Annotated in this window: 35 protein-coding genes, 3 tRNA genes and 1 pseudogene; 22 read left to right on the top strand and 17 right to left on the bottom strand. The window is 69.9% G+C overall.

Going from position 1 to position 46378, the window contains the following annotated elements; all coding sequences use genetic code 11:
* From KUM44_RS26755 to KUM44_RS26725, 7 genes are all read right to left on the bottom strand, one after another.
* On the bottom strand, window positions 1-194 hold a 194-nt coding region (locus KUM44_RS26755; protein WP_217211828.1), incomplete at its 3' end, for an ATP-binding cassette domain-containing protein.
* Window positions 194-2071 carry a dipeptide/oligopeptide/nickel ABC transporter permease/ATP-binding protein gene (locus tag KUM44_RS26750; protein ID WP_217211826.1) on the bottom strand — a complete coding sequence of 626 codons (1878 nt, stop codon included), beginning with the start codon at window positions 2069-2071 and terminating at the stop codon, window positions 194-196. The genes KUM44_RS26755 and KUM44_RS26750, both read right to left, overlap by 1 nt.
* Window positions 2061-3092 (bottom strand): ABC transporter permease, encoded by a 1032-nt coding sequence (locus tag KUM44_RS26745; protein WP_217211824.1) that lies wholly within the window; start codon window positions 3090-3092, stop codon window positions 2061-2063. The genes KUM44_RS26750 and KUM44_RS26745 overlap by 11 nt, the downstream gene beginning before the upstream one ends.
* Window positions 3089-4519, bottom strand: a complete 1431-nt coding sequence (locus KUM44_RS26740; RefSeq protein WP_217211822.1) for an amidase — start codon at window positions 4517-4519, stop codon at window positions 3089-3091. The genes KUM44_RS26745 and KUM44_RS26740 overlap by 4 nt, the downstream gene beginning before the upstream one ends.
* A gap of 160 nt (window positions 4520-4679) precedes the next feature.
* Window positions 4680-6260, bottom strand: coding sequence for an ABC transporter substrate-binding protein (locus KUM44_RS26735; protein ID WP_217211820.1), 1581 nt, complete (start codon window positions 6258-6260; stop codon window positions 4680-4682).
* Between the two features lie 267 nt (window positions 6261-6527).
* On the bottom strand, window positions 6528-7211 hold the full coding sequence (locus KUM44_RS26730) for a helix-turn-helix domain-containing protein (RefSeq protein WP_308402729.1): 684 nt from the start codon (window positions 7209-7211) through the stop codon (window positions 6528-6530).
* 154 nt (window positions 7212-7365) lie between these two features.
* Window positions 7366-8919 (bottom strand): sigma-70 family RNA polymerase sigma factor, encoded by a 1554-nt coding sequence (locus KUM44_RS26725; RefSeq protein ID WP_217211817.1) that lies wholly within the window; start codon window positions 8917-8919, stop codon window positions 7366-7368.
* A 357-nt stretch (window positions 8920-9276) separates the two neighbouring features.
* Here KUM44_RS26725 and KUM44_RS26720 point away from each other — a divergent pair, with 357 nt between their 5' ends.
* The 3 genes from KUM44_RS26720 to KUM44_RS26710 all read left to right on the top strand — a co-directional run bounded on the left by KUM44_RS26720 (window position 9277) and on the right by KUM44_RS26710 (window position 12571).
* Window positions 9277-9477: a hypothetical protein gene (locus KUM44_RS26720; RefSeq protein ID WP_217211815.1), complete on the top strand. Its 201-nt coding sequence runs from the start codon at window positions 9277-9279 to the stop codon at window positions 9475-9477.
* A 17-nt stretch (window positions 9478-9494) separates the two neighbouring features.
* Window positions 9495-10925, top strand: coding sequence for a glycoside hydrolase family 43 protein (locus KUM44_RS26715; protein ID WP_217211813.1), 1431 nt, complete (start codon window positions 9495-9497; stop codon window positions 10923-10925).
* 200 nt (window positions 10926-11125) lie between these two features.
* Window positions 11126-12571 carry a family 43 glycosylhydrolase gene (locus KUM44_RS26710; RefSeq protein ID WP_254390157.1) on the top strand — a complete coding sequence of 482 codons (1446 nt, stop codon included), beginning with the start codon at window positions 11126-11128 and terminating at the stop codon, window positions 12569-12571.
* A 152-nt stretch (window positions 12572-12723) separates the two neighbouring features.
* Here the strand turns inward: KUM44_RS26710 and KUM44_RS26705 are convergent, their stop codons facing one another.
* Window positions 12724-12915 (bottom strand): hypothetical protein, encoded by a 192-nt coding sequence (locus KUM44_RS26705; RefSeq protein WP_217211809.1) that lies wholly within the window; start codon window positions 12913-12915, stop codon window positions 12724-12726.
* Window positions 12916-13328: 413 nt separating this feature from the next.
* On the opposite strand from KUM44_RS26705, the gene KUM44_RS26700 reads away from it, so the two are divergent.
* From KUM44_RS26700 to KUM44_RS26685, 4 genes are all read left to right on the top strand, one after another.
* Window positions 13329-14537: an amidohydrolase gene (locus KUM44_RS26700; RefSeq protein WP_217211806.1), complete on the top strand. Its 1209-nt coding sequence runs from the start codon at window positions 13329-13331 to the stop codon at window positions 14535-14537.
* Window positions 14538-14564: 27 nt separating this feature from the next.
* Window positions 14565-15611, top strand: a complete 1047-nt coding sequence (locus tag KUM44_RS26695; protein ID WP_217211804.1) for a DUF5937 family protein — start codon at window positions 14565-14567, stop codon at window positions 15609-15611.
* 13 nt (window positions 15612-15624) lie between these two features.
* Window positions 15625-16155, top strand: coding sequence for a hypothetical protein (locus KUM44_RS26690; RefSeq protein WP_217211802.1), 531 nt, complete (start codon window positions 15625-15627; stop codon window positions 16153-16155).
* A 1175-nt stretch (window positions 16156-17330) separates the two neighbouring features.
* On the top strand, window positions 17331-18200 hold the full coding sequence (locus KUM44_RS26685; protein ID WP_308402728.1) for a helix-turn-helix transcriptional regulator: 870 nt from the start codon (window positions 17331-17333) through the stop codon (window positions 18198-18200).
* A 38-nt stretch (window positions 18201-18238) separates the two neighbouring features.
* On the opposite strand, the gene KUM44_RS26680 is transcribed toward KUM44_RS26685, so the two are convergent.
* Both KUM44_RS26680 and KUM44_RS46875 read right to left on the bottom strand, forming a co-directional pair.
* Window positions 18239-19069 carry an SAM-dependent methyltransferase gene (locus KUM44_RS26680; RefSeq protein ID WP_217211798.1) on the bottom strand — a complete coding sequence of 277 codons (831 nt, stop codon included), beginning with the start codon at window positions 19067-19069 and terminating at the stop codon, window positions 18239-18241.
* Between the two features lie 249 nt (window positions 19070-19318).
* Window positions 19319-19552: a DUF397 domain-containing protein gene (locus KUM44_RS46875; RefSeq protein WP_308402727.1), complete on the bottom strand. Its 234-nt coding sequence runs from the start codon at window positions 19550-19552 to the stop codon at window positions 19319-19321.
* Between the two features lie 539 nt (window positions 19553-20091).
* On the opposite strand from KUM44_RS46875, the gene KUM44_RS26670 reads away from it, so the two are divergent.
* The 3 genes and pseudogenes from KUM44_RS26670 to KUM44_RS45705 all read left to right on the top strand — a co-directional run.
* A complete protein-coding gene (locus tag KUM44_RS26670; protein ID WP_217211796.1) occupies window positions 20092-20340 on the top strand; it encodes a hypothetical protein in 249 nt (82 codons plus the stop codon).
* 82 nt (window positions 20341-20422) lie between these two features.
* Window positions 20423-20734 (top strand): helix-turn-helix transcriptional regulator, encoded by a 312-nt coding sequence (locus KUM44_RS26665; protein ID WP_217211794.1) that lies wholly within the window; start codon window positions 20423-20425, stop codon window positions 20732-20734.
* 58 nt (window positions 20735-20792) lie between these two features.
* Window positions 20793-20933: pseudogene (locus KUM44_RS45705) on the top strand (IS5/IS1182 family transposase); the annotation flags it as partial.
* Window positions 20934-21300: 367 nt separating this feature from the next.
* Here KUM44_RS45705 and KUM44_RS26660 read toward each other — a convergent pair.
* On the bottom strand, window positions 21301-21522 hold the full coding sequence (locus tag KUM44_RS26660; RefSeq protein ID WP_217211792.1) for a hypothetical protein: 222 nt from the start codon (window positions 21520-21522) through the stop codon (window positions 21301-21303).
* 380 nt (window positions 21523-21902) lie between these two features.
* Window positions 21903-22733, bottom strand: coding sequence for an alpha/beta fold hydrolase (locus KUM44_RS26655; protein WP_308402726.1), 831 nt, complete (start codon window positions 22731-22733; stop codon window positions 21903-21905).
* 742 nt (window positions 22734-23475) lie between these two features.
* On the opposite strand from KUM44_RS26655, the gene KUM44_RS26650 reads away from it, so the two are divergent.
* From KUM44_RS26650 to KUM44_RS47650, 8 genes are all read left to right on the top strand, one after another.
* Window positions 23476-24864 carry a hypothetical protein gene (locus KUM44_RS26650; RefSeq protein WP_217211788.1) on the top strand — a complete coding sequence of 463 codons (1389 nt, stop codon included), beginning with the start codon at window positions 23476-23478 and terminating at the stop codon, window positions 24862-24864.
* Window positions 24865-25300: 436 nt separating this feature from the next.
* Window positions 25301-27244: a 1-deoxy-D-xylulose-5-phosphate synthase gene (locus tag KUM44_RS26645; RefSeq protein WP_217211830.1), complete on the top strand. Its 1944-nt coding sequence runs from the start codon at window positions 25301-25303 to the stop codon at window positions 27242-27244.
* A complete protein-coding gene (gene ispG, locus KUM44_RS26640; protein WP_217211786.1) occupies window positions 27241-28377 on the top strand; it encodes a flavodoxin-dependent (E)-4-hydroxy-3-methylbut-2-enyl-diphosphate synthase in 1137 nt (378 codons plus the stop codon). The genes KUM44_RS26645 and ispG overlap by 4 nt, the downstream gene beginning before the upstream one ends.
* Entirely contained in the window at window positions 28374-29465 is a 1092-nt protein-coding gene (locus tag KUM44_RS26635; RefSeq protein WP_217211784.1) for a polyprenyl synthetase family protein, read from the top strand. Before ispG ends, KUM44_RS26635 begins: the two co-directional genes overlap by 4 nt.
* A complete protein-coding gene (locus KUM44_RS26630; RefSeq protein ID WP_217211782.1) occupies window positions 29462-30442 on the top strand; it encodes a 4-hydroxy-3-methylbut-2-enyl diphosphate reductase in 981 nt (326 codons plus the stop codon). The genes KUM44_RS26635 and KUM44_RS26630 overlap by 4 nt, the downstream gene beginning before the upstream one ends.
* Window positions 30442-32106 (top strand): prenyltransferase/squalene oxidase repeat-containing protein, encoded by a 1665-nt coding sequence (locus tag KUM44_RS26625; RefSeq protein ID WP_217211780.1) that lies wholly within the window; start codon window positions 30442-30444, stop codon window positions 32104-32106. Before KUM44_RS26630 ends, KUM44_RS26625 begins: the two co-directional genes overlap by 1 nt.
* A 272-nt stretch (window positions 32107-32378) precedes the next feature.
* On the top strand, window positions 32379-33365 hold the full coding sequence (locus KUM44_RS26620; protein ID WP_217211778.1) for a hypothetical protein: 987 nt from the start codon (window positions 32379-32381) through the stop codon (window positions 33363-33365).
* Window positions 33366-34953: 1588 nt separating this feature from the next.
* On the top strand, window positions 34954-35478 hold the full coding sequence (locus KUM44_RS47650) for a transposase family protein (protein ID WP_217211773.1): 525 nt from the start codon (window positions 34954-34956) through the stop codon (window positions 35476-35478).
* A gap of 512 nt (window positions 35479-35990) precedes the next feature.
* Here KUM44_RS47650 and KUM44_RS26610 read toward each other — a convergent pair.
* From KUM44_RS26610 to KUM44_RS26600, 3 genes are all read right to left on the bottom strand, one after another.
* A tRNA-Ile gene (locus tag KUM44_RS26610) sits at window positions 35991-36067 on the bottom strand.
* Between the two features lie 179 nt (window positions 36068-36246).
* Window positions 36247-36319: transfer RNA gene (locus KUM44_RS26605), tRNA-Asn, on the bottom strand.
* A gap of 5 nt (window positions 36320-36324) precedes the next feature.
* Window positions 36325-36397, bottom strand: a tRNA-Asn gene (locus KUM44_RS26600).
* Between the two features lie 158 nt (window positions 36398-36555).
* On the opposite strand from KUM44_RS26600, the gene KUM44_RS26595 reads away from it, so the two are divergent.
* The 4 genes from KUM44_RS26595 (at window position 36556) to KUM44_RS26580 (ending at window position 42414) form a co-directional block, all read left to right on the top strand.
* Entirely contained in the window at window positions 36556-36864 is a 309-nt protein-coding gene (locus tag KUM44_RS26595; protein ID WP_217211771.1) for a YtxH domain-containing protein, read from the top strand.
* 201 nt (window positions 36865-37065) lie between these two features.
* Entirely contained in the window at window positions 37066-38523 is a 1458-nt protein-coding gene (locus KUM44_RS26590; RefSeq protein ID WP_217211768.1) for an FGGY-family carbohydrate kinase, read from the top strand.
* 178 nt (window positions 38524-38701) lie between these two features.
* On the top strand, window positions 38702-40435 hold the full coding sequence (locus KUM44_RS26585) for an ABC transporter ATP-binding protein (protein ID WP_217211767.1): 1734 nt from the start codon (window positions 38702-38704) through the stop codon (window positions 40433-40435).
* A complete protein-coding gene (locus KUM44_RS26580) occupies window positions 40435-42414 on the top strand; it encodes an ABC transporter ATP-binding protein (protein ID WP_217211765.1) in 1980 nt (659 codons plus the stop codon). The genes KUM44_RS26585 and KUM44_RS26580 overlap by 1 nt, the downstream gene beginning before the upstream one ends.
* Before the next feature lie 182 nt (window positions 42415-42596).
* Here KUM44_RS26580 and KUM44_RS26575 read toward each other — a convergent pair whose 3' ends face one another.
* A complete protein-coding gene (locus KUM44_RS26575) occupies window positions 42597-43904 on the bottom strand; it encodes an RNA polymerase sigma factor (RefSeq protein WP_217211764.1) in 1308 nt (435 codons plus the stop codon).
* Window positions 43905-43985: 81 nt separating this feature from the next.
* A complete protein-coding gene (dnaG, locus tag KUM44_RS26570; RefSeq protein ID WP_217211762.1) occupies window positions 43986-45890 on the bottom strand; it encodes a DNA primase in 1905 nt (634 codons plus the stop codon).
* Window positions 45891-46378 lie beyond the last annotated feature (488 nt).

The raw sequence follows: 46378 nt of genomic DNA, 5'->3' as shown, positions 1-46378 counted from the left end.
GCGAGCGTCGTCTTGCCCGACCCGGACTCTCCGACGAGTGCGAGGGTGCTGCCCCGGGGGATGTCGAACGAGACTCCCTTGAGCACCCTGCGGGCCGCGGCGCCGTGGCCGAGCTCGACGGTGAGATCCTCCACGTGCAGCAGCGGGGCGGCCGTCTGCGGGTCCGGTGCGGTGGCGGTTGCTGTGGCGGACATCAGCGGCTCCCTTCCGCGGCCGGGGGGCGGTCCGCGGCTTTGTCGGAAAGGTCGTCCGAGGGCGTGGTCGCCCCGCTCGGCTGCGCCGCATGCGCGTCGGCCGTCCACTGGACCGCGCTGAGGGTTCCGCCGGCCTCGACCGCGGCGGGCGTCGCCGCGAGCAACGCGCGGGTGTACGGGTGGGTGACCGTCCCCCGGCGCAGGTCGCCGCCCGTCGTACGGTCGACGACCCGGCCGCCGTGGAGCACCAGGACGGTGTCACAGAGCACGCCGACCACGCCGATGTCGTGCGAGATGAACAGCATCGCCGTGCCGTGCTCGCGGTTGATGCGCCGGAACTGCCGTAGCACCTCCGCCTGGACGGTGACGTCGAGGGCCGTCGTCGGCTCGTCGGCGATGAGCAGCCGTGGGTTCGTCGTCATCGCGGAGGCGATCGAGGCGCGCTGGAGCATGCCGCCGCTCAGCTCGTGCGGGTGCTGGCGCAGCCGCCGGTCCGGCTCGGTGACGTGGATGTCGGCCAGGGCGCGGACCATGTCCTGCGCGGCCTGGCGCCGGGGCGTCCCCAGATGCACCCTGGCCACCTCGGTGAGCTGGGTGCCGAGCCTCAGCGCGGGGTTGAACGTGCCGATCGGGTCCTGGTAGACGATGCCGATCTCAGTGGCGAGGCGTCGCTCCGGCGGTGTTCCGAGCAGGTCGAGGTCGCCCAGGGCAAGGCGCGACGCGTTCGCCCGCACGCCCTCGGGGAGCAGGCCCGCGACCGCCATGGCGATGGTGGACTTGCCCGAGCCCGACTCCCCTACGAGGCCGACGATCTGGCCGGCCCCGATGGTGAACGACACGTCGTCCACGAGTGTCCGGTCGCCGGCCCGCACGGTCAGCCCGGCGACGGTCAGCAGGCCGTCCCGCTCCGTGCCGGCCGCTGCCCCCGCACCGCCCGACGCCTGAGGCGCCTGCGCCGCGCCGTCCTGTGCCGGAGCGGCCGGTCCCGCCGCGTCCGCCGTCCTGGCCGGTGCGGGCGCCGTGCCGCGGGTTATGCCGCGGGTTCGCGGGTCGACGAGTGAGGCCACGCCGTCTCCGAGGAGCATGGCGCCCACACCGGTGACGATGAGCATGATCGACGGAGCGAGGACGACCGACGGCTGGGCGAAGATCGACGGCAGCGCCTCGTTGAGCAGCCGGCCCCAGTCGTACTGCGGGCTCTGCACACCGAGGCCGACGAACGACAGACTGCTGAGGTCGAGCAGGGACAAGGTGAAGCTCGAACTGAGGAGCACCAGCAGCGGCCCGCTGATGTTCGGCAGGACGTGCCGGCCCAGTATGCGCAGGCCGGGAACGCCGAGCAGGCGCGCGGTGAGCACGTAGTCCTTGTCCGCGACGGTCGCGGCGAGGTTCGCCGTCAGTCGTGCGAACCCGGGGACGCCGGCGACGGCGATCGCGACGATCGCGGACACCGTGCCCGGTCCGAGCACCGCCGCGATGACGAGGGCGAGCACGAGCGAGGGGAAGGCCACCGCCGAGTCGATGAGCCGCAGACAGGCCTCGCGCAGCCACCGGGGTGCGAGGTGGACCAGCGCGCCGATCGCGACGCCGACGACGAACGAGGCGGCGGTGGCGGCGGCGGCCATGAGCAGGGTGAGCCGGGTCGCTACGAGCGCCCGGGCCAGGACGTCACGGCCGAAGGCGTCGGTGCCGAGGAGATGCTCGGCACCGGGCCCCAGCCGCGTGTCGTCGGTGAGGGTCTCGGCGGAACCGCTCAGCAGCGGCGGGGCCACGAGGGCCACGACGAGGAGCAGTCCGAGGATCACGGCGCCGGACAGGAGCGACGGGTTGCGGCGCCATCCTGGCGCGGGCGGGCGCACGGTCGCGTCAGTGGCCACGACGACCTCCCTCAAGAGTGCGGGGGTCGACGATGCCGAGGACGACGTCGACGAGGAGGTTGACGAGCAGGGCGAGCATGCCGACGACGAGGATGATGCCCTGGATCACCGGATAGTCCTTGTTGATGATCGCCTGGACGACCTCGGTGCCGAGCCCGGGGTAGGTGAAGACGTTCTCCAGGATGATCGTCCCGCCGAGCAGGGACGTGAGGACGAGACCGCTCAGGGTGAGGACACTCGTCACGAGGTTGGGTAGCGCGTGGCGCAGGTGGAGACGCACGGATCCCAGGCGGTGGCCGCGGGCGGTCCTCATGTAGTCCTGGGCGAGCACCGAGGCCGTCTCCTGCCGGACGACCCGGGCGATGGCGAAGGCCGGGCCGATGCAGAGCGCGGCGATCGGCAGGACGAGCGCGCTCGGTGTCGTGGCGCCGCCGGACGGCAGCAGCCCGAGGCTGATCGAGAACAGGACGATGAGGAGGGTCGCGACGACGTAGACCGGCGCCGACGCGAGGAGACCTGCGACCGTGCCGAATGCGACGCCGAGCCGGCGGCGGCGTCCGTCACGGGTGAGGACACCGACGGTCATGCCCAGCGGGACGGCGATGACCAGGGAGAGCAGGACGGCCGGGACGACGAGTTGGACGGTGTACGGCAACCGGGTCGCGACGATGTCCGCAACCGGGGTGTCGAACCGGAACGAGGTGCCGAGCCGTCCCGAGGCGATGTCGCCGAGGTAGTGGACGAACCGTGTCGCCAGCGGCTCGTCGAGGCCCAGTCGTTCGCGTATCGCCGCGAGCGTGGCCGGCGACGAGTTGGTGCCGGCGATCGCGCGGGCCGGATCCCCCGGCAGCAGGGGCACGATGAGGAACGTCACGAGGACGAGCAGCAGCATGGATATCAGCAGCCCGCCCGCCCGGCGGACGGCGAACCCGGCCCAGCCACCGCCCAGCCGCAGCCGGGGGACGCGCCGGACGGGTGCGGCGGGCAGCGGCCCGGTCGGGACCGCGGACCCGGCGCTCACCGCGCCGCCCCCGCGAGCGCCGCGTCGTCCGGGTGCCGCTCGTACCAGCGGAACCGCGGTTCGAGCTGGGCGGAGAGCCGGAGCAGCGTCGCCTCGTCGAAGGGTGCGCCGACGAGTTGGGCTCCGACCGGCAGTCCGTCCGCTGTCGTATGGACGGGCAGCGAGATGGCGGGCAGCCCGGCGATGTTGACGAACGCGGTGAACGAGACCATCCGGGTCTCGGTGGCGCGCGGGCCGTCCGGGTCGGAGTTCGCCTCGTCGTACACGGGGCCGACCGGCGGCGCCACGACCGCCGTGGTCGGGGTGAGGAGGACATCGAAGTCCCGGCCCCACTGGGCGACCACGTCGCGTGACTCGGCCTGGAGGCGGGCGGCCGTCCGGGCGTAGTCGCCCGCGGTGACCTCGAGGGCGGTCTCCCGGCGGCGCCGGATGTAGGGGTCCACCGCGTCGGGGTCGTCGACCTCGATGGCGTAGGTGGAGGCACTGATGATCGTCCAGGTGAAGCCCATGATCGCCTCGTACGAGAACATCTTGGGGCGGGCCTCGACGACGTCGTGTCCCAGGTCGCGCAGTGCCTGCGCGGCCGTCAGCGCCGCCGTGCGGCACTCCTCGTCGACCGGCAGCCCGGTAGGCGCGTCGAGGAGCAGGCCGATCCGCAGCCGCCCGGGATCGGCACCGGCCTCCTCGATGTACGGGCGGCCCGGTTCGGGCGCGCTGTACCAGGCGAGCCGGTCGGGACGGCCCATGACGTCGAGCATGAGGGCCGCGTCGCGCACGGTGCGGGTGATCGCGCCTTCGGTCGTCGAGTGTTCCCAGCCCCGGACGAGTGCGGGCACGCGTCCCCGGCTCGGCTTGAGGCCGACGAGGCCGGTGACGGACGCCGGGACGCGGATCGATCCGCCGCCGTCGGAGGCGTGTGCCACGGGGGCGAGCCCGGCCGCGAGGGCCGCCGACGCGCCGCCGCTCGACCCGCCGGAGGTGTGGGCCGGGTTCCACGGGTTGCGCGTCTTGCCGTGCCGGGCGTTCTCGGAGACGGTCAGAGCACCGAACTCCGGCGAGTTCGTCCGGCCGAGGGGGATCGCGCCGGCGTCGAGGAGGAGCTGGACGTCGGGGTCCGTGACCGTCCGCGGGGTGTCCCGGATGGCCAGTGAGGACATCGTGTTGGGTTGCCCCGCGACGGAGTTGAGGTCCTTGATGGGGACCGGGACGCCGTGCAGCGGGCCGAGCGGATCGCCGCGCAGCACCGCCTGCTCGGCCCGGACGGCCGCCGCGCGCACGGCGTCGGCGTCGAGCCAGACGACGGCGTTGACGGCGGGATTGATCCGCTCGATGCGGTCGAGGTAGGTCTCGGCCACCTCCACCGGGCTGACCTCTTTCGTGCGCACGAGGTCGGCGATCTGCTGGGCGGTGCTGAATGGGTCGATCACCAGGGGGCTCCTGTCGGAAAGCTGCGAGGGTCTCGGTGCGGGGCTCCGCAACAGCGCGGGGGCTCTCCGTGCCTGCCGGACGGTCGGGTCCGGCCGCGTGGGTCTCCGCCGCATGGGTCTGCGCCGCGTGGGTCTGCGCCGCGTGCGGACGGCCTGTCCGTCAGCCGGTGATGCGCAGGATCGGGTCGTCGAGCGAGCCGCCGAGCATCTGTGCGCTGAATCCCTTGCGCAGTGCGTAGATGAACGGGTCGTTGACCAGCGGCACCGCGTCCACCTGCGAGATCAGGGCCTTGGCGGCCGTCTGGTACGCGGTGCAGCGGGCCTTCTCGGTCGTCGCCTCCGCGCCCTGGGCGAAGGCCTTGTTCAGCTCGGCGTTCTTCACCGCGCCGAGGTTGCCGCCGCCTTCGGGGACGGTGGGGCCCACAAAGTGGCCGAGCGGGCCCGCGAGGCTGCCGAGGAAGTTGAGGTCGGCGAAGACCGTGAGGTCCCAGGCGTCGGGCTTGCCGAACACGGTCCCGACCCAGGTCCCGACGTCCACGTTGGCGAGGGTGACGTCCGCGCCCGCGGCCCGCAGCGCCTCCTGGATGTACTGGTTTCCGGCGCCGGCGGGCCCGACGACCTGAGGGCCGACGAGGCGGATCTTCTTGCCCTTGAGCACGTCGGCCGCCGCGGCTTTGTCCGTCGGTACGAGGAAGGAGGTGCCGGGGTCGTTGCAGGGGATGCCCTTCTGCACGAACATCGTCGACGGCTCACCCGTGTCCTTCGAGACGACCTTGGTGAAGGCGGCGCGGTCAACGGCCTGGGCGACCGCCCGGCGGGTGGCGACGTCCGCGAAGACGGTGCCGGGTCGTTCGTTGAAGAGCAGGTAGAAGTCGGAGAACCGGCTGACGCTCACGCTGTGGCCGGGCACGCCGTCGAAGCGCGGGATACCGGAGGCGTCGATCTTGCCGATGTCGAGCTGGCCACTGGTCACGAGGTTGCCGGTCGCCGTCGGGTCGGGCGAGACCAGGTACTCCAAGGTCGCGGCGACCTTGCCGGAGATCTTCGTGCGCCAGGCGGGCCATGCCTTGTACTCCGGACGAAGCGTGTAGGAGTACGAGACGCCGGACTGGGACTTCTCAAGAAGGTACGGGCCGGACTGCGAGCCCTTGGCCTTACCTGCGGCGAGTGCCTTGAGGTCCTTGAGTCCCGCCGGGCAGACGATGCCCGTGCTCGCGACCGACAGGCCGGTGACCATGTCGCCCCACGGCCTGGCGAGCGTGATCTTCACCGTCCGCGCCGCGTCGTCGGCGGTCACTTTCACCGTGTTGCCGGGGCCGAAGACCGTGGGGAGATCGGGCGCCGCCGTCTTCGGGTCGACGTACCGGTCGAGGGAGCCCTTGACGACCGTTGGCGTGATCGGAGTCCCGTCGGCGCAGGTCGCGTCGGCGCGCAGGGTGAACGTGGCCGAGGTCGGCGTGTTCTTCCACTCGGTGGCGAGCCCGCCGACGAGCCCGCCGTCGTCCTTGCGCACGAGGGTGTCGTAACTGTTCCGGGCGAGCTGGTAGTCCGGCAGGGACAGGGCCTTGGCCGGGTCGAAGCCGGCCGGCACGTCGATCGTCGTCCGGATCTTCGTCGCCGTGGCGGCATCACCGCCGCTCGGGTCTGCGGACGTCGCTCCCGTGGTGGTGCAACCGGCGAGTACGGCCGTCATGGCGACGGCTGCGGTCACAGGGACCGCGCGGGTACGGGTCTGGCGCATGGGTGCTCCTGGAGAGGGATGTCGTGCTCTGCGCAGGTCGGGCAAGGGACCGGGCGGGACGAGCGCGAGCAGTTCGGGGTGGAGGCGGTGCGCGCGGCGCTCTGCGGACGCCGCTTGGCAGCGAGCCGTGGAGCACTGGGTGTGGAGAGGATGCCGCCAAGTGAACGGCGTAGTCAATAGCGTTAACTATCTTTGCACGCGCCATCCCTGCCGCCGATTTCGGCCGCGAGAACGCTGCTGAGTGGCGGCCGCGAGGAGTGACGCAGGTCAGTCGCGCGGGAGCGTCGCCGCCTCCGCCTCGAGGGCCGCGAGGAGGATGTCCGTCTGCCGGTGGAAGACCTCGGTCATGTCGACGCTGCGCAGGTGCTCCTTCGCCGCCTCGGCGTAGGGGTACGCGTCGGGATCCGCCGGCTGGTACTCCTGCACCCAGTTCACCTCGGCGCCGAACCGCTGGTTGACGAGCCGCCAGGCGTTGTTGCTCGCCATGGAGAGGATGAAGTTCGAGAACGCCTGGTAGTGCAGGACGGCCTCCCGGCCGCGCCAGCCGCCGCGGTGGAACGCTTCCAGGACGGCGTCGACGGCGCGCAACTCGTGAACGCCCCGGGTGACTCTCCCCATGCAGAGCGCGGCGGCCGCCGGATGGTCCAGCGCGGTGTTCCAGGCGCGGACCGCCAGGTCCCGAAGCGACTCGGTCCACGACTCGTGCGGCTCGTACCCCTCGAGGGAGATCCTGTCGAGCTCCTCCGCGACGGCGACCATGATGTGGTCGCGGCTCGCGAAGTGCCGGTAGACGGCGGTCGCGGAGGAGGACAGTTCCTTGCCGAGTCGCTGGAAGGTCAGCGCGTCCGGCCCGTCCTCGTCGAGGATCCGCAGCGCGGTCCCCACGATGAGCCCCTGGGAAAGAGTTCCCCGCTGGAGCCGCTTCGTCGACCGGCCTCCGGCAACTGCCACGCGAACGCCTCCCTCGGACGGACGGCGAGCACACGCTGCCGCAGCCGGCGCCTCCTTGCCGGCGACAAGGAACCAGCCTAAGCGACCGGTGTGGAGCGGATCGTCGTGGGCCCGGTCGCCGGGGTGGCGACTTTCAGAGCAAGGCCGTGCAGTGTCAGGCCCAGGGCGCCACGAGGACGAAGGAGCGGCTGGCCCGGTACGCGGCCGTGCTCTCGGAAGGGTCGAGCCACAGCTGGAGGTTGTCCCGGTGACGGAGGTAGCGGCCGGGATAGTTGTACGACTCCAGGGAGACCGAACCGGCCGTGGAACCGGAACGGGGGCAGAAGGTGGCGTCCTTCCGGAAGATGGCGGACCGGTCGTCGGGGTCCAGCCGGATACGGAAGGCGTAGTGCCGCAGGTACCTGCCCGTGGCGTCCCTGAGTGAGTAGCAGCGGGGGTCGGCCAGGCCGGGAACGAAGGTGAAGGTGGCCGCCTGCCGGGTGGCCGCGGAGCTGGTGGCGCCGACCGGGCCCAGGATGCCGAGTCGGCCGGACCGGCTCACGTAGTCGCCGGGGTTGTCGACCGACCGTAGGGCATGCCGCCCGGAGAGGCGCGCCTCAGCTGTCGTCGCCGGGGATGTTGTCGGCGTCGGTGTCGGTGTCGGTGCGGCGGACGTTCTCGGTGACGGCGGCACGGACGAGGCGGCGGGCGACTGCGGGGCCGCGACGGCGGGTCGCGGGGCCGGCTCGTGCGATCCCGTGGCGGTGTACCAGGCCACTCCGGCAGCCGCGAGCGTGACAGCACCTGCCGCTGCCGCCGCCGCGGGCTTGGCGGCCAGCCTGCCGACCGTCCGCGCCGTACGGCTCGCACCGCTCGCCGCACTCGTGCCCGCACCGACGGTCGCCCCGGCCGAGTCCGCCCCCAGCGCCCTGGCGAGTACCAGGCCGGTCAGGCCGACCGGCACCGGCACCAGCGCGAAGCCGGCCAGCAGCCCCTCCGCCGGTATCAGGTCGGACGAGTTCGACAGGCACTGCGGACAGTCGCGGACATGGCGTGCCAGCCGCTTGCGCCACAGCCCGGACGGCCGCCCGTCCCACGAGGCGAGCACGGCGGCCAGGTCCGGGCAGCGCGGCGAGGCCGTCACGGCTCGTACGACGGTGCGCGCCGTCTCCAGCCGTTCCTTGACCCGCTGGATTCGGACCGCGGCATGCTGCGGTGTGAGACCGCAGGCCGTCGAGAGCTCGCCGCGGGTCAGTTCACCGGCGCTCTCCATCCACCACAGCGCGAGTACCTCGCGTTCCTCTTCCTCCAGCCAGCGGGTCGCCTCCACCGCTTCACGCCGCTGGCCCGACAGCGCAAGCCGAAGAATCGCCAGGTCGGCGAAGTCCGCCTGCGGGTCTGCTTCCTGGGCGTTCTCCTCCAGGGGTTCCGCGTCGAGCCGGGTGCGCCCTCTGCGCCACCGGTCACGGATCTGTCGCACGGTGATGGCGACGAGCCAGGGCCGAAACCGATCCGGTTGCTCCAGTCCGGGCAGCCCGTCCAGGACCCGGACCATCGTCTCCTGGACCACGTCGTCGACGTCGCTGTGCCCGTCCAGGGCCCGCCCGACGATGTTGTATACCAACGGCAGACAGCCCCGCAGCAGCTGTTCCGAGGCCTGCCGGTCCCCGGCCCGCGCCGCCATGACGACAGCGACGTCCGGCCGTTCCTGCCTGTCCTCAGAACGCACCCCGCCCCACCCGTCCCGTCGCCGTGCCGATGTGCCGAGGGCGACAGTGTGCCAGAGCGAATCCGGAAGGACATGAGGGGGCCGCTTCTCAGGCGTCGCCCCACGCTGTCGTCCATTCCGTGGTTTCCGTTATGCGCGACGCGCCGGTTGCGTCTCCTGTACGTACGACCCATCCCGAGGTTGGACGGAGGAAACGCTGCTTCTGCTGTTCACCCTCTTGACACTCGCTTTTACAGCCCTCTAACTTTTGGCCGAATTCACGAACAAAGTCCGATATATCGAACGCACGCCTGTTGGCCGGGCCTTTCGGCTCGCCTCCGCTTCCGCTCCACGACGTGAAACAAGGATGTCTCTGTCATGAGCGTTGCTCCCGCATCTGCCGGTGTGGAACAGATCGTCCGCCGGCCGTTCGCCACTGCGACGTCGCTCGCCGTCCTCGCCGACGGTACGACGGCCGGGGACGGGGCCCTGCTCGGACGAGGCACCTGCGGCACAGCCACCGGCTTCCAGCGGTCACGCGTCCGACACCCCGCTTCCACCCCGTCCCGGCACCCGTAGAGAGACAGGACACGCACATGTCGAGACTGCTCACCCGGCTCGCGGCGATATTGGTCGCCGTCGGCCTCTTCTTCACCTCCCAATCCCTGGCCACACCTCAGCGGGCGGCCGCCGCCGACCCGGGCTACCTGATGCTGCACTTCACCGGGGAGGGGTCGAACGGTCAGCAGATGTACCTCTCACACAGCGCGGACGGCCTCCACTGGAACGACCTCAACGGAGGGGCGCCGATCCTGCGCTCCACGGTCGGCACGAAGGGGGTGCGCGACCCCGCACTGGTCCGGTCCCCCGACGGCAGCAAGTACTGGATCATCGCGACCGACCTGTGCATCAGCTGCGGGCAGTCGTGGCCGGACTCCATCAGCAACGGCAGCCGCAACCTCGTGGTGTGGGAGTCGACGGACCTGATCAACTGGTCGGAGCCGTGGCTGCTCAACGTCGCCGGCGCAATCCCCGACGGGCGCAACGCCTGGGCACCGGAAGCGCACTTTGACCCAGCCACCAACAACTACGTCCTGTACTGGGCGACGAACAAGCCCGTCGACGGCGTGAAGAAGCACCGCATCTACTACGCCCACACCAGCGACTTCCGCTCCATCACCACCCCGAAGATCTACATCGAGCGCCCCGGCATGCAGGAGATCATCGACACCCAGATCGTCGACATGCCGGCCGGCGTCGGCAACTACCGCTACGTACGCGCCTCCGGCGACGGCCAGATCACCCTCGAAGGCAGCAACTCGATCCTCGGGACGTGGACCAACCTCGGCAACCTCTCCGGCATCGGCCTGACCGGCGCCCAGGTCGAGGGCCCGATGTGGATGAAGTTCCGCGACCGCAACGAGTGGGCGCTCTACCTCGACCAGTACTCCTCCGGACGCGGGTACATGCCGGTCACTACGACCAACCCCTCCGCCCCCGGCACCTACAAGCTCCCGGCATCGGGCAGCTACAACATGGGCGTCAACAAGAAGCGCCACGGTTCGATCCTGCCGCTCACGGCCGCCGAGGAATCCCGTGTGCTCGCCCGCTGGAGCGACATCCCGGCCAAGCGGATCCAGTCGTACAACTTCCAGGACCGGTACGTGCGGCACGCCGGGTTCGATGTGCGCATCGACCAGAACATCACCGGCCCGGACGCCCAGTTCCGTCTGCGGCCCGGTCTCGCGGGCTCCGGCACCGTCTCCTTCGAGTCGGTGAACTACCGCGGCTACTTCCTGCGGCACGCCAACAACGACTTCCAGCTGGTCCGCAACGACGGCACCGCCCAGTTCGCCGCGGACGCCACCTTCCGCCAGGTCGCCGGCCTCGCCGACTCCACCTGGTCCTCCTTCCAGTCCTACAACCACCCCGACCGCTACATCCGGCACTACGCCTACCAGCTCCGCCTCGACACCGTCACCACCGCGACAGCACGTGGTGACGCCACCTTCCGCGTGACGAACTGACCCGACACCGACTGGGGATGCCGACGCCTCCTGGGAGAGCGCCGGCATCCCCGTCCTCTGCCTTCCCCTGCTCACCTGATGGCTCTCCACACCCCGGACCAGCTCACCGATCGACGTCCGACACAGCGAACATCCGGAAGGGACGTACCGTGATCATTCGTCGGCTCAGACTGTGTTTGACCGGCGCCGTGGCACTGCTCATGGCGCTGGTCTGTGCCCAGGGACCCGCGTCCGCGCAGGACGGCCGCCCCTACACGAACCCGCTGAAGTCCTTCAAGGGCGCCGATCCCTGGCTGGAGTACCACGACGGCAACTACTACCTCGTCACGACGACGTTCACCGGGGTCCTGGGCATGCGCAAGTCGCCCACCCTCGCCGGCCTCGCCACCGCTCCCAACGTGCAGATCTGGTCGGACACCACCCCCACCCGCAACTCCAACATCTGGGCCCCGGAGATCCACTTCTCCGACGGCCGCTGGTACCTGTACTACAGCGCCGGGCAGAGCGGCACGCCGTGCTGCGGGGCGAACGGTACGCAGCGCACGCATGTCCTGGAGAGCGCCGGCACGGACCCGATGGGCCCCTACACCTACAAGTCGATGATCACCGGACCCAACCTCTACCCGACCAACTGGCTGATCGACGCGAGCGTCCTGCGGGTGAACGGCCGGACATACATGGTCGGCAGCGGAAGAACGAACAGCAGCACGCCGCCCAGCCTGGTCATCGCCCCGATGACCAACCCGTACACCGTCAGCGGGAACTGGAGTGTCATCTCCACGCCGACCCTCAGCTGGGAGACCATGGGGGCCGCCATCAACGAAGGCCCCGAGCCGCTCCAGCGCGACGGACGCACCTTCCTCATCTACTCCGCGAGCGGCTGCAACACGCCCGACTACCAGCTCGGCCAGCTGGAACTGACCGGTGCCGACCCGCTGAACCCCGCCGCATGGACGAAGAAGCCGTCACCGGTCTTCAGCCGCAACGACGCGGCGGGCGTCTACGGCTCCGGCCACAACGGCTTCTTCACCTCGCCCGACGGCACCGAGAACTGGATCGTCTACCACGCCAACGACTCCACCACCGACCGCTGCGGCAACGAACGCACCACCCGCGCCCAGAAGTTCACCTGGAACGCCGACGGCACACCGAACCTCGGCACCCCCGTCGCCCTCGGCACCACCCTGCCGGGCCCCTCCGGGGAGACGGCGGCCACCCCGACCGCGTACACCCTCGTGAACCGCAACAGCGGCAAGTGCCTGGACATCGCGGGCGGCAACACCGCCGACGGCACCAACATCCACCAGTGGACCTGCAACGGCGGCGCCAACCAGAAGTGGCGGATCGAGGACCTGGGCAACGACACCAACCGGCTGGTGAACGTCGCGACCGGCAAGGTCATGGACACCGCGAACTGCGGGACGGCCAACGGCACGGACATCCGGCAGTGGTCCTGGCTGAACAACAACTGCCAGAAGTTCCGCCTGGTGTACACGGCCACAGGTGACCACGTACGGATCGTGAACGAGAACAGCGGCAAGGTCGCCGACGTCGCCAACTGCGGTACCGCCAACGGAACCGACGTACGCCAGTGGACCTGGCTGAACAACAACTGCCAGCAGTGGCGCCTGGTACCGACCACCTGACCGCCGCCGGCCGGGGGCCGGGGGCCGGGGGCCGGGCGGGCCCACCGCCACGGCCGCCGGCCTCGCCGTCCGCTCTCAGCGGACACCATGCGCTCCCGCCTGCGTCGGCAGGGCCTCCACCAGTTGGGGCTTCCAGCCGAGGACCAGGAGCGTCAGGGGCTGGTGACCACCAGACCGCGCGTGCAGAGGTAGCACCTGCGGAGCCCGAGCCTGGCGCTGAGACCGCGCCAGGCCGGGGTGAGACCGAACAGTGAGAGCACCACGGCTCCCGTCGTGATGACGCCCTTCTGGAACCCCCACGAGGGCCTCATGACGACCAGACAGACGAGCAGGACGACAAACACCCCCGCAAGGAACCGCCGTGCGAGCAGTGCGAGGCCGCCCCACAGCCCTGCGCCGGCATAATTTCCCCGCTCCCCGCTCCCCGCTCCCCGCTCCCCGCTCCCCGCTCCCCGCCGAGACCGAGTGCCGCCGCGCGATCCCGCACGGAGGACCGTCGTCCCTGAGCCGAGCCCATGCTCACCCCTCCATGACGTTCGGCGTCCCCGGTCAAGCGGCCGGGCCCAAGCCCGCAGCCCCCGGATTCACCGACCTTCGTTACGGAGGCATCCTGTCCGTCCGGAGCGCGCGGTCCGCCTGGGTTACCTGCGGCGCGGTAATCGCGGGCCGGCGACGCGACGGCTGCCGCAGTCTCGACGCACACCGCGACAGCTCAACCCTTTCGTCCCGGTGCTCGTCCCGTACGACGGAGGCCCACATGCCCACCATCGCGCCGCCCCCGCTGGGGGCCCTGGCCGCTGAACTCGCCGCGCTGCGCCCCCGCATGGAGGCGGTGAGCCTGGCGATCCACGCGCGGCCGGAGCTGAAGTTCGCCGAGTTCCACGCCCACCGGACGCTGACCCGCTGGCTCACGGAATCCGGCTTCGCGGTGACGGAGGCGGTGGGCGGGATGGACACCGCGTTCGTGGCCGTGCACGAGGGCAGCCTGCCCGGCCCGTACGTCGCCGTCCTGGCGGAGTACGACGCGCTGCCCGGCGTCGGGCACGGCTGCGGGCACAACCTCATCGCGGCCGGGGGCGCCGCGGCCGCGATCGCCGTCGTACGGGCCTGGCCGGCGCACCCGGGAACGGTCGCCGTCATCGGCACGCCCGGCGAGGAGATGGGCGGCGCCGGCAAGGTCCGGCTGGCCGAGGCCGGAGTGTTCGAGGGCGTGGCCGCGGCGCTGATGTTCCACCCGGCCGACCGCTCCCTCACCACCCAGCACGCGCTGGCCGCGGCGCACCTGCGCGTCGCCTTCACCGGCGTGAGCGCACACGCCGCGAAGTCACCGTGGGAGGGTCGCAGCGCACTGGCCGCCGCCCAGCTGTTCCTCACCGCCCTCGACGCGCTGCGGCAGTTCGTCCCGCCCACCGCCCGCCTGCACGGCGTCGTCACGGACGGCGGGCAGGCCCCGAACGTCGTTCCCGCCCACGCCGCCGTGGAGTTGTACGTACGTGACCGTACGGCCGCCTCGGCCGGGGCGTTGGTCGAGCGGGTCCGCGCGGCCGCCGAGGGCGCGGCGCTGGCCACCGGAACCACGGCCGAGGTGTCCGAGACCGGACCGCTCTACGCGGAGCGCCGTGACAACACCGTGCTCGCCGAGCGGTTCGGGCAGGCGGTGCGCGCACTGGGCCTGGACATCGGGCCCGCGGGTCCGGACAGCCCCGCCGGTTCCTCCGACATCGGCAACCTCTCGCGGCTTCTGCCGGTGATCCACCCGTACATCCAGATCGCCGAGCCGGGCACGCCCGCCCACTCCGAGGCGATGCGCGAGGCGGCGGCGACCTCCCTCGCCCACGACCGCACCGAGATCGCGGCGACCGGTCTGGCCCATGTCCTCGCCGAACTGCTCACGAACGAGGAGCTGTTGACGGCCGCGAGAGCGGAGTTCGCACAGGTCGCCACGGGAGCCGAGGTGCTGACGTGAGCAGCCCGCGACCCTACACTTCCCGTCATGCCGGTCGTGATCGTCCTGGAAGGGGCCGCCCCCGACCGGTTCACCGTCACCGTGTCGCCGCTCGCGGAACTGGCGGCGAGCCTGCACGTCCTGACCGAACACACCCACCACACCGAACACGCGCCCTGGGCCGAGCAGACCACCCGCGACGCGCCGCCCGCCTTCCGGGCCGGCCTGCGCCGCTTCGCCCCGCTGTGGACGGCGCTGCGCTGGCGGGGCTTCTACCCGGGGCTGGACGCGCCCCTGCCGGACCTGACGACGGACCGGTTCGCCGAACTCACCGCCCACACCTGCGCCAGCGGCTACCGCGGCTTCGACTTCGGTCGCGTGCTCCACGACGCGACACAAGCGGCCGCGCTGCGCCGGGCGGCCTACGGTCTGCCGGAACCGCACCCGGCCCTCGCCGAAGACCTGCTGCGCGACCCGGAGCAACTGCGCACCGACATCCTCGCCTTCCTCGACCTGTGCCGCCGCGTCTTCTTCGCCGACCTGTGGGCGACGACCGAGCCCGCGCTCACCCGTGCCGCGCACCTGGTGCGGCAGCGGTTCGCGGACGAGGGGCCGGAGGCCGCCCTGCTCTCGCTCAGCCCGTCCAGCGCACGGCCGGCCGGTCCGTCGCGGGTCGTCTTCGACAAGGTGCACCACGCGGTGATCAGCCCGGCCCGAAGTCCGATCCTGCTCATCCCCACCCGCTACGGCGCCCCGCACCTGCTGGTGAAGGACGAACCGGGGCTCGCACCGGTCGTCCACTTCCCGGTGGACGCCCCCGAGATCGGGGTCACCCTGGCCCGCAGCCGCATGCTGGCGCTCACCGATCCGCGCCGCGTCCGGCTGTGCCGGCTCATCGCGCGCCAGGCGATGACCACGGCCGACCTCGCGGACCGGCTGTCGATGACCCGCCCCCAGGTCTCCCGTCACCTTCGCGCCCTGCGCGACCTGGGGCTCGTGCACGTGGAACGCAACGGCCGCTACGTCCACTACGGTCTCGACCTCGCGGCGGTCGAGCGCATCGGCAGGGACGTGGCCACGGCCCTCCAGTACTGAGGAAGGCGGCGGCGTGACGACCAGGTACCCGATCCTCCGCCACCGCGAACTGCGGCCCCGGCTGCGGTGGAGCGCGTGGCGCGAGCGGCGCGCTCCGCTGGCGGCGGGGGCGGGGGAAGTCCTCGTGCACGAGATCGACGGGGAGCACAGGACGGGTGCCGTCGACACGGCGCGGGCCACCGCCGTGACCCTGGTCGACGTCCGCCCCGACGTGCAGCTGTTCGCCGAATGGCACCTGGCCCCGTCCGACTCCGCGGCGCGTTTCCCCGTCCGGGTGACCTACCACTGCACGGTCGTGGACCCCGTCGCGGTCCTAAGGAACCGCCGAACCGGCGCCTGGTACCCGAGCTGGGTCCTCGCCCAGGACACCCGGCCTTTCCGCCTGCACGGGGAACATCCCGAAGGCGACGAGAACGGCCTGCAACGGGCCCTCACCGCCCTGCTCTCCCCGAGCCCGGCCCACCGGGCGCTCCCCGGGATACGCGTGGAGCTCGGCCAGGTGACCGTGGGCCCCGCCTGGCCGAACGACACCGACGAGGCGTGACCGTACCCCGCACTCGCGCTCGCACAGGCAGAAACGGTTCTCCTGGGAGGAGCCTGGGTGGGGCGGGTGGGACTCGAACCAATTTTGGTGATGCGTCTCACCTGCGATGTCGCCGAAGGAACGGACATATCCATCCGTTCCCTTCGACTGCGTCCTCCTCGATCCCGCTCGATCGGATGCCTCAGACGTTCGTCACACCGTCCTCTGACCACCTCGGCGATCGTCGAAGCCCCAGAGGACATCGCGCCCCCGACCCCAAGCAGCGCCAGCAGCGCGACGGGTTGGGACCAGCGCAGCAGCCGACTCAGCGGCATCGCCTCACGAGCCGCTCGATCGTGACACTGCCGACGCACTCCCGCACTGCACGCGATGGAAGCTCGACCTAATGACCATGTAGGCCCGGTTGGCTCACCTGCGCCGCGATGACGCCGGCGTCATCGGCCTACTGACGTTCTCCCCCCTGGGGCGTGCCCGTCATTCGGCCCAGCAACTTCCGCACCCCGGCTGCGGCTTCCCGCTCGGCATCTGCCCGTATTCGCACTGCTTCCTGGGGGCGTCCTCGATCGGACAACCCGCATCCAACAGCATCTGCACAGCCGTCTCCAGCGACAGCACACCCGCCCCGTATGCCTTCACGACCTCGTCCAGTACCGCGGCTCGGTCTGTTGGCGCCGAGCACGTATTCACCAAGCTCGCGACATGGGCCGCCGCGGATGCGTCCCTCAAGGGGACGGGGCAAGGAGTAAAGCAGCCGACCTCACGGCAGCGTTCGGTGTATGGCCACAACGCGACCGCAGTGGAGGCTTACCCAGTCAAGGCACCGGAACCTCCGGGGATCTGCCCCAGGCGCCCATTCCAGCCAACCTGTCGAGATGCCCTCCGGCGCGATGGCTGGGAAGCACCGCGCCGGAGTGGGCGCCAACTCGCGCTACCCCACGCCACGTTGACGCGGTGTGTGCGCCCTCGCTTTTCTTGTGGAGCGGGTCGGTGCGAGCCACACATATAAATGATGTTGGGACTTTCTTACGATTCCGCTGCCGAAGCCGAGCAGTTCGTGCACGATGAGTGCCGAAAGGTTTACTCTACGTTTGTAGCGTCAAGGAGCAACAGTGGTCCAGCAGTTGGCAGGGGCCGGGGACCCATGCAACAACGAGAGCCCCCAATCCGGCCGTGGCGTGCGGTACCTGCGGGACGAGCCCGCGCCGTCCGGCAAACGGATGATGCTGGGCTACGCCCTGCGCAAGTTGCGCAACGGCCTCAACCTGAAGCAGGGCGAGGTGGCCCGCTTCCTGGGCCGTTCGTCCTCAAAGGTGAGCCGAATGGAAAGCGGGTACTTCAACGTCCCGGCCCGCGACCTGCCCGCACTCTTCCAGCGGTACAACGTCAGCGACCCCGTCGAGCAGGAGCGGCTGCGAGGGCTGGCCGCCGAGGCCAAGGAGGCGGCGTGGTGGCAGCCGTGGTCGTGGGCGGCGCCGCAGTACCTACAGGCCGCGGTGAGTTTTGAGGACATGGCCGAGCGGATCAGGTCGTACGAGCCTATGCAGCTTCACGGCCTGCTGCAGACCACGGCCTACGCGCGGGCCGTGATCAACCGAGGGAGCGGCACCGTCGAGGAACGTGATGCCCGGACAGAGCTGCGCCAGGAACGCACGGCGCGCTTTGCCGCCGCACCCGCAGACAAGCACGGCATCTTCATCATCGACGAGGCCACCCTGCTCCGGCCGTTCGGGTCCGCACAGGTCATGCGCGGGCAGCTAGAGCATCTGCTCGAGTTGTCCGCCAACCCGCGCTACCAGTTCCGGCTTGCCGAACTGGGCCGCTACAACCTACCCGTCGAGCTGGGACCGACAACGATCTTCGACTTCGCCGGCAGGCTGCCCACACTCGTCTACGCGGAGGGGTTCGACGGCGGTCTGATCATCGAGGACGACGAGGCGGTCGACCAGCGGGTGAAGGCATTCGACGCGCTGCTCCATGCCTCGCTGGCGCCCCATCAGGCCCGTCGCAGGATCAGTGACCTTCTCTTGCGCCACTACCGCCGCTGAGCAGCCGCCCCTGCCTCGCCGGTCCACGGTTTAGCCGGTCACGGTTTACGGGCCACGCCGACGTAGAGGGACACCTGCGCATCGTTCACCAGGCCCGGGCCGCTGCCCGGCTCGGGCCGCCAGCGGTGCCCGACGACCAGGCCCGGCTCGATCAGCTCCAACCCCTCAAAGAACCTCAACACCTCAGCCCGGGTGCGCACCTGGGCGGAGGCCCCGGCTTGCGTGTAGACGTCGACGACGGACTGCCAGGCGTCCGGCACAAAGTCCCCGGTGGCGTGCGACAGACTCAGGTACGAGCCCGAGGGCAGCTCCTGCATGAGGCGGCGGACGATGCGGTAGGGCTCGTGATCGTCGGTGACGTACTCAAACAGGGCGTGCAGGCTCAGCGCGACCGGCTTCCCGAAGTCGATGATGCCCTCGCTCCTGACCGCGTCGATGACAGCAGCCGGCTCGGTCGCGTCGGCCTGAACGCAGCAGGTCTCGCCCTCGGCAGTGCCATCGAGAAGGGCGTCAGCGTAGACGAGCACGATTGGGTCGTTGTCCACGTAGGCAACCCGGCACTCCGGCGCGACGCTCTGGGCGACCTCGTGCAGATTGGGTGACATCGGTATCCCGGTGCCCACATCGATGAACTGGCGCACCCCCAGCCGGGCGAGGTCCCGTACCGCACGGTGCATGAAGGCCCGGTTGACGCGGGCCGCGATCTCGGCCGCGGGAAACAGACGCAAGACGGTTTCGGCCGCTTCACGGTCTACCGCGTAGTTGGTCTTCCCGCCGAGGAAGTAGTCGTACATCCGCGCACTGTGCGGCTTGTCCTGGCCTAAGTCCGTGCCCCTGCCGTACTCAGGTCCGGACTGCTCGCCCACCATGGCCCTCCCGACGCCCCGCGACCGTCCGCCCATGTCAGCGGCGGAATGCACTTGCATTGTGCTCCTGATTATTGGCCGGTCACCGGGAATGTCGAGCACTGAATGACTTTGTGAGGCTTCCGAGCATCTCTGCATCCGGGCGTGATCACGGACCACAGGTTTCGGCAACCACGGCCGCCCGGCAGCCGCCCGGACCCGCCCCTTTGCAGGCGCGTATTTCACGACCGGGCGGCACCGCTCCAGACCCGGCTACAGCTCCCCGCGCCCCACAGCGGAGGCGAAGAGAGACGCCGCCCCCCTGGATAAAGTGATCACGGGGCCGTCAGGCGCCTTCGAGTCACGGAACCAGACCTGCCTCTCGGACGGTTCCGCCACCTCCAGACACATCCCGTTGGACGTGCTGTGCGAACTCTTCCGCCAGACGACCCGACCCCGTCGACTACTGCCTGCGGAACTGGTGTGTACACGCGTCGGCTTCTCCACCGGACGACCTCCTGCGGCGAACGAACACCCCGTTGCCCGAATGCAATTGCATTTCGGTCCGACGCTAGGAGGATCGCCACCCCTTCCGGCAGATATGCCTGGTTGAAGCGACAATGTCTTGAATCAACTGTTGAGCTGCCTGCAAATGCGCGCCCGCGCCAACCGCGTGCATCGCGCCGGCAGAGCACCAACTGAACGCGGCCTGAACTCCGGCGCATCATTCGAACACACCCGAACATGCGTCCGCGTGTCCAGAGGGGCAGGCCTTTCACCAGCGCGAAGAGGAATCACATACTGCTCATACGCATCGCAGCGGTCGAACACTCAACTCAGGACCGCAGCAGGCGAGCCCAACCCTGTTCGTCGCGCCGGAGCGCGGGCGTGCTTCCGGCGCGACGAACAGCCAGACGGCCTGCCGTGTTTCTCCTACCGTCGTTCGCGCTCGGCCACAGGACCGGGCGGCACCAGGCCCCGGCAGCAGTGATGTGGGAATCCTTCGCCGGGGCCCGTGTCCACAACCCTCCATCCAGGAGAGCGCTATGGACCCCTCCCCTCGGCGACGACGCGGTAAACCGCGCCACGCCCGCCCCCGCCCCGCACGCACCCGCGTGTGCGAGCCGTGTCTGAGCGGCTGCCTCGAACTCGCGCTGGGGCAGGCCGGCCAGGTGCTGTTCCTCCAGCCGCACGGGCATGGGCACTGGCTGGGCACCGCAGGATTCCTCGTCCTGCTCGGCCTGCGCCTCACCCGCCACCGGCACGGCCACAGCCTCCTCGACCAGCCCCACTGACCACCGCGAGGGGGTGCTGTTCGGACAGCACCCCCTCACCCGCCCAGTCACCAACTCTCCAGCACACGCGGGGGTCCTGCACATGCATCAAACACCGCGCACGTCCTTATTCCACACGACCCACATCGGCCTGGTCATGGTGCAGATCCAGCGTCAGAGCGGACTGACCACCGAGGAACTCGTCCGCCGCATCGGGGCGGATCCAGCACGCGTCGCCGCCGTCCTGTCCGGCAGCCGCTTTCCCAGCCGATGCCTGACCATCCGCTTCGCCCGCGCCTGCGGTGCCGACCATCACATCCTGCTGAAGGTCTGGGACGACGAACACGAGCGCCGCTGCCAGAGCATCACGCATAGCGCGGACGAGGCCACCCACGGCGCTACTACGCGCCAATGACCTCATACGTGCTGCGATTCATCTGCAGGCTCAGGCTGTCGTCCGAGCTCGACGCGCCTGGTCGACCGTCCACAACTGTTTCCGGCAGTGGCGTGACGGCGGCGTCTTCGAGGCCCTGCTGGAGAGCCTGATCGCGGCGGCCACGAAGAGGGGTGAGGTGGATCTGTCCCTGGTCAGCATCGACTCCACCACCGCGCGCGCTCCCGCGAGGGTTCCGACGTCCAGGTCGGTCGGACTCGGTCGCCCTTCTCTCATGCTCCCCCCGCCACATGCCGTGGGTTTTGCGGTTGGGTGCGCCACTTGCCGTGCTCGACGACGCCGAGGCCCGCGTGCTTCAGCGCGGACAGGAACCTGTCCGCGCTCAACGGAGTTGCCACGCTCGCTTCGCCTTCTCGCCTGCGCCGTATGGCAGTCGGCCGGGCCCTGCTGATGCGGGGCCGGTCCCTCGGAGGATGGCAGTCGAGCGTGGGATGGCTCGGTGACCTCGGCATCCGACTGGCGATGCCAAGACAGCCTTGGAGAGCCCGACGGAGGTGACCGCTGCGTTCGCCGCTGGGGTGAATGCACTACTCCGCATCGCCACCCTCAATTCGGCACGATGCGCTGTCGAGGCTGAGCCAGGTGGCTTCGACGCTGCCGCCGTCCTGGACTCGCAAGGTGATCTGGCCCTTGGGATCGATGTCGAGGTGGACTTCCCGGCGTGCGGCGTCGGAGGCGGCGTCAACGGTGCGGGGTACAGCAGGCCAGAAGCCCTCGGGCAGGTAGGCGATGACCGCTTCGTCCACCACCCGGCCGCCCGCCAGTCCAATACGTCCGCTGAACTCCAGCGTGTTCCACGGGTTGGCGCGGATCTGTGGCGGCTGCGCGGTGTCGGGGACCCCTCCTTCATGGACACCCTCACTGCCCTGCCCCAGCCACCGTCGCCGCCAGCTACCCCCTGGGACGCGTCGGCCAACCGGCGGACGTCGCGCACGCTGCGGCACTCCCCCTCCCGCCGCTCCTCCTGGATCACCGGCGTCACCCCACCGTCGACGGCGGAAAGTCCGTCGCCCCACTCACCCACGACCGCACCAACCCCGCCCCCGGCCAGCCCGTCCGCTGAGGTGAGGAAGGAACATCGGAACATCCCACCCACGCCCGGCGCCGGGCCGGCCGGAGAGGCTGTCTCTCAGCCGCCGAGGAGAGGAAGCGAGAGACGGCAGTTCACGGGTTCGGCATGCGCGGGGTCGAGGGCGTTGAAGACGAGCTGGAGGGCGTTGGAGTCGTAGGCGATCGAGAGGTGTTCGGACAGGTCCTGGGGACAGATCTCCTGGAGCAGGATGTTCCGTACCTTCGCGCCCGGTCCGGCCTTGAGGAACTGGTTGGGGTAGGGCGTGACGACCTCGTCGAGTCGGGTGACGATCGTGGTGTAGTCGACCCCCGGCTGGGTGTCACCGTCCCGGTCGAGCGTCGTGTTCACCCGGGACCCCGGCATCTGGTCCGCGTACGCCTGCCCCATCACCAGGGACATCGTCGGGTTGAGGCCGAGGGCGGTGGAGAGGTCACCCAGACCTGAAGCGCCGGCACCGTGGTTGGAGGGGGCCAGGCCGATGAGCCGACGCACCTTGTTGCGCGCCGGCTTCGCAGGGGCCGTACCTCCCTCGAACCGCAGGTACCAGCGGGGCATCAGACCGCCGCCCTGGGAGTGCCCCACCAGGTCGACCTGCCGGGCACCGGTGGCCTTGAGCACCCGGTCGACGTAGCGGGCGATCTCGCGGGCGGAGTCGGGAATGTGCTGCGTGGCCTTGAACGGAACTCCTGGCTGTCCGCCGTAGTTCGGCGCGAAGACGCAGTACCCGGCCTGCTTGAGCAAGGGGGACAGCCCGGCCCAGTTCGTGTAGGCGTTCGTCCAGGTCGCGTGCAGCAGGACAACCGGGCGGGGGTGCGCGGCGGTCGGCTTGCACTTCCAGTCGTTCGCCCCCGGCGGCGAGGCATCCGGATGCACGAGCCCGCCGATCACGGCCGCGGGGCCCGAGGTAGTCGGCCACACAGGCGGGGTCGGGCCGTCAGCCGCTACCGACGTACCCGCGACACCGAGCGCCAGTGCCGTGGCCACACCGACACTCGCCAACCAAGTGGTCAGACGGCAACGCAGCACAGGCCGGACAGGGCAACGTGACATTCTTGGGCTCCTCGTCAGTCGGTCACAGACGAACGCCCGAGATCCTCATGGAACGGCTGCCTGGACCACGGGCACCCCGCACCGGACACACCTCCGTTGGAGTAGCACCTTTCATGCGTGCGGCTCTGATCCAGCACGTGTCGCAGCCCCGCCCCCCGGCACCGCGTGGCGAGGATGCTCCTGGAACTGCTCCCCACCAGCAAAAGGCCCCTCTGACCCACGTTGCACAGAGTCAGAGGGGCTCTTTGGTCTTGGATCCCAGAGGAGTCGAGCCCGAAACCGGGACGCTCCTCACCTTCGTAACCACACCACCGCCACAGGCACAGAGCGGATTCATGATGGGCGAGTGGCACGGCCCCCTACTCCGGGGGAACACTCGGCTGACTCATCCCCACCGGGCCCGAAGGAATGACTCGTCACCATCAGCAACGCTGACGCCCTACGGCCTCCCTCAGGCAGAGGCGAGGCCGTTCGAGATATCGCGCACATGTCGAGTAGCCAATCCCAACTGGGTAGTACGGAAGAGAGAAAGCGCATTCCCTGGGAGGGCCGGGCGCATGCCGCCTCAAAGGGGGCCTCAATGACTTCTCGTCCGGCCAACACGCACTTGCGTAGCCTGCTCGATGAATCCGACTGGTCCTACGGGGCCCTGGCCCGGTCCGTGAACGCGGTGGGCGCGGAGTTGCGACTACAACTGCGCTACGACCGCTCGTCCGTGTCCCACTGGCTGTCGGGCACCATGCCCCGACCCGTCGTACGGAAGCTGATCGTCGAGGCTCTCTCACGGCGGCTGGGGCGCGCGGTGTCCTTGCCCGACGCGGGTTTCCCCGACGCCCCAGCGTTCGTGCCGGCCGGACCGCGGGCCGTACGAGGGGACGCGGCCTCCGCTTCGGAAGCGGCACAGGTACGCGCCGTCCAGGACTTCGCGTCCGCCAGCAGACGTGCCAGGGGCCGGCAGGATCCGCACCCCTACCGGGTGCACGCACTCGTCCTGCCCGACCGGCTGTCCCCCAGCCCCACGGACAGCGTGCTGGATGGGCTGTCGCCTGCGGATCAAAGACTCAGGGAGGCCGCACTCTTCTTCGCGGCGTCCATGAACGCCTTCGGCGGAATCAACGCCCGCACCGCACTCATGGAGTACGCGGCGACCGACGTGCCGCGCCTGTTCCAGGCGGCACACGGCCGTCAGGAGCGGCGGCGGGCCGTTCTGAGCGGAGCGGCGCGGCTGGCCTATCTGCTGGCCCGTATGGAGGAGGACGTTGTACAGCCCGGTCATGCTCAGGCCGCATACGCGCACGCCCAGCGGCTCGCGGCGGCCTGCGGCGACCGGGCCATCTGGGGGATGGCCCTGAGGGCTCAGAGCACCCTGGCCCTGCAGCACGGCCAGCCGCGACTCGCGGTCCAGTACGCCGAAGCCGCGGTGGCGACGGGCCTGCATCACGGTTCCCCGCACGTGACGGCCTTTCTGCTCTCCCAACAGGCGGTGGCACAGGCGACGGTAGGAGATCACAGGCAGGCGCTCGCCACGCTGGCTGCCGCCGAACGCGAGTACGAGAAGGAGATGCCCCGCACCGCCCAGCAGGAGACGGATCCCTTCAAGGTCTACCCGCAGGCCGCGCTGGCCTTCCAGCGCGCCCGGACCCTGGAAGCGGTCGGAGACCAGCGAGCGGCAACGGCCGCATTGCACTCGTCCTTGACGCTGTACTCCCAGGCCGACCGCCGCGGCCGGACCCTCGTGGCCATGCGCCTGGCGGCGACGCTGCTCAGCCTGGGCCATCTGGACGAGTGCTGCTCGGTCACCCTCACCGCGATGGAACGGATCGACGAACTCGAATCGCCACGGGCAGCTCGGGCGCTGAGCGACCTGCTGGCAGCCCTGGCCTCCTACCGCCGCTCACCGCACGTACGCGCGGTGATGGCCAGGGCGAGGGAGAGAATCCCGCCGCAGCCGAGAGCAAGGTTCACGTAGCGCAGTGCCTTTCGCGCGTCCGCCCGCGGTGCGGACCCAGACGGCCGAGACGCGGGGCGACACGCGTGACGATCCCGGCCGCAGAGCACCTGCGCACCGCGTGTGCGCGGTGTTCGGCAGGCCGGCGGGTCGGCAGGGCTGGTGGTCTCCGCCACGAGGAACGGATCGTTCATGACATCAGCTTCCCGGGCGAGCGGGCCCTTCGCGCGCCGGAGCGGCCATTAGCGGCGGCTCGTGGCCGCGCAGGCACCAGTCGTAAAGGAAAGGAACGGAGCAGTACACGGGGGGAGCGCGCGTCAGACCTCTTCCTGTTTCCACCTTCAACACCAATCCCGATTTCCACACCGATCCCAATTTCCTTCGTCTTTCAACGTTGTGCAACGCCCTGGGGCCGACTCTCCGGCCTATGAGCGGACCGCCGTGGAAGCCGACGGTCATGACCACTCCCCACCCTTTCGCCGTGTGCGGGGACCTTGCCGCACTGCGGGCGCTCCCTGTGCAGGAGCTAGCCGAACTGGCCGGGCAGATCCGGGCGTTCCTGATCGAGAAGGTGTGTGCGGGCGGCGGGCATCTGGGACCGAATCTGGGCGTGGTGGAGCTGACGCTGGCGTTGCACCGGGTGTTCGGCTCGCCGCGCGACAGCCTGGTCTTCGACACCGGCCATCAGGCGTATGTGCACAAGCTGCTGACCGGCCGGGGCAAGGACTTCGACACGCTGCGCCAGGCCGGCGGCCTGTCCGGCTATCCCTCCCGCGGCGAGTCCCAGCATGATCTGGTCGAGAACTCCCATGCCTCCACCGCCCTGTCGTACGCGGACGGTCTGGCCAAGGCCCGCCAGCTGGCCGGCGAGCAGGAGCGGGCCGTGGTGGCGGTCATCGGGGACGGCGCCCTGACCGGCGGGATGGCCTTCGAGGCGCTGAACAACCTGGGCGCCGCGAAGGACCGGCCGGTGATCGTGGTGGTGAACGACAACGGCCGTTCCTATGCCCCCACGGCCGGCGCGCTCGCCGCCCACCTGCAAGAACTCAAGGTCGATGGTGGCCTGGGGGCGTGCCGCAACCTGTTCACCGACCTGGGCTTCGCCTACTTCGGTCCCGTGGACGGCCACGACACCACCGACCTTGAGGACACACTGCGCCGGGCGAGGACCTTGCGACGCCCGGTCGTGGTGCATGTGGTCACGGTCAAAGGCCGCGGCTATGCGCCGGCCGAGCAGGATGAGGCGGACTGCCTGCACGCCGTAGGTGTGGTGGATCCGGCCACCGGCCGACCTCTCCCTTCGACGCCTGGGACGTCCGGTACCCCCGCCTCGCCTGTCCTCCCGTCATGGACCAGCGCATTCTCCGAGAGCCTGCTGGAGCTGGCTGAACAGCGGGAGGACGTTGTAGCCCTCACCGCGGCGATGCTGCGCCCGACCGGCTTGCAGGCGATGCAGGAGCGGTTCCCGGAGCGGGTCTTCGACGTGGGGATCGCCGAGCAGCACGCCGTCACCTCCGCCGCCGGCCTGGCCATGGGCGGCTTCCATCCCGTGGTCGCCGTCTACGCGACGTTCCTGAACCGCGCGGTCGATCAGGTCCTCATGGATGTGGCCTTGCACCGACTACCGGTCACCTTCGTGCTCGACCGGGCGGGTGTGACGGGACCGGACGGGCCCAGCCATCACGGCATGTGGGACCTGTCCGTCTTCTCGGCGGTACCCGGGCTGCGCATCGCCGCTCCGCGGGACGCGGCCCGCCTGAAAGAACTCCTCGACGAATCGGTGGCCTACACCGACGGCCCCACCCTCGTGCGCTTTCCCAAAGGCCGCTCCCCGGACGACTTGCCGACGCTGGAGCGGGGCACGGCGGGGGACGTGCTGTTCCGTGCCCGGTCGGGCAGCAGGGATGTGCTGCTGGTGGCGGTGGGGCCGATGGCGCACCGGGCGCGTGAGGCGGCAGCCGAACTGGCCGAGTTCGGGATCGGCGCGACGGTGATCGATCCGCGGTGGGTGCTGCCGGTGTCCCGGTCGCTGGCGGATCTGGCGGCCGGGTACCGCCTCGTGATCACGGTCGAGGACGGCCTGCGCTACGGCGGGGTGGGCACCGCGCTGCTGGAGACGCTGGGCGATTGCGCGGCCACGGTCCCGGTGGTGCGGCTGGGGCTGCCGCGGACGTTCATCGAGCACGGGGAGCGTGAACGTCTGCTGGAGCGGGCGGGGTTGAGCGCGGAGGCGATCACGAACGCGGTGCTGGTGGCCCGCTCCGTCCACGGCCGCGCCCCCGCTCCCGCCACCTCGTCGGGCGGGGTCCCCGAACCGCGCCCCCAACCCGCTCCCGCCGCCTCCCGCCCCCTGGCCGCCCCGCCGTCTTCTGCCTCGCCTGCCGTCCGGAGGTCACGTTGACCACGACCGATCTCGGCCTGCCCACAGCACGGGTCCCCGAAGCCCCGGTGCGCCGCCGCTCCACCCGCCAATTGCGTGTCGGGGCGGTGCCCATCGGCGGCGGCGCACCGGTGTCCGTGCAGAGCATGACCACGACCAACACCGCCGACGTGGATGCGACGCTGGGGCAGATCGCCGCGGTGACCGCCGCGGGCTGCGACATCGTCCGCGTCGCGGTGCCCTCCGCCGACGACGCGGCGGCCCTGCCGCGCATCGTGGCGAAGTCACCGATCCCGGTGATCGCCGACATCCACTTCCAGCCCCGCTACGTCTTCGCCGCCCTGGACGCGGGCTGCGCGGGGGTGCGGGTGAACCCGGGCAACATCAAACGCTTCGACGACAGGGTCGGCGACATCGCCAAAGCCGCCACGGCTGCGGGGGTGCCGATCCGGATCGGGGTCAACGCCGGCTCCCTCGACCCCCGACTGCTCGCCAAACACGGTGCGGCAACCCCCGAAGCGCTGGTGGAGTCGGCGTTGTGGGAATGTTCGCTGTTCGAAGAACACGGCTTCCGGGATCTCAAGATCGCGGTCAAGCATCACGACCCGCTCACGGTGATCGCCGCGAACCGGCAGCTCGCCGGGCAGTGTGACTACCCCCTGCACTTGGGGGTGACCGAAGCGGGCCCCGCGTTCCAGGGCGCGATCAAGTCCGCCGTCGCCTTCGGGGTCCTGCTGGCCGAAGGGATCGGGGACACCATCCGGGTCTCCCTGTCCACCGACCCGGTGGAGCAGGTCAAGGCAGGCTGCCACATCCTGTCCTCCCTCGGCCTGCGGCCGCGGAAGCTGGAGATCGTCTCCTGCCCCGGCTGCGGCAGGTTGCAGGTCGACATCCACCGCCTGGCCGCCCAAGTGGAGGCTGCCTTCGACGGGTTCCCCCACCCGCTGCGGATCGCGGTGATGGGCTGCGTGGTCAACGGACCAGGCGAGTCCCGCGAGGCCGACCTCGGCGTCTCGTGCGGCAACGGCAAGGGCCAGATCTACCGCCACGGCCAGGTCATCAAGACCGTCCCCGAATCCAAGATCGTCGAAGCACTCCTCGACGAAGCCCTCCACCTCACCAACGACCTTCCCGCGGAAGGTGATCAGGCATGACCCTCGCACCACCCCCCACAGGCGAAGTCGACCTGCCCCAAGCCCGCGACCGCGCCGAGACGATCCTGACCCAATTCCTGGAGCGCAAGCAGGCCGACGCCGCCACGCACCGGCTGCCCACCGAAATCCCCGAAGCCCTCGGGGACTTCCTCACGGCAGGCGGCAAGCGGCTTCGTCCCGTGCTGTGCGTGCTCGGCTGGCACGCCGCCGGCGGCACCGCGCCCCCACCCCGCCCGGTGCTCCAAGTGGCAGCCGCCCTGGAGATGTTCCACGCCTTCTGCCTCGTCCACGACGACGTCATGGACGACTCCGCCACCCGCCGCGGCAAGCCCACCGTGCACCGGGCCTTCGCCAACCGCCACGCCGCAGGCCGCTGCGGGCCGGCTGCCGACCGGTTCGGCACCAGCGCCGCCATCCTCGTCGGCGACTTCGCCCTGGCCTGGACCGACGAACTCATCCACACCGCCGACCTCACTCCGGACCAACTCGTGCGGCTGCTGCCCGTCCTGGACGCCATGCGCGACGAGGTCCTGTACGGCCAGTACCTGGACGTCGCGGCCGGCGGGCAGCCCACGGACGACGTCGAACGGGCCCGGACAATCATCCGCTACAAGACCGCCAAGTACACCTGCGAACGGCCGCTGCACATCGGCGCCGTCCTCGCCGCAGCCCCCCGGCCCCTGCTGGACGAACTGACGGCGTACGCCCTCCCGCTGGGCGAAGCCTTCCAGCTCCGCGACGACCTCCTCGGCGTCTTCGGCGACCCGCACATCACCGGCAAGTCCCGCCTGGACGACCTCCGCGAAGGCAAGCACACCCTGCTCACCGCCCTCGCCCTCCGCGACGCCGCACCCCCACACAAGACCTTGCTGCACCGGCTGCTGGGCAGCCCCGACCTGACCGAGGCGGAGGCCGCACAGATCCGCAGCATCCTCACCGTCACCGGCGCCCGCGCCCACATCGAAGAACTCATCGACCAGCGCCGCCACGCCGTACTCCACACCTTGGACTCGTCCACCACCCTCACCGCACACGCCATCCCGCACCTGCGTCACCTGGCGGACACCGTGACCCGGAGGACCTCGTGAACCGGGCGCGCAAACGCGTACTGCTGGCTTCACCCCGCGGTTTCTGCGCTGGCGTGGTCCGCGCGATCCGGGCTGTGGAGAAGGCCCTTGAGCTCTACGGACCGCCAGTGTATGTGCGGCACGAGATCGTCCACAACACCCATGTCGTGCGGTCCCTGGAGAAGAAGGGCGCGGTCTTCGTCACCGACACGGACAAGGTTCCTGAGGGACAGGTCGTCATGTTCTCCGCGCACGGCGTCGCTCCGTCCGTGCACGAACAGGCCGCCGCACGGAAACTGACAGCGATCGACGCGACATGCCCGCTGGTGACGAAGGTGCACAACGAAGCGGTCCGCTTCGCCGAGGAGGGCTACAGCATCCTCCTGATCGGCCACGAGGGCCACGAGGAAGTCATCGGCACTCTGGGCGAGGCACCGGACCGCATCACCTTGATCGACGGCCCCGGCGCTGTCGGGGGCATCGAGGTCCGGGACGAGTCGAAGGTCGTCTGGCTCTCGCAGACCACGCTGTCGGTGGACGAGACGATGGAAACCGTCGAGGCACTGAAGACCAGGTTTCCCCAGCTCAGCGGCCCGCCCAGCGACGACATCTGCTATGCGACGCAGAACCGCCAGTTGGCGGTGCGGCAGCTCGGCGCCGCAGCGGACCTGGTGCTCGTGGTCGGCTCGCAGACCTCCTCCAACTCCCAGCGCCTGGTCGAGGTCGCCCAGCAGGCCGGTGCCGATGCCGCGCACCTGGTCGACTCCGCAGACGAGATCGACGCGAACTGGCTTCAGGAGGTATCCACGGTCGGCGTCACCTCCGGCGCCTCGGTGCCAGACGTCCTGGTGGACAACGTGCTGCGGTGGCTCGCCGCACACGGCTACGAGGACGTCGAGCTCGTCGAAGCGGCCGAAGAGCACCAACACTTCGCACTGCCTCGTGAACTGACCGCCCCCATCCGCCGGGCGACAGACACCACCGAAAGGACGGCCTGATGAACACCGTCACCGGCCGCGAGGCACCCTCCTACGACGACGGCAGCAACCCCGCGACGTCCACGGACAGCACGCAGCCGGACCTGGACCGCTCCCTAGCGCACATCCGGCTCCAGGCAATGCGCCTGCGTGACGGCCTGGCCAGCCAGGTCGAAGAGGACGGCCTGGTCCGGGACCGCTGTGGCAGCCGTGTGCTGGAGTCGGCGTTGCTGCTGTCCCTGTTACGCAAGACAAGCACCCTGCCCCACGTCCACGACGGTCTCGCAGATTACCTGCGCAACGCCCGCCCGGACGGCCCCATGGACACCATGATCGTCGAGGCAGCCATGGGACGCCCCGGACAGCACGACCGGGCAGTGGCCTATCTGGATGAGTTCCGGCACCACTCCGGGGCCCGCAAACGCCTCATGCTCAGCACGCTGCTGTCCCTGACGGGCGTCATGCCCATCGGCACAAACACTGACGCCCACGCACTCCACTACCAGGGATACGCGGCATGGACCGAGCTGTCCCTGTGTGCCATCAAGATCCTCCACGGCCATGCACACGGAGGACACGCTGCCGTGAGCAGCGCAGACCGGGATTACCTGGCTGGCAGACTCGAATCCGCCGGCCCCGGTCAGGTGTGGGAGGGGAATGCGCTCGCGCACTTGATCGCTCTGCACGCCCTGCACGCCTGCCAACCGGACAGTCCCCTCCTGCACGGCGGCATCGCTGCCTTGTGCCGGATCCGCAATAGCGACGGCGGCCTGCCCTTCATCTCAGGCCAGGAGATCTTTGTGACCGCGCTGGCCGGAAAAGCACTCGCCGCAGCCCGAGCCCCACGATCCCTCCTGATCCAGATGGCCGATCGGATCTCCGGCCTACAGCAGCGCGACGGTGGCTGGGGGTACACCGAGACCACGGCCCAGACCGACGTCGACGACACGGCTGTCTGCGTCGAATTCCTGCGCATCGCAGACACAGCCCGCTACCGGCAGGTAGTCGCTCGGGCGGAGCAGTACCTGGGCGGGATGGCCGACCCCCGTGGGGGATTTTCCACCTACGTGCGCGGCCATCAACGCGAGGTCGATATGACCGCCGGAGCCGTCATGGCCTTGTCTGCCTCCTGGCAGGACCATGCCCCGCTCGTGGACAAGTGCGTCGACTTCCTCCTCTGTGCTCAGCGAGACGATGGCACCTTCGAAAACAGCTGGACTCGCAGCCGGTCCAGCGCCATCCACAGGGTTCTGGACGCCCTACGCCACATACCCCCAGCCCTCGCGGACAGAAGCGCACGCATCGCTCACGCCACCTCCGCGAGCACCGGATACCTTGCCAGAACCCAGAATCCCGACGGCGGCTGGGGCTACCACCCAGGCAAGGACAGCGACGTCGTGTCCACCGCACACGCCTTGCCCGTCATCGCCCACACCGGCCACCGCCACACTCTCCGACGTGGACTGCACTACCTCCTCACCCACCAAAACGCCGACGGCGGCTACACATCGGTCCCTGACCAAGTCGGCCCACGCCCTTTGCCCTTCGACTACCCCGTGCTGGCCGACGTCCATGTCCTGAACGCCTTCACCCAACTCCACCACGCCCCGCCAACCGCAACCACCGCTCCGAAGCAACCAGCGCCAACTCGCCCCACGGGCGCAGCCGAAGAACCGGCGCCCTGATCCGCACTGCCGCATGTAAAGCCCGAATCAGTCCTGACAGAGGCGCCGACCCGGCCTCACCACGCCATGACGTGCCTGGTGCCGGCGCTGCGAGAACACCGAGTTGAGGAGACAACGGCATGGTCAACAGCGCTTCCTTGTCCTCCAGCGAGGCCAACGGCCGCGACACAGGGCTACGGTTGTGGAGTCCGATCCCGACAGAGCACAACCCCCTGGGCCCAGAGGTCGAAGATCGGACAGCGGCATGGATTCGCCGACACAGGCTGGACAGCGTGACGTCGGATCAAGACCGGCTGGACTTCTCGGTGTGGATCTGCCGGTGCACGTCGATGCTCTACCCGGACGCGCCGCTGGAGCAGCTCCAAATCGCCGCGGACTTCAACGCCTGGGTCTTCGCACTGGACGACTACATCGACCTGCCCGGCGGTGCCGGGGACGCCGCCAAGGCGACCGTGCTGCTGGCCCAGTTGGTTCGGCCTGCCGAGGCGCCCGAGGCGGCGCCACTGGATGGCTCGCCGCTGGGCGTGGCCCTGGCTGACCTTGTCGCCCGGCTCTCACGGTGCGCGACGCCCTCTCAGGTGGCCCGGTTCGCGGAGAGCTTGCGTCGTGGGATGCTCTGCGGGGCCTGGCAGCGCTCGCTGCTGGACGACGGCGAGAAGCATGATCTGAACGAATATGCGACCCTGCGGCTGGGTGCCACGTTCGTTCCGGCCTATTCGGCGCTGTACGAGATCGTGCACGGCTACCGCCTTGACGGAGAGGAACTGGCCACAGCGCAGGCGCGAGCACTCACGGAAATGGCCTCTTTGCTGATCGGCCTGCACAACGACGTCCATACGTGGGCCAAGGAGGAGGCCAGTCACTCGCCGGACATCAACGCAGTCACGGTGCTGGCCCGCGAGACCGACGGCGACCTTCAAGAGGCGCTGACCCGCGCACTGGCCCTGAGCAACCAGATCATGGCACTTTTCGTACGGCTGAGGGACCACACCCAGGAACAGGCTTCAGACGGACTGCGGCACTATCTACGTGACCTGGGGCGCTTCATCGCGGGAAACGTGGAGTACCACGTGCACATGCCGCACTACCGACGCGGGCTGAAACCCGGACATCAGGATCTGCTGGAGCAGATCTGGGTCGACACCACCTCCGCGGACGTCAGCCCCGGGCCACCGCCCGCGCTCACCTCGATCGCCTGGTGGTGGCAGCAACTACCTGAGACCGCAGCACCCACGACCCCGCCCGCCCAGCACCGGTGAGGCGGCACAGTGCTGACCTCCCTGCTTGCGGGCGCCAGGGAGGCACTGGACAAGGCCGTCGCCTACGCACTGGCCGCCAGCATCCCCAAGGCTGCCGGGAGGGCACGGCCGACCCCCGGATCTTCGACCCCGCCCTGGCCGCCCATGCCTTCCCCACCGGGCAAGGGCCGCGAGAGCACGCGCTCACCAGGCTGCGCGAGCCACGCCCCAGGAGCATCATCCGGTCGCCAAAGGGATCAAGGAATGACTGCGCCACCTCACTCTCGCCCCTCACCGAGCCGGACCACCACCGCCACTGGCAGGCCCGCACACCAGCCGGGCCGTACTGCTGCACACGCCCTGGCCCTCGCCGCCGACGCGCCTGCAACGAACCCGCAGACGCTGCATCGAGGTCCTGGCGGAGGAACCGGCGAAACGGCGCACTGGCGGCGGGGAGTCTTGTTCGGCCTGACGGATCCAGTCCATGAGCAAGTGGCCGCGGCAATGGCGAGCCAGCTCGCGGAAGGTGCAGGCGAGGTCACAGGCCCGGGTGATATCCGGGCAGGCAAGGCGGACTTGGAGGAGCTGTTCTTCCTGCCTGTCAGTGAGTGACTCGCGCCCCTGTCCGAGCTCTACTTCTGCAACCGGCAATGGCCCCGCCTTCGACCGCACCGACCTCATCGACGCACTACGCGCCTACAGCCACCGCCACCGACGTCTCGGAGCCTGACCACGCGCCGCGCACCGGCGACCCCGAGCCCTTCCCGGGGAAGGCCGGAGCGCAAGGCCCGTTCCATACACGGCAAGCCAGCTCCACACCCATTCCGAGTCCTGTGCGCCACGGACGTCTCCGGGAGGTCGTTCATGCTCCAAGCCAGCGCCACACCTCAGTACTCGGACCGCGATCACGCGCTTGTGATCGGGGCCAGCATCGCCGGCCTGCTCGCAGCAAAGGTCCTCGCCGAACACTTCGGCCGTGTCACCTTGCTCGACCGTGACGCCATTGCGACGGACACCACCTTGCGGCGCGGGGCCCCGCAGGGCCACCACCCCCACTACATGCTTGAGCGCGGCGCGCTGGCGATGGACGAAATCTTCCCCGGCCTGCGTGCACAGATGTCCTTGGAGGGAGTACCCATTCAGGACTTCGGGGAGGCAAAGCGCATCCTGCTGCCGTACGGATGGGCGCCCATGGCCACCACCGGAGACAACGTCCAGTCCTTCAACCGACCCTTCCTCGAACGGCATCTGCGCGAACGCGTACTCAAGCTGGACAACGTAGAACTCATCGGTGACTTCTGCGTCGACGGCCTGACCACCACCGGCAGCCCGCCAGCGGTCATCGGCGTGCACGGGCGTCGAAACGGGACAGCCCAGGTTGTCTCCGCCAACCTGATCGTCGACGCCAGCGGACGCGCCTCAAAACTTCCGGACTGGCTGGCGTCCATCGGCCTCTCCCGCCCGGCAGAACGCACCGTCGAAGCGGAGGTCTCCTACACAACCCGCCCGTACGAGGGGCGGGCCGGTCGACGGCACCCTCGTCCCCACCCAGCGCCGCACCGGAACAGCGGACCGGCCGAACTAATCCGGCAAACACCACCGTCACGGCTTGCACTTCCTCGCCCTGACCGACGAGCGGGGCCGCCTGATCTGGATCTCGGCCGCCCGGCCCGGCCGCAGCCACGGCATCACCGTCGCCCGCCGCGACCACCTCCTGGCCCACCTTTCCCCCGCCGGCCTCGGGGCCCTCGCAGACCTCGGCTTGTATGCCTGGACGACGACCCCGACAACCCCGTGGCCGTCACCGGCTTCAAGGCCACCCGCGCCCGCAAGCTCACCACCGGCCAGAAGGGAGGCCAACCGGGTCCTGGCCTCCGGACGCGCCCAGTCGAGCACGGCTTCGCCCACCTCAAGAACTGGCGGGCCCTCACCAAACTCCGCACTGACCCCGCCCGCGCCACCCACCTCCTGCGAGTCCTGCTCGTCGGAGCACCGGGAGCTCTATCCGGACGCCCTCACACCACACGACCCTAGGGGAACCCCAGGGGAGGCAGACCGCCTGCAAACCCCGACAAATCGGGACTCTAGAAGCTCCCGCCCGCACTGCCCTGCTAACAGGTCAGCACGAGAATAGCCCCTCTGACCCGCGTTTCCGCAGCTCAGAGGGGATATCACAGGTGGAGCCCAGGAGAGTCGAACCCCTGACATCCGCACGGAAAGACAACGCTCTTCCGCCTGAACCAACCCGCCGGAAAGCAGTCGCAGCCGCCCCTGGGCTCACGCCCCCAGCGACCGGATCGGCCCTGCGCCTCCATGGTCGGCTTCCCCATGGCTGGGCGCTCCGAGAGAACAACCGCACCAGCATCCGTCCGGCGGATCGGATCGTCTCCGCCAGGGCAGTTGGCAGCTGCGAGACACCCTTGACCGGCACCGGCACCGGCAGTGGTCGGTGGACGGCACGTGGGATCCCGGATCGACACCCCACGGCAATGCTGGGAAGAAACCACAGGTCATAGGCATGAAAGCGTCTTCCTGGACGCCCACGAAGCACAGCTCGCTGCACCATCGTGCACCTTCCGCTGCACGCCACCCAACAGCAAAAACCGGCGTTTCCACAGCTCAGAACGTTCCTGCGCAGGTAACCACTGGTGGGGCGGGTGGGACTCGAACCCACGGCCGACGGATTATGAGTCCGCTGCTCTAACCGGCTGAGCTACCGCCCCATAGCGGCGTGTCGCGTACATGTGTGCGCGCCGTCTGCCGCAGCATAGCCGCTCATACGATCTCCTGCTTCGCATGGTCGACTTCGCATGCCCTCAAGGACTCCCCTGCGACGTGCACGGTTCCCAGGAGATCAGCCCGAACATGAAAAAGGACCCCTACGGGGTCCTCGTTCAGCGTGCTCCCCCGACTGGACTCGAACCAGTAACCTGCCGGTTAACAGCCGGCTGCTCTGCCAATTGAGCTACGGAGGACCGAGCTCCCCGGACTGGACTCGAACCAGTAACCTGCCGGTTAACAGCCGGCTGCTCTGCCAATTGAGCTACCGAGGAAGGTCTCGTTTGCATCGAACGTACCTACCTGGGTATTCGCCAGGGGGCGTGCGCTCGCTGCGACACATACATTAGCGCAAGCAGGGGGGTGCTCCGCCAATCGGTTCCCCCCGGCACCGACGCCGCACCACGGACCTACGCAAGGAAGGGTGGCCGCCATGCGCTACCGGCTCACGTTCGTCATCGGACTCGCCGTCGGTTACGTCCTCGGCACACGCGCCGGACGCGAGCGCTACGAGCAGCTGAAGAAGACGGCCCGGGAGATCTCCCAGAACCCCGCCGTCCGCAACACCGCCGAGTCGGCCGCCCAGCAGGGCCGCCACTTCGCGGGCAGGGCCTACCACACGGTCAGCGACAAGGTGGGCGACCGAGTCCCCACCTCCGTCGCCGACCGAGTCCGCTCCCTCCGTGAACGCAGCGCCCACAACGGAGGCGCAGAAGACGACTGGGGCACCAGCAACACGTAGGAGCACGTCTTCCGGCGCTCGGATCGGCAGCACCTCCTGGGCTCCGGGGACTGCACGCCCCAAGGGGCGCGGGGCTGTGTCGATATGCGGCTCCGCCGCGGGGCGCGACCAGCCACAACGGCGCCGTACCCGCAAAACCCACACGCACCCCTACGGCGCCCACGGCCCGAGTCGGCGCAGCGCTACGGCACAATTTGGGCCATGGGGATAGTCGCCGGGTTGGACAGTTCGCCCGATTTCACGCGCATCGTCGTATGCGACACGGACTCAGGGGCCGTGCTCAGGCAGGGGTACGCCCCGCATCCGGTGGACACACCGGACGGCGGCGGGTCCCGGCCCTCCGACGTCGATCCGCAGGCCTGGCTGCTGTCCCTCGGGGAGGCGGCCGGCGGCGGGCTGCTCGAAGGTGTGCAGGCCATCGGTGTGTCGGCGCAGCAGAACGCGGTGGTCCCGCTCGACGCGCAGGGCAACACCGTGCGTCCGGCGATGGTCGGCGGCGACAAGCGGGCGCAGGTCGCGGCGGCCGATCTGGTCGACGCGCTGGGCGGCCGGGAGGCGTGGGCGCAGGCCGTGGGGTGTGTGCCGCAGGCCGCGCAGCCGGTGACCAAGCTGCGGTGGATGGCCAAGACCGAGCCCGAGAACGCCGTACGCGCCGCCGTCCTCATGCAGGCGCACGACTGGCTGGTGTGGCAGCTGCTCGGGCGGCCCGTGAGAAGGACCACAGATCGGGGCGGGGCCTCCGGGACCGGGTACTGGTCCGCGGCCGTCGGCGCCTACCGCAGCGATCTCGTGGAGCTGGCGCTCGGCCATCAGGCCATGCTGCCCGAGGTGATCGGGCCGGCGGAGGCGGCGGGTACGACCCCCGAAGGGCTCCTCATCTCCGCGGGGACGGGCGAGACCATGGCCGCCGCGTTCGGGCTCGGCATCGGGCTGGGCGACGCGGTCGTGTCGCTCGGCGCCTCCGGGTCGGTGATGGCCGTTCATCCCGAGGCGCTCGTCGACAGTTCCGGAATGATCACCTCCCTGGCCGACGCGACCGGCATGCACCTCCCGGTGGTCACCACCCTCAACGCCGTGCGCACCCTGCGCGGCGCCGCCGAACTTCTCGGCGTGCCCGACCTGGAGGGTCTGTCCGACCTGGCGATGAAGTCGACCCCGGGGTCGCACGGCCTCGTACTGCTGCCGTATCTGGAGGGTGAGCGGACGCCGAGTCTGCCGCACACCGCGGGCACGCTGACGGGGCTGCGGCGGGAGTCGATGAAGCCGGAGCATCTGGCGCGGGCCGCGTTCGAGGGCATGCTGTGCGGGCTCGCGGACGCGCTGGACGTGCTGCGCGGCCGGGGCGTCGAGGTACGGCGCATCTTCCTGCTGGGGGCGGCTGCGGAGCTGCCCGCCGTGCAGGCCGCGGCGCCCATGCTCTTCGGCGCGCAGGTGGTCGTACCGCAGCCCGCGGACTACGCGGCGATCGGCGCCGCCCGGCAGGCCGCCTGGGCGCTCGGTGTGTCGCAGGGCACGCTCGATCCGCACACGCCCCCGGTCTGGCAGGGCGCGGCCGCGCAGGTCCTGGAGCCCGGCGAGGAGCTGGCGGTGGGGCAGGCGGTGCGGCAGCAGTTCGTGTCGGTGCGGGAGCAGACGCATCCCGGGGCGTTCCGGTCATAGAGAGGGCGTAGGGCCGACGTAGCGGAACGTAAGAGACCGGTAGGAGTCGTACCCGTAAGGCCGTACGGAGCCGCGCTGACGGCTTAATCGGTTGAGGTAACGCGGGTGGAGTGTTCGACGATAGGGGCCAAGGGCAACCAAACCCCTTCGCCGATCCGCCCACTCCGAGAGAAGCAGCGTGCTCATACGACTTCTGCGGACCTACCTCAGGCCCTACCGAAAACCCCTCGCCTGGCTGGTGCTGCTGCAATTCCTTCAGACCTGCGCCACGCTCTACCTGCCCACGCTGAACGCGGACATCATCGACCAGGGCGTCGTCAACGGCGACACCGGCTACATCCTGTCCTACGGCGCCCTGATGATCGGCATCTCGCTGGCACAGGTCGTGTGCAACATCGGTGCCGTGTACTACGGCGCCCGGACCGCGGCGGCGCTCGGCCGGGACATGCGGGCCGCCGTCTTCGACCGGGTGCAGTCGTTCTCGGCGCGGGAGGTCGGCCACTTCGGCGCGCCCTCGCTGATCACCCGGACCACCAATGACGTCCAGCAGGTGCAGATGCTGGCGCTGATGACGTTCACCCTGATGGTGTCGGCGCCGATCATGTGCGTGGGCGGCATCGTGCTGGCCCTCGGTCTGGACGTGCCGCTGTCCGGGGTGCTGGTCGCGGTCGTGCCCGTGCTCGGCATCAGCGTGACCTTGATCGTACGGCGGCTGCGGCCGCTGTTCCGGACCATGCAGGAGCGGCTCGACACGGTGAACCGGGTCCTGCGCGAGCAGATCACCGGCAACCGGGTGATCCGCGCGTTCGTGCGCGACGAGTACGAGCAGCAGCGGTTCCGGAAGGCCAACGCCGACCTGACCGACATGGCGATGGGCACCGGCAGGCTGCTCGCGCTGATGTTCCCGATCGTGATGACCGTGGTGAACCTGTCGTCCATCGCGGTGGTCTGGTTCGGGGCGCATCGCATCGACAGCGGCGGCATGCAGATCGGCGATCTGACCGCGTTCCTCGCATATCTCATGCAGATCGTGATGTCCGTGATGATGGCCACCTTCATGTTCATGATGGTGCCGCGCGCGGAGGTGTGCGCCGAGCGCGTCCAGGAGGTCATGGACACGTCGTCGAGCGTGGTGCCGCCGGTCGCGCCGGTGCGGGAGCTGCGCCGGCACGGGCATCTGGAGATCCGCGGCGCGGGCTTCCGCTACCCGGGTGCCGAGGAGCCGGTGCTGAAGGCGATCGACCTGGTCGCGCTGCCGGGTGAGACGACGGCCGTGATCGGCTCGACGGGCAGCGGGAAGTCGACCCTGCTGGGGCTCGTCCCCCGGCTGTTCGACGCGACCGACGGGCGGGTGCTCGTGGACGGCGAGGACGTGTCGGAGATCGATCCCCGGCTGCTGGCGAAGACTGTGAGCCTCGTCCCGCAGAAGCCGTACCTGTTCGCCGGGACCGTGGCGACCAACCTTCGCTACGGCAATCCGGACGCGACGGACGAGGAGCTGTGGCACGCGCTGGAGGTGGCGCAGGCCAAGGAGTTCGTGGAGCGGCTGGAGAACGGGCTCGACTCCCCCATCGCGCAGGGCGGCACGAACGTCTCCGGCGGTCAGCGGCAGCGGCTCGCCATCGCGCGGACCCTCGTCCAGCGGCCGGAGATCTATCTCTTCGACGACTCCTTCTCCGCCCTCGACTACGCCACCGACGCCGCGCTGCGGGCGGCGCTCGCGCGCGAGACCGCCGAGGCGACCGTCGTCATCGTCGCCCAGCGGGTGGCGACCATCCGGGACGCGGACCGGATCGTCGTCCTCGACGAGGGGCGGGTCGTCGGCACGGGCCGGCACCACGAGCTGATGGCGGACAACGAGACCTACCGGGAGATCGTGCTCTCCCAGCTGACGGAATCGGAGGCTGCCTGATGGCCGGGCCCATGGGACGGATGATGGCCGGGGGCGGCCCTGACCAGCGCTCGCTGGACTTCAAGGAGTCCGGCAGGCGGCTCGTCGCGCAGTTCAAGCCGGAGCGGCTCACCATCTACGCGCTGCTGCTCTGTGTGGTCATGAGCGTGGGTCTGTCGGTCGCCGGGCCGAAGATCCTCGGGGCGGCGACCGACCTGGTCTTCGCGGGCATCGTCGGGCGGCAGTTCGAGTCCGGGATGACCAAGGAGCAGGTCCTCGCGGCGATGCGGGAGCGCGGCGACGACCAGATCGCCGACATGCTGCGCAGCACCGACTTCACGCCGGGCGAGGGCATCGACTTCGGCGCGGTGGCGAACGTACTGCTGTTCGCGCTGGTCGTGTTCCTCGTCGCCGGTCTGCTGATGGCGGTGGCGACGCGGCTGGTGAACCGGGCCGTGAACCGGACGATGTTCCGGATGCGCGAGGACATGCAGGCGAAGCTGTCGCGGCTGCCGCTGTCGTACTTCGACAAGCGTCAGCGCGGTGAGGTGCTGTCCCGTGCCACGAACGACATCGACAACATCGGGCAGACGCTCCAGCAGTCGATGGGGCAGCTCATCAACTCGGTGCTCACCATCGTCGGTGTGCTGGCGATGATGTTCTGGGTGTCGTGGCTGCTGGCGCTGGTCGCGCTGGTGACCGTGCCGCTGTCGTTCGTGGTCGCCACGCGGGTCGGCAAGCGGTCGCAGCCGCACTTCGTGCAGCAGTGGCGCTCCACCGGCAAGCTCAACGCGCATGTCGAGGAGATGTACACCGGGCACACCCTGGTGAAGGTGTTCGGGCGGCAGGAGGAGTCGGCGAAGCAGTTCGCCGAGCAGAACGAGGCGCTGTACGAGGCCGGGTTCAGGGCGCAGTTCAACAGCGGTGTGATGCAGCCGCTGATGCTGTTCGTGTCGAACATCAACTACGTGCTGGTCGCGGTCGTCGGCGGTCTGCGGGTTGCGTCGGGCTCGCTGTCCCTCGGCGACGTGCAGGCCTTCATCCAGTACTCGCGGCAGTTCTCGATGCCGCTGACGCAGGTCGCGTCGATGGCGAACCTCGTGCAGTCCGGTGTCGCCTCGGCCGAGCGGATCTTCGAACTCCTGGACGCGGAGGAGCAGGAGGCTGATCCGGTACCGGGTGTGCGGCCGGAGGAGCTGCGTGGCCGGGTGGCGCTGGAGGGCGTGTCCTTCCGGTACGACCCCGACAAGCCGCTGATCGAGGACCTGTCGCTGACGGTGGAGCCCGGGCACACGGTCGCCATCGTCGGCCCGACGGGGGCCGGCAAGACGACGCTGGTGAACCTGCTGATGCGCTTCTACGAGGTGTCAGGGGGGTGCATCACGCTCGACGGCGTCGACATCGCCCGGATGTCCCGGGACGAACTGCGGGCCGGGATCGGGATGGTGCTCCAGGACACGTGGCTGTTCGGCGGCACGATCGCGGAGAACATCGCGTACGGGGCTGGAATTGAAGGGGCGGCGCGAAGCGCCTCCGGCAAGGGTGGTGGTGGGCGACGGGTGGGCGTGTCCCGGGGCGAGATCGAGGAGGCGGCGCGGGCCGCCCACGCCGACCGGTTCATCCGTACGCTGCCCGACGGGTACGACACGGTGATCGACGACGAGGGGTCGGGGGTCAGCGCGGGTGAGAAGCAGCTCATCACCATCGCGCGGGCGTTCCTGTCCGACCCGGTGATCCTGGTGCTGGACGAGGCGACGTCGTCGGTCGACACCCGTACGGAGGTGTTGATCCAGAAGGCGATGGCGAAGCTGGCGCATGGGCGGACGTCGTTCGTGATCGCCCACCGGCTGTCGACCATCCGGGACGCGGACACGATTCTGGTGATGGAGAACGGATCGATCGTGGAACAGGGCGCGCACGGGGAGCTGTTGGCGGCGGACGGGGCGTATGCGCGGTTGTACAAGGCACAGTTCGCGCAGGCGGTGGCCGAGGTGGACTGAGTCGCGGCAGGGGGTGCCGTGTGGGGTCGCGGGGCGGCTGCGGGCCGGTGGGGGCTGGTCGCGCCCACGCGGCGGAGCCGCAAATTGATACAGCCCCGCGCCCCTTGAGGACGTGCAGCTGACGCCCCCTCTCGGGGGCGCGGGGAACTGCGCGATCACCCCTCACTCGCCCCCAGACCGCATCAGTCCAGATAGCCCCTCAGCTGATCCGCGAACGCATGATCCCGCAGCTTGTTGAGAGTCTTCGACTCGATCTGGCGGATCCGCTCCCGCGTCACCCCGAAGATGCGGCCTATCTCCTCCAGCGTGCGCGGGCGGCCGTCCGCCAAGCCGTACCGCAGCTGTACGACCTTGCGCTCGCGCTCCCCCAGAGTCGACAGCACCGCCTCCAGGTGCTCCCTGAGCAGCAGGAACGCCGCCGACTCGACCGGGGACGCCGCGTCGCCGTCCTCGATGAGGTCGCCGAGGGCGACGTCGTCCTCCTCGCCCACGGGCGCGTGCAGCGACACCGGTTCCTGGGCCAGCCGCAGGACCTCGCTGACCCGCTCGGGCAGGAGGTCGAGGTGGGCGGCCACCTCCTCCGGCGTCGGTTCGTAGCCGCGCTCCTGGAGCATGCGGCGCTGGACGCGGACGACCCGGTTGATCAACTCGACTACGTGGACCGGCACTCGGATGGTGCGGGCCTGGTCGGCGAGGGCACGGGACATGGCCTGGCGGATCCACCAGGTGGCGTACGTCGAGAACTTGTAGCCGCGGGCGTAGTCGAACTTCTCGACGGCCCGGATCAGGCCGAGGTTTCCCTCCTGGACCAGGTCCAGCATGGTCAGACCCCGGCCGACGTACCGTTTGGCGACCGAGACCACCAGACGCAGGTTCGCCTCGATGAGGCGCCGCTTGGCCATGCGGCCCATCACGACCAGCCGGTCCAGGTCGAGGGCGAGCCGGCTCTCCAGGTCGGGTGTGCTGCTCAGCTTCTCCTCGGCGAACAGGCCGGCCTCGACACGGCGGGCGAGTTCGACCTCCTCGGCCGCGGTGAGCAGCGGGATACGGCCGATCTCCCGCAGGTACTGACGGAACAGGTCGGAGGAGGGGGCGCTGGTGTCGGCGGCACGGGCGCGGGCCGGCACCGGTGCTTCCACCGGCTCGGCGGCATCGGCGTCCAGGGCGTCGGCGGGCGGTTCCGCCGGCTCGGGCGAGGCCTCCGGCTCCGCCTCCGGGTGGTGCGCGACACGGCTCTGCGGCGGCACCGCGACGAGAACGTCGGTCTCCGCGTCCGGCTCCGTGCCGTCGGTACTGGCGTCGGTCTGGATGAGGGTCTGGGTCTGCACGGGGGCGACCTCCAGGATGATCGCTGCCGAGTCGTACGGCAGCGCTGCTTCGAGGGCGGAGTCGGCGGCCTCGCCGCTGTCCGTCCCGTACGCGATGAGCGGAACCGCGGGGGTGTGGGACCCGTGGGGAACGGATCGGCCGCGCTCCGAGGACTCAGGCACCGCAACCCAGTGTGGAGTACGACACATCGCCGCCACGAGGGGCGTGCGGTGACTTTTTGCGTCCGGTCCGTGACCGCCTGCTCAGAGGGCGGCCGCGCCCTGCCCCCGCAATGCCTGGTCGTACTGCTGCAACACCCACAGCTCGTTCTGTACGGCGGCCAGTTGGGCGGGGTCGCCGCCCGCGCCCAGCCGGGTCAGCTGGCTCTGGATGTCACGGACCCGGCGCTCGACGGCGCGCCGGCGGACGGTGACGAGCTGTTCGCCGGCGTAGTTCTCGTCGACCGTCCTGCGCATGATCGCCTCGACCGCGAGCTCCGTGACCATCGCGCGGACCTGGTCGTCGGGGGCGGCGTCCCGGACGCGGACCAGGTACTCCTGCGCGTCCTGGATGCCGTACTCCGCGCCGCCCGCGTCCATGATCGCCTGGCGTACGGCGGCGTAGGGCGCGGCGGTGAACTCGTCGACGCCGTACGCGTCGAAGGCCGGGGAGACCAGCTCGGGGCGCTGGAGGGCGAGTTTGAGGAGTTCGCGTTCGGTGGCGTAGACGGGGTTGCGCAGGGTGAGGGCGGGCCCGGAGGTGCGGGGTGCGGGGGCGGCGTCGTACGGCTGCTGCGGGTCGCGGGAGGTCGACGCCGGGCCCCGGCCGCCCCGGTCCCGTGCCCAACGCGCCAGCTGGGCCACCCGCTTGACCACGAACTGGGTGTCCAGGATGCCGAGCATGCCCGCGAGCTGGACGGCCACCTCGTGCTGGGCGCCGCTGTTCTTGATGCGGGCGACGATGGGCGCCGCCTCGTCCAGCGCGGCCGCGCGGCCCGCCGGGGTGTCGAGGTCGTAGCGGACGACGATCTGGCGCAGCGCGAACTCGAAGAGCGGGGTGCGCGGTTCGGCCAGGTCGGCGACCGCGTCGTCGCCCTTCGCCAGGCGCAGCTCGCAGGGGTCCATGCCGTCCGGCGCGATGGCGATGTACGTCTCCGCGGCGAACTTCTGGTCGTCCTCGAAGGCGCGCAGGGCCGCCTTCTGGCCGGCCGCGTCGCCGTCGAAGGTGAAGATGACGCGGGCCGAGCCGTTGTCCATCAGGAGCCGGCGGAGGATCTTGATGTGGTCGCCGCCGAAGGCCGTGCCGCAGGTGGCGATGGCGGTCGTCACGCCGGCGAGGTGGCAGGCCATGACGTCGGTGTAGCCCTCGACGACGACCGCGCGGCTGGCCTTGGCGATGTCCTTCTTGGCGAGGTCGATGCCGTAGAGGACCTGCGACTTCTTGTAGATCGCCGTGTCGGGGGTGTTCAGGTACTTCGGCCCGTTGTCCGCCTCGTACAGCTTGCGTGCGCCGAAGCCGACGACTTCGCCGCCGATGTCGCGGATCGGCCACATGAGGCGGCCCCGGAACCGGTCGATGGGGCCGCGGCGCCCCTCCTGCGCGAGCCCGGACAGGAGGATCTCCTTGTCGGTGAAGCCCTTACCGCGCAGGAAGCGGGTGAGGTGGTCCCAGCCCTGGGGGCTGTAGCCGACGCCGAAGTGGACGGCGGCGGCCTGGTCGAAGCCGCGCTCGGCGAGGAAGACCCGGCCGGTGTCGGCCTCGGGGCTGGTCGCCAGCTGCTCGGCGTACCACTCGGCGGCGATCTTGTGGGCCTCGACCAGACGGATGCGCTCGCCGCGCTGGTGGGAGGGGTTGTACCCGCCCTCCTCGTAGCGCAGGGTGATGCCGGCCTGGGCGGCGAGGCGCTCGACCGCCTCGGAGAAGGAGAGGTGGTCGACCTTCATCACGAACGTGATGGTGTCGCCGCCCTCCTGGCAGCCGAAGCAGTGGAAGAGCCCCTTGCTCGGGCTGACCTGGAAGGACGGCGACTTCTCGTCATGGAAGGGGCACAGCCCCTTGAGGTTCCCGCCCCCCGCGTTCCGCAGCTGGAGGTACTCGGACACCACGGCGTCGATCGGGACCGCGTCCCGTACCGCCTTCACGTCCTCGTCGTTGATCCGTCCTGCCACGCGTGAATTCTACGGGGGCGGACTGACATGTCCGGGCGGGCCGGAACCCCCAGGGGCGCGGGGCTGTGACATATGCGGCTCCGCCGCGTGGGCGCGACCAGCCACGGACCACCGGCACTCGCGACCCGACCGCGCCCAGCAGACGACTAGGCCCTGTCGTTTGGATCACCCCGGCGTCGCGGGGCCTGGCACGCGCATCTGCGGCGTTGTCGTCGGTTGCCAACGCTCCGCGTTGGCGCCCTCCTCCGCCTTGCAGCTGCACGCACCAGGCCCCGCTCGGGTCGGCTGAAAGGAGCCGCGCCTCACAGCCGGGCTGATCCAAACGACAGGGCCTAGGTGTATTGATCACGAGCGTTGTTAACACTGCCCGGGCTTGATCATGGCGAAGGCCCCCCGTGTGTGGTGGAGGTATCGAATCTTCACCGCACGGAGGCCTTCGTGTTCCACCGTAATGCCCGACTGACCCTTCACGGCAGGCGGCTGCTGGT

The organism is Streptomyces sp. AC550_RSS872 (genome assembly GCF_019049285.1).
Lineage (GTDB): Bacteria > Actinomycetota > Actinomycetes > Streptomycetales > Streptomycetaceae > Streptomyces.
Note: the sequence above shows the minus strand (reverse complement) of the source record. Positions and strands in the feature narration are given on the sequence as shown.

What these genes read in the sequence shown, in the direction of transcription:
- KUM44_RS26735 (WP_217211820.1), bottom strand. Translation starts at nt 6,260, where the DNA reads ATGCGCCAGACCCGTACCCGCGCGGTCCCTGTGACCGCAGCCGTCGCC.
- KUM44_RS26720 (WP_217211815.1), top strand. Translation starts at nt 9,277, where the DNA reads ATGAGCGTTGCTCCCGCATCTGCCGGTGTGGAACAGATCGTCCGCCGG.
- KUM44_RS26715 (WP_217211813.1), top strand. Translation starts at nt 9,495, where the DNA reads ATGTCGAGACTGCTCACCCGGCTCGCGGCGATATTGGTCGCCGTCGGC.
- KUM44_RS26710 (WP_254390157.1), top strand. Translation starts at nt 11,126, where the DNA reads ATGGCGCTGGTCTGTGCCCAGGGACCCGCGTCCGCGCAGGACGGCCGC.
- KUM44_RS26700 (WP_217211806.1), top strand. Translation starts at nt 13,329, where the DNA reads ATGCCCACCATCGCGCCGCCCCCGCTGGGGGCCCTGGCCGCTGAACTC.
- KUM44_RS26695 (WP_217211804.1), top strand. Translation starts at nt 14,565, where the DNA reads ATGCCGGTCGTGATCGTCCTGGAAGGGGCCGCCCCCGACCGGTTCACC.
- KUM44_RS26680 (WP_217211798.1), bottom strand. Translation starts at nt 19,069, where the DNA reads ATGGTGGGCGAGCAGTCCGGACCTGAGTACGGCAGGGGCACGGACTTA.
- KUM44_RS26670 (WP_217211796.1), top strand. Translation starts at nt 20,092, where the DNA reads ATGGACCCCTCCCCTCGGCGACGACGCGGTAAACCGCGCCACGCCCGC.
- KUM44_RS26665 (WP_217211794.1), top strand. Translation starts at nt 20,423, where the DNA reads ATGCATCAAACACCGCGCACGTCCTTATTCCACACGACCCACATCGGC.
- KUM44_RS26650 (WP_217211788.1), top strand. Translation starts at nt 23,476, where the DNA reads ATGACTTCTCGTCCGGCCAACACGCACTTGCGTAGCCTGCTCGATGAA.
- KUM44_RS26645 (WP_217211830.1), top strand. Translation starts at nt 25,301, where the DNA reads ATGACCACTCCCCACCCTTTCGCCGTGTGCGGGGACCTTGCCGCACTG.
- KUM44_RS26635 (WP_217211784.1), top strand. Translation starts at nt 28,374, where the DNA reads ATGACCCTCGCACCACCCCCCACAGGCGAAGTCGACCTGCCCCAAGCC.
- KUM44_RS26625 (WP_217211780.1), top strand. Translation starts at nt 30,442, where the DNA reads ATGAACACCGTCACCGGCCGCGAGGCACCCTCCTACGACGACGGCAGC.
- KUM44_RS26595 (WP_217211771.1), top strand. Translation starts at nt 36,556, where the DNA reads ATGCGCTACCGGCTCACGTTCGTCATCGGACTCGCCGTCGGTTACGTC.
- KUM44_RS26590 (WP_217211768.1), top strand. Translation starts at nt 37,066, where the DNA reads ATGGGGATAGTCGCCGGGTTGGACAGTTCGCCCGATTTCACGCGCATC.
- KUM44_RS26580 (WP_217211765.1), top strand. Translation starts at nt 40,435, where the DNA reads ATGGCCGGGCCCATGGGACGGATGATGGCCGGGGGCGGCCCTGACCAG.